Source organism: Thermodesulfobium narugense DSM 14796 (assembly GCF_000212395.1).
In the GTDB taxonomy this organism is placed as follows: domain Bacteria; phylum Thermodesulfobiota; class Thermodesulfobiia; order Thermodesulfobiales; family Thermodesulfobiaceae; genus Thermodesulfobium; species Thermodesulfobium narugense.
Genome location: NC_015499.1, coordinates 395,172 through 452,842, shown reverse-complemented (window position 1 = coordinate 452,842; position 57,671 = coordinate 395,172). Strand labels below are relative to the sequence as shown.

Annotated in this window: 64 protein-coding genes and 1 pseudogene (2 of these 65 cut by a window edge); 25 read left to right on the top strand and 40 right to left on the bottom strand. The window is 34.1% G+C overall.

Annotated elements, in window-relative coordinates; translation table 11 throughout:
- The 8 genes from THENA_RS02245 to THENA_RS02210 all read right to left on the bottom strand — a co-directional run.
- Positions 1-56 carry the start of a 4-vinyl reductase 4VR gene (locus THENA_RS02245; protein ID WP_013755814.1) on the bottom strand. The gene continues 484 nt to the left of window position 1, outside the view, so 56 of the gene's 540 nt are visible here — the first part of the coding sequence; its start codon is at positions 54-56; its stop codon lies beyond the left edge, outside the window.
- 6 nt (positions 57-62) lie between these two features.
- Positions 63-773, bottom strand: a complete 711-nt coding sequence (locus tag THENA_RS02240; RefSeq protein ID WP_013755813.1) for a hypothetical protein — start codon at positions 771-773, stop codon at positions 63-65.
- Positions 770-1,117, bottom strand: a complete 348-nt coding sequence (gene panD / locus THENA_RS02235) for an aspartate 1-decarboxylase (RefSeq protein WP_013755812.1) — start codon at positions 1,115-1,117, stop codon at positions 770-772. The genes THENA_RS02240 and panD overlap by 4 nt, the downstream gene beginning before the upstream one ends.
- A 59-nt stretch (positions 1,118-1,176) precedes the next feature.
- Positions 1,177-3,480, bottom strand: a complete 2,304-nt coding sequence (locus THENA_RS02230; RefSeq protein WP_013755811.1) for a DNA-directed DNA polymerase — start codon at positions 3,478-3,480, stop codon at positions 1,177-1,179.
- Entirely contained in the window at positions 3,477-4,217 is a 741-nt protein-coding gene (locus tag THENA_RS02225; RefSeq protein WP_013755810.1) for an alpha/beta fold hydrolase, read from the bottom strand. The genes THENA_RS02230 and THENA_RS02225 overlap by 4 nt, the downstream gene beginning before the upstream one ends.
- Positions 4,195-5,592: an MFS transporter gene (locus THENA_RS02220; RefSeq protein ID WP_013755809.1), complete on the bottom strand. Its 1,398-nt coding sequence runs from the start codon at positions 5,590-5,592 to the stop codon at positions 4,195-4,197. The genes THENA_RS02225 and THENA_RS02220 overlap by 23 nt, the downstream gene beginning before the upstream one ends.
- Positions 5,593-5,694: 102 nt before the next feature.
- A complete protein-coding gene (locus THENA_RS02215) occupies positions 5,695-5,916 on the bottom strand; it encodes a YdbC family protein (protein WP_013755808.1) in 222 nt (73 codons plus the stop codon).
- A gap of 66 nt (positions 5,917-5,982) precedes the next feature.
- Positions 5,983-6,657: a M48 family metallopeptidase gene (locus THENA_RS02210; protein WP_013755807.1), complete on the bottom strand. Its 675-nt coding sequence runs from the start codon at positions 6,655-6,657 to the stop codon at positions 5,983-5,985.
- Positions 6,658-6,867: 210 nt separating this feature from the next.
- Here THENA_RS02210 and THENA_RS02205 point away from each other — a divergent pair, with 210 nt between their 5' ends.
- The 6 genes from THENA_RS02205 (at position 6,868) to THENA_RS02180 (ending at position 11,774) form a co-directional block, all read left to right on the top strand.
- Positions 6,868-9,078, top strand: a complete 2,211-nt coding sequence (locus THENA_RS02205; protein WP_013755806.1) for a heavy metal translocating P-type ATPase — start codon at positions 6,868-6,870, stop codon at positions 9,076-9,078.
- Between the two features lie 34 nt (positions 9,079-9,112).
- Complete coding sequence (locus THENA_RS02200; protein WP_218914885.1) at positions 9,113-9,307, top strand: plastocyanin/azurin family copper-binding protein; 195 nt, start codon at positions 9,113-9,115, stop codon at positions 9,305-9,307.
- Between the two features lie 30 nt (positions 9,308-9,337).
- Positions 9,338-9,583 (top strand): glutaredoxin family protein, encoded by a 246-nt coding sequence (locus tag THENA_RS02195; protein ID WP_013755805.1) that lies wholly within the window; start codon positions 9,338-9,340, stop codon positions 9,581-9,583.
- Between the two features lie 10 nt (positions 9,584-9,593).
- Positions 9,594-9,800, top strand: coding sequence for a heavy-metal-associated domain-containing protein (locus THENA_RS02190; RefSeq protein WP_013755804.1), 207 nt, complete (start codon positions 9,594-9,596; stop codon positions 9,798-9,800).
- On the top strand, positions 9,781-10,074 hold the full coding sequence (locus THENA_RS02185; protein WP_013755803.1) for a metal-sensing transcriptional repressor: 294 nt from the start codon (positions 9,781-9,783) through the stop codon (positions 10,072-10,074). Before THENA_RS02190 ends, THENA_RS02185 begins: the two co-directional genes overlap by 20 nt.
- Before the next feature lie 128 nt (positions 10,075-10,202).
- Positions 10,203-11,774: a DUF255 domain-containing protein gene (locus THENA_RS02180; protein WP_013755802.1), complete on the top strand. Its 1,572-nt coding sequence runs from the start codon at positions 10,203-10,205 to the stop codon at positions 11,772-11,774.
- A 152-nt stretch (positions 11,775-11,926) separates the two neighbouring features.
- On the opposite strand, the gene THENA_RS02175 is transcribed toward THENA_RS02180, so the two are convergent.
- The 11 genes from THENA_RS02175 to THENA_RS09895 form a co-directional block, all read right to left on the bottom strand.
- On the bottom strand, positions 11,927-12,553 hold the full coding sequence (locus THENA_RS02175; protein ID WP_013755801.1) for a ribulose-phosphate 3-epimerase: 627 nt from the start codon (positions 12,551-12,553) through the stop codon (positions 11,927-11,929).
- A 15-nt stretch (positions 12,554-12,568) separates the two neighbouring features.
- Complete coding sequence (gene rpiB, locus THENA_RS02170) at positions 12,569-13,012, bottom strand: ribose 5-phosphate isomerase B (protein ID WP_013755800.1); 444 nt, start codon at positions 13,010-13,012, stop codon at positions 12,569-12,571.
- Between the two features lie 64 nt (positions 13,013-13,076).
- Positions 13,077-14,048 (bottom strand): class 1 fructose-bisphosphatase, encoded by a 972-nt coding sequence (gene fbp / locus THENA_RS02165; protein ID WP_013755799.1) that lies wholly within the window; start codon positions 14,046-14,048, stop codon positions 13,077-13,079.
- A gap of 43 nt (positions 14,049-14,091) precedes the next feature.
- A complete protein-coding gene (locus THENA_RS02160) occupies positions 14,092-15,297 on the bottom strand; it encodes a phosphoglycerate kinase (RefSeq protein WP_013755798.1) in 1,206 nt (401 codons plus the stop codon).
- A 1-nt stretch (position 15,298) separates the two neighbouring features.
- Entirely contained in the window at positions 15,299-16,300 is a 1,002-nt protein-coding gene (gene gap / locus THENA_RS02155) for a type I glyceraldehyde-3-phosphate dehydrogenase (protein WP_013755797.1), read from the bottom strand.
- A complete protein-coding gene (locus tag THENA_RS02150) occupies positions 16,284-17,345 on the bottom strand; it encodes a transketolase family protein (protein ID WP_052296046.1) in 1,062 nt (353 codons plus the stop codon). The genes gap and THENA_RS02150 overlap by 17 nt, the downstream gene beginning before the upstream one ends.
- 22 nt (positions 17,346-17,367) lie before the next feature.
- A complete protein-coding gene (locus tag THENA_RS02145) occupies positions 17,368-18,249 on the bottom strand; it encodes a transketolase (protein ID WP_013755795.1) in 882 nt (293 codons plus the stop codon).
- Positions 18,239-19,135, bottom strand: a complete 897-nt coding sequence (locus tag THENA_RS09565; protein WP_013755794.1) for a phosphoribulokinase — start codon at positions 19,133-19,135, stop codon at positions 18,239-18,241. The genes THENA_RS02145 and THENA_RS09565 overlap by 11 nt, the downstream gene beginning before the upstream one ends.
- 1 nt (position 19,136) lies before the next feature.
- Positions 19,137-20,426, bottom strand: a complete 1,290-nt coding sequence (gene rbcL, locus THENA_RS02135; RefSeq protein ID WP_013755793.1) for a type III ribulose-bisphosphate carboxylase — start codon at positions 20,424-20,426, stop codon at positions 19,137-19,139.
- A gap of 36 nt (positions 20,427-20,462) precedes the next feature.
- On the bottom strand, positions 20,463-21,116 hold the full coding sequence (fsa, locus tag THENA_RS02130; protein ID WP_013755792.1) for a fructose-6-phosphate aldolase: 654 nt from the start codon (positions 21,114-21,116) through the stop codon (positions 20,463-20,465).
- The gene (locus THENA_RS09895) at positions 21,101-21,244 is read right to left on the bottom strand and encodes a hypothetical protein (protein ID WP_013755791.1); all 144 of its coding nucleotides are present in this window, start codon (positions 21,242-21,244) and stop codon (positions 21,101-21,103) included. Before THENA_RS09895 ends, fsa begins: the two co-directional genes overlap by 16 nt.
- Before the next feature lie 510 nt (positions 21,245-21,754).
- Between THENA_RS09895 and THENA_RS09890 the strand changes: the two genes are divergently transcribed.
- The 9 genes from THENA_RS09890 to THENA_RS02090 all read left to right on the top strand — a co-directional run bounded on the left by THENA_RS09890 (position 21,755) and on the right by THENA_RS02090 (position 31,028).
- Positions 21,755-21,907, top strand: a complete 153-nt coding sequence (locus tag THENA_RS09890) for a hypothetical protein (RefSeq protein ID WP_154645300.1) — start codon at positions 21,755-21,757, stop codon at positions 21,905-21,907.
- Between the two features lie 78 nt (positions 21,908-21,985).
- Positions 21,986-22,387 (top strand): hypothetical protein, encoded by a 402-nt coding sequence (locus tag THENA_RS02125; RefSeq protein WP_013755790.1) that lies wholly within the window; start codon positions 21,986-21,988, stop codon positions 22,385-22,387.
- A 323-nt stretch (positions 22,388-22,710) separates the two neighbouring features.
- Entirely contained in the window at positions 22,711-25,254 is a 2,544-nt protein-coding gene (locus THENA_RS02120; protein WP_013755789.1) for an EAL domain-containing protein, read from the top strand.
- A gap of 251 nt (positions 25,255-25,505) precedes the next feature.
- Positions 25,506-26,417, top strand: a complete 912-nt coding sequence (locus THENA_RS02115) for a carboxypeptidase regulatory-like domain-containing protein (RefSeq protein WP_013755788.1) — start codon at positions 25,506-25,508, stop codon at positions 26,415-26,417.
- A gap of 64 nt (positions 26,418-26,481) precedes the next feature.
- Positions 26,482-27,186 (top strand): hypothetical protein, encoded by a 705-nt coding sequence (locus THENA_RS09560; protein ID WP_013755787.1) that lies wholly within the window; start codon positions 26,482-26,484, stop codon positions 27,184-27,186.
- A gap of 26 nt (positions 27,187-27,212) precedes the next feature.
- Positions 27,213-28,295, top strand: a complete 1,083-nt coding sequence (locus THENA_RS02105) for a hypothetical protein (protein WP_013755786.1) — start codon at positions 27,213-27,215, stop codon at positions 28,293-28,295.
- On the top strand, positions 28,292-28,897 hold the full coding sequence (locus THENA_RS02100) for a TolC family protein (RefSeq protein ID WP_013755785.1): 606 nt from the start codon (positions 28,292-28,294) through the stop codon (positions 28,895-28,897). The genes THENA_RS02105 and THENA_RS02100 overlap by 4 nt, the downstream gene beginning before the upstream one ends.
- Positions 28,894-30,549 carry a metal-dependent hydrolase gene (locus tag THENA_RS02095; protein WP_013755784.1) on the top strand — a complete coding sequence of 552 codons (1,656 nt, stop codon included), beginning with the start codon at positions 28,894-28,896 and terminating at the stop codon, positions 30,547-30,549. Before THENA_RS02100 ends, THENA_RS02095 begins: the two co-directional genes overlap by 4 nt.
- 68 nt (positions 30,550-30,617) lie before the next feature.
- On the top strand, positions 30,618-31,028 hold the full coding sequence (locus THENA_RS02090) for a hypothetical protein (protein WP_013755783.1): 411 nt from the start codon (positions 30,618-30,620) through the stop codon (positions 31,026-31,028).
- A 26-nt stretch (positions 31,029-31,054) separates the two neighbouring features.
- On the opposite strand, the gene THENA_RS10230 is transcribed toward THENA_RS02090, so the two are convergent.
- On the bottom strand, positions 31,055-31,228 hold the full coding sequence (locus tag THENA_RS10230; RefSeq protein ID WP_407635118.1) for a type II toxin-antitoxin system HicA family toxin: 174 nt from the start codon (positions 31,226-31,228) through the stop codon (positions 31,055-31,057).
- 32 nt (positions 31,229-31,260) lie between these two features.
- Positions 31,261-31,491 (bottom strand): type II toxin-antitoxin system HicB family antitoxin, encoded by a 231-nt coding sequence (locus THENA_RS02080; RefSeq protein ID WP_013755782.1) that lies wholly within the window; start codon positions 31,489-31,491, stop codon positions 31,261-31,263.
- 552 nt (positions 31,492-32,043) lie between these two features.
- On the opposite strand from THENA_RS02080, the gene istA reads away from it, so the two are divergent.
- From istA to THENA_RS02065, 3 genes are read left to right on the top strand one after another with little or no spacing between them, the layout of a single operon-like run.
- Entirely contained in the window at positions 32,044-33,117 is a 1,074-nt protein-coding gene (istA, locus tag THENA_RS02075) for an IS21 family transposase (RefSeq protein WP_013755780.1), read from the top strand.
- On the top strand, positions 33,110-33,886 hold the full coding sequence (istB, locus tag THENA_RS02070) for an IS21-like element helper ATPase IstB (protein ID WP_013755463.1): 777 nt from the start codon (positions 33,110-33,112) through the stop codon (positions 33,884-33,886). The genes istA and istB overlap by 8 nt, the downstream gene beginning before the upstream one ends.
- A gap of 47 nt (positions 33,887-33,933) precedes the next feature.
- Positions 33,934-34,701 carry an ISNCY family transposase gene (locus THENA_RS02065; RefSeq protein ID WP_052296044.1) on the top strand — a complete coding sequence of 256 codons (768 nt, stop codon included), beginning with the start codon at positions 33,934-33,936 and terminating at the stop codon, positions 34,699-34,701.
- A gap of 343 nt (positions 34,702-35,044) precedes the next feature.
- On the opposite strand, the gene THENA_RS09800 is transcribed toward THENA_RS02065, so the two are convergent.
- From THENA_RS09800 to THENA_RS01980, 18 genes and pseudogenes are all read right to left on the bottom strand, one after another.
- On the bottom strand, positions 35,045-35,197 hold the full coding sequence (locus THENA_RS09800; RefSeq protein ID WP_013755779.1) for a type II toxin-antitoxin system HicB family antitoxin: 153 nt from the start codon (positions 35,195-35,197) through the stop codon (positions 35,045-35,047).
- A gap of 81 nt (positions 35,198-35,278) precedes the next feature.
- Positions 35,279-35,485 (bottom strand): hypothetical protein, encoded by a 207-nt coding sequence (locus THENA_RS02060; protein ID WP_013755778.1) that lies wholly within the window; start codon positions 35,483-35,485, stop codon positions 35,279-35,281.
- A gap of 57 nt (positions 35,486-35,542) precedes the next feature.
- Entirely contained in the window at positions 35,543-36,226 is a 684-nt protein-coding gene (locus tag THENA_RS02055) for a DUF3226 domain-containing protein (RefSeq protein ID WP_013755777.1), read from the bottom strand.
- Positions 36,201-37,325 carry an AAA family ATPase gene (locus tag THENA_RS02050; protein WP_013755776.1) on the bottom strand — a complete coding sequence of 375 codons (1,125 nt, stop codon included), beginning with the start codon at positions 37,323-37,325 and terminating at the stop codon, positions 36,201-36,203. Before THENA_RS02050 ends, THENA_RS02055 begins: the two co-directional genes overlap by 26 nt.
- A gap of 172 nt (positions 37,326-37,497) precedes the next feature.
- Positions 37,498-38,208, bottom strand: coding sequence for a glycosyltransferase family 2 protein (locus THENA_RS02045; protein ID WP_013755775.1), 711 nt, complete (start codon positions 38,206-38,208; stop codon positions 37,498-37,500).
- Entirely contained in the window at positions 38,209-39,231 is a 1,023-nt protein-coding gene (locus THENA_RS02040; RefSeq protein WP_013755774.1) for an NAD-dependent epimerase/dehydratase family protein, read from the bottom strand.
- 90 nt (positions 39,232-39,321) lie between these two features.
- Entirely contained in the window at positions 39,322-40,503 is a 1,182-nt protein-coding gene (locus tag THENA_RS02035) for a nucleotide sugar dehydrogenase (protein ID WP_013755773.1), read from the bottom strand.
- Positions 40,504-40,532: 29 nt separating this feature from the next.
- Positions 40,533-40,958, bottom strand: a complete 426-nt coding sequence (locus THENA_RS02030) for a GtrA family protein (protein WP_013755772.1) — start codon at positions 40,956-40,958, stop codon at positions 40,533-40,535.
- A 79-nt stretch (positions 40,959-41,037) separates the two neighbouring features.
- Positions 41,038-42,684: a hypothetical protein gene (locus THENA_RS02025; RefSeq protein ID WP_169309406.1), complete on the bottom strand. Its 1,647-nt coding sequence runs from the start codon at positions 42,682-42,684 to the stop codon at positions 41,038-41,040.
- Between the two features lie 271 nt (positions 42,685-42,955).
- A complete protein-coding gene (locus THENA_RS09555) occupies positions 42,956-45,559 on the bottom strand; it encodes a glycosyltransferase (RefSeq protein WP_013755770.1) in 2,604 nt (867 codons plus the stop codon).
- 111 nt (positions 45,560-45,670) lie between these two features.
- Entirely contained in the window at positions 45,671-48,568 is a 2,898-nt protein-coding gene (locus tag THENA_RS09795) for a glycosyltransferase (RefSeq protein WP_013755769.1), read from the bottom strand.
- A 68-nt stretch (positions 48,569-48,636) separates the two neighbouring features.
- Complete coding sequence (rfbC, locus tag THENA_RS02010; RefSeq protein WP_013755768.1) at positions 48,637-49,203, bottom strand: dTDP-4-dehydrorhamnose 3,5-epimerase; 567 nt, start codon at positions 49,201-49,203, stop codon at positions 48,637-48,639.
- A gap of 28 nt (positions 49,204-49,231) precedes the next feature.
- A complete protein-coding gene (locus tag THENA_RS02005; protein ID WP_218914883.1) occupies positions 49,232-50,182 on the bottom strand; it encodes a glycosyltransferase family 2 protein in 951 nt (316 codons plus the stop codon).
- Between the two features lie 86 nt (positions 50,183-50,268).
- Positions 50,269-51,006 carry an ABC transporter ATP-binding protein gene (locus THENA_RS02000; protein ID WP_013755766.1) on the bottom strand — a complete coding sequence of 246 codons (738 nt, stop codon included), beginning with the start codon at positions 51,004-51,006 and terminating at the stop codon, positions 50,269-50,271.
- Entirely contained in the window at positions 51,007-51,783 is a 777-nt protein-coding gene (locus tag THENA_RS01995) for an ABC transporter permease (protein ID WP_013755765.1), read from the bottom strand.
- Between the two features lie 181 nt (positions 51,784-51,964).
- Positions 51,965-52,387, bottom strand: a complete 423-nt coding sequence (gene hepT / locus THENA_RS01990; protein ID WP_013755763.1) for a type VII toxin-antitoxin system HepT family RNase toxin — start codon at positions 52,385-52,387, stop codon at positions 51,965-51,967.
- Positions 52,377-52,802 (bottom strand): type VII toxin-antitoxin system MntA family adenylyltransferase antitoxin, encoded by a 426-nt coding sequence (mntA, locus tag THENA_RS01985; RefSeq protein ID WP_013755762.1) that lies wholly within the window; start codon positions 52,800-52,802, stop codon positions 52,377-52,379. Before mntA ends, hepT begins: the two co-directional genes overlap by 11 nt.
- Before the next feature lie 138 nt (positions 52,803-52,940).
- Positions 52,941-53,912 (bottom strand): annotated as a pseudogene (locus tag THENA_RS01980) (Rpn family recombination-promoting nuclease/putative transposase); the annotation flags it as partial.
- 103 nt (positions 53,913-54,015) lie between these two features.
- Between THENA_RS01980 and THENA_RS01975 the strand changes: the two are divergent.
- The 7 genes from THENA_RS01975 (at position 54,016) to THENA_RS10180 (ending at position 57,155) form a co-directional block, all read left to right on the top strand.
- Positions 54,016-54,246 (top strand): DUF2283 domain-containing protein, encoded by a 231-nt coding sequence (locus THENA_RS01975; RefSeq protein ID WP_013755760.1) that lies wholly within the window; start codon positions 54,016-54,018, stop codon positions 54,244-54,246.
- Between the two features lie 271 nt (positions 54,247-54,517).
- Positions 54,518-54,760 carry a type II toxin-antitoxin system Phd/YefM family antitoxin gene (locus THENA_RS01970; protein ID WP_013755759.1) on the top strand — a complete coding sequence of 81 codons (243 nt, stop codon included), beginning with the start codon at positions 54,518-54,520 and terminating at the stop codon, positions 54,758-54,760.
- An 11-nt stretch (positions 54,761-54,771) separates the two neighbouring features.
- A complete protein-coding gene (locus THENA_RS01965) occupies positions 54,772-55,047 on the top strand; it encodes a type II toxin-antitoxin system RelE/ParE family toxin (protein WP_013755758.1) in 276 nt (91 codons plus the stop codon).
- Positions 55,048-55,240: 193 nt separating this feature from the next.
- Positions 55,241-55,855, top strand: coding sequence for an FmdE family protein (locus THENA_RS01960; RefSeq protein WP_013755757.1), 615 nt, complete (start codon positions 55,241-55,243; stop codon positions 55,853-55,855).
- A 73-nt stretch (positions 55,856-55,928) separates the two neighbouring features.
- On the top strand, positions 55,929-56,690 hold the full coding sequence (locus THENA_RS01955; RefSeq protein WP_013755756.1) for a sulfite exporter TauE/SafE family protein: 762 nt from the start codon (positions 55,929-55,931) through the stop codon (positions 56,688-56,690).
- 70 nt (positions 56,691-56,760) lie between these two features.
- Positions 56,761-57,015, top strand: coding sequence for a nucleotidyltransferase domain-containing protein (locus THENA_RS01950; RefSeq protein ID WP_154645298.1), 255 nt, complete (start codon positions 56,761-56,763; stop codon positions 57,013-57,015).
- A gap of 14 nt (positions 57,016-57,029) precedes the next feature.
- Positions 57,030-57,155: a hypothetical protein gene (locus tag THENA_RS10180; protein WP_281054581.1), complete on the top strand. Its 126-nt coding sequence runs from the start codon at positions 57,030-57,032 to the stop codon at positions 57,153-57,155.
- A 136-nt stretch (positions 57,156-57,291) separates the two neighbouring features.
- Here the strand turns inward: THENA_RS10180 and THENA_RS01945 are convergent, their stop codons facing one another.
- Positions 57,292-57,671 carry the 3' end of a COG4705 family protein gene (locus THENA_RS01945; RefSeq protein ID WP_013755755.1) on the bottom strand. It continues 472 nt past the right edge of the window, so the window shows 380 of its 852 coding nt (coding positions 473-852); its start codon lies off the right edge, out of view; its stop codon occupies positions 57,292-57,294.

Sequence of the window (57,671 nt, the reverse complement as noted above, 5' to 3'; positions counted from 1 at the left end):
TCGACATTGCCAATTTTATCAATTATGCTCTGTTCAACATTTTCATCGCTTTTCATGTTTATCTACTCCTTCAGGCTATATTTTTCTACAATCTTCCTCAATAACTTTGAAATATCTTTTATGTTTATTTGAAAATCCCTTTTAGCTTTCAAAAAGTTTGCCAAGCTTTCCCTGTTCATCAAATATACATTATTTAACTCAAAAACGCCATTAATATCCGAGTTAACAAAAACAATCAGCGAAAAAACGTTTACATCAACTTTTAGATTCTTTCTAATTTCTTCTTCCAACCAAACTTTGTTTTTCAAACTCATTGTCAATATATCTCTTTTTGGTTTAGCGTTGTCCAAAAAAAATTCATTGTTCTTTATCGAAAAAGAGCCTTTAGTGTAGCACACGTTTATAATATAAATGCCAGAACCTAAAATTACCAGTAAATATAATATATCGCCATATTTTCCTGGAAAATGAGTATATACCAAAGAATTTTCTGGTATCGTTTCTAATTCTTTACCAAGTTCTTCAGTAATCCTATAAGGCTTTGTTCTGAGGTTGTCTGAAATAAAGCTCATGTTTCTATTCTTATAAGCTCTAGAAAGAATTAAAATTATAGCAAGTATTGAAAGGGACAATATTATCAGTTTAAACATTGGCCCCTGATCTAAATAATCAGACAAAAATAGAATAACAGTAAAAAATACTGATACAATCGCTATTAATAGCGAGTTTTTTCTTATGTATTTTCTTAATTCCTGCTGATCTATCTCGCTCATACTATTTTATTTTTTTCATCCACGTGAACAATCTTTGTAACAAAATCTTTTAGTTCCTTTTCATCAATCCAGCAGTATGCCACGATAATAACCAAATCGCCTGGTTCAGCAAGCCTTGCCGCAGCACCGTTCAGACTTATCTTTCCAGAATTCCTTTCGCCCTCAATAACATAGGTTTCAAAACGCTTCCCATTATTAAGGTTAAATATGCTTACCGCCTGACCTGGCACTATGCCTGACTCATCAAGTAAAGCTTTGTCTATGCTTATGCTTCCCTCATAGTTAAGATTTGTATCGGTTACCCTTGCCCTATGAATCTTAGATTTCAACATCTTTATATACATTTACTCTAACCACCTCTTAAAATTTTTAATTCCAAGTAAATTTAATTATAGCTAAATTACTAATTAAAAAGATAATCTTTTTTGTCGCCTTCTACAATTAATTTGTCATTTTTGAAGACAACTTTCTTGCCAAAAACGCTATACAGAATTCTTGAAACAGAGGGAACAAGCAAATTTTTTATATAATAATCAATATCCACATCCTCAACTCTCAAATAAATATAAGGCAAAGCCCTTGAGTTAATCGCTCCAGTGCCCTTTGTAATTACGTATCCTATAATGTTATCCGATCTTAGCTTAAATCCCATCTGGATATACTTTTTAGCAGCCTCAACATGGGGGGCCTTTACCTCATATGAGCTTATATTTTTATTAACAGCCTTATAAATTACAAAAGATAATAGAGGATATTCATTTTTTCTCAACTTTTCTATCTCGCCTTGTAAAATTTCTATAGCAGCATCAAAACCTTCAAAATTCAAAATAGATCTCAAAATTCTTTCTTGTACAATCCTAACAATTTCTGGAACGTCGCCGTGAACTCCCTCAAAGCCGACCAAAACAAGCTCTCCAGAATCGTTGATTCCTGCATATTTCTTCTTTGCCTCTGTAAAAACAATTGACCTAAAGACTTCGTCAACTTTAATAATCTCGCCTTTTAGTTTTAGCTCAGAAAGAAATTTACTAATATTTTCGCTTTCCTTTACAAAAAGGCTGTCCGTGTCGCCATATATAATCTCAAGACCCAGACTTGTAGCCAGGTCAATTGCGTCTATTAAAGTCTTTCTGCCCCACTCAGAAGTAGCCTCGGCAATCTCTTTCTTAAACCACCTGGCACTTTGCCATCCTGCATATCCGTAACAAGCATTTGTGATTATCTTCAAAGTCTTTTGCTTAGCGTTTAGAAAGATATACTCTTTCGAAGACTTTGGAAAATTATCCATACTCTTTTTTATTCTATCCCTTTCGAAAATTAGTTCCTGAAGGATTTTTTTATAGAATCCGTCCGGACTCTTTCTAAACTTATATGCATTCTTAGGGGACTTAAAACACTCTTCATCACAGCCTTCTTCGACAAACGTATCAAATGAAATGTTGTATCTTATCATGATGGATGGAAGCATGCTCTTGAAGTCTAGTACTACTACATCTTTATACACCCCAGGAGATGTCCTTAGAACTATTCCTCCTTCATAAGAATCGCTAAGGTGCCGTTTTTTCGGCAATACGATCATATTTTGCAAATAACTCTTTTTCATAAAGAGCCCTTCAACCCTAAACCCAGTAGGGGCAAATATCACAACATCAAGTGGCATAAACGTAATTTGAGATAGAGAAAAATACAACTGATGGGTTAACTCCCCAAGATCAAAGATGGATTTTGCAGAATATTTACAATGTCTTGATAACCTTTCAGCATCTAAAACTTCAATAGCCTTTACCAGCTCGATTTGATCCAGAATGTAGTCTTTTTGGGAAGCAATATTCAAAAATTCTAAAACCTTTTTTAGTTCTTTTTGTTTAAGATCATATAAAGTTTGGGCATATTGAAAGAGATCGAATATTACTATAGAGTCTATTTGAATAAAACCGAACTGACCCTTAGTAGGTGTGCTATCTTCAAATTTTAGATTAAGTCCTAAGTTTTTTGCCCTTTTCGTCATGAAGTCAAAATCATCCTGACCAACGTTAAAAGTGTATATAATGCTTGGCTTGTAGCGTTTGACAAATGTCAAAAATCCCTCAAAGATATCCTTTTCGTCCCCCTCAAAGGTTATTGGCCCTTCATTGGAAAATATGGATATATAAATAATTTTGTTGATCTCAGGATCAGGATTTAGCACCTTACTATCCGTCAAAAAGTAAAAGGACATAGACCTAAAATCAGGATAATCATAGCTAAAGAAGGAAAAATTACCTTCTACCCTATATGCATCAGAAGATTTATCTACTTCTACCTCATTGAAAGAGCAAAAAGTAATGTTCTTTTCCAAAATATACTGAACTGTTGGCCTCAAATCGTGATGAAACAAGGTAAACTCCCTAAATTTTTTAAAAAACTTTGCGCTCTGAACGTCCTTGTCTTCATTGAAATCAAAATATATCCTATAAAATCTCTTATCTTCACCTAAATATATCTTGTTTTCTACTTTAAACTCCTTAATCCCCTCACCAAGAGAAGAGCTAATAACAGATTCTATCCTTTCACTGTTTCCCTCAACAAGAACGTAAAAGCTTGGCTTGAAGCTATCATCAAACAATTTTATCCTTTCGCCATTTTCATCTAAGCAATTTATACGTATTGAGGGTTTTTTGTTTTCCTTTGATACGAGAATCTGAAAAGGGCACACTTTAATTTTCATGGCTTTGTGTTAAAAAAGTTCAAAATCAAATTTGCAGTAAAATTAGGCCTGGAAATTGGAAAGTTATGATTAGCATCGGGTATAATTGCAAGATGTGAACTTTTAATCCCTTTGAACATAGAAATAGTGTGTTCAAGCTTTATGAGGTCTCTATCAGCACTGATTATCAAAGTGGGAGTAGTTATCTTTTCAAGATCTGAGTAATCAATTTTTGGAGATGTAAGCCACAACAAGATTATTTTATTTAAAAATTTTTCGAAGCTTATGCGGTATTTATTTATCCTTTCGTACTCGATTCTTTCCTTTTCAAAAAGTTTTAAAACGTTATCTGACTTTAAGGCTTTTATAAAATATGGCTCCAGACCATCATAGTGATATTGTCCTCCCAAAAGAGCAATCTTCTTGAAAAGCTTTGGATATTTTATTGCCAAAAGTAAAAGAATTATTGCTCCATCGCTATATCCTACTGCAAAACATCCATCCAACTTAAAGGTTTTTATAAACTGATATGTGTCTGATGCAAATTGCTCATAAGAAAATTCATCACTTGTATCTTCACTTCTGCCATGTCCCCTTCTTTCTGGCAAAAATACCTTATAATTTTTTTCAACGAGCCTATTTGCTAGGTGATACATAGTACCAATATTTTCGCTGCCACCGTGCAAAATTAGACACTCGCTTCCCATTCCAAATATCTCATAGTACGTCTCAAGGTTATTTATCTTTACGCTCGGCACTCAAAGCTCCTCTCTTCACTTTTTCAAAAGCAAAAAAAGAAAAGATTATTGAAATAAGGCTTAAGAATATCCCAAAAGAACACGCATCGTGAAAACCCTTTTCTAAAAGCTTCTTTGATTCATATATATCTATTTTCCCATAAAAATTACTAAAAATATATATGCCAATTATAGCTCCAAGATTTTGAACCACTTGAATGAAGGAGGAGACAAAACCACTCTCTGTTTTTTTTACCTGTCCTAAAATAAGAGACGGACTTGCAACAAAGAAGCCAACCAGTCCAACGCCAGCAAGCACAATAGCAATCACGAAATAAAAAATAGATGCAAAATTTTGAATGAAAAAGAACAATATGCTCGATAAAAATACGTTCAATGAAGAAAGAATACACATATTTCTGTGCCCAAACCTATCGGACAAAAATCCAATCAATGGAGACGCTAAGATAGTTATTGTACTTCCAACGCCGATTGAAAAGCCTGTCAATTCTTGACTAAAACCCATTGCGCCAATAGCAAAAAAGGGTATTACAAAGTTAAAACCATCAAACAAGCAAACAATTAGAAAACTTGAAAGAAGCGCAAAAATTATGTTTTTATTTCTAAATATCGAAAAATCTATAGTCGCATTTTTGTTATTCTTTTCATGGTATAAAAAGAAGAAGAAAAGCAGAAACCAGAGAATCCATAATAAAAGAATCAAGTTTTTCTCAGCAATAACTCTACATAGACTTAATATAACGATAAACAAAGAGATTGTTGAAAAGATCAAAAGAGAGCCAAAAAAATCAATTTTACTTTTCAGCCTTGTTTCATATGCCTTTGATAGAGAAACAACCCCAAAAATAAAAACTAAAATACCTATTGGCACGTTTATCAAAAAAATAGAGTGCCAACCAAACTTTTCCACCAAAAACGACCCAATTGGAGAACCAAATGCAAATCCTATCCCACCAAGCCCAGTAACTGCTGCAAAAGACCTTCCTATAAACTCTTTAGGCAAACGCTGCAAAATCAGGGCCCCTGTAGTTGCAGAAATCATGCTAGAAGCTATCCCCTGCAAAAATCTTCCTATCAACATGATATAAAAGTTTCCTGAAATAGCACAAAAAAGAGAGGTTAAAGAAAAGAGAAGAGAGCCAGTCAAAAATACCCTTGATGCCCCTACAGAATCTGAAATCTTACCAAAAATAATAAGCATTGAGCAAAGCGACAAAAGATAAAATATTGCCAAATTTGATACATTTTCAATCGTAACATTAAAGACTCTGCTCAAATAGGGGTAAGAGATGTTTACTATACTAACATCAAGGCTTACCATAAAACTAGCTACACACAAACAACACAACAAAACTATATTCTTTGAAGAGATCATAATTAACTCAAGAAATAATTAACAATAATTCGCTACAAAAAGCGAAAAATCTTAAAATCCAATTTAGAAATCAAAACTTTTCATATAGAATATAACTCTTATCTAAAGTTCAAGAGTATTTAAAATATCTCTCAAAGAGATTAACTCTTCTTTAGTAAAAGTCAATCCTTTGCTCATTCTATCGTAATTAGGCGACCACTCTCTAATATCATACTTAGCAGCTTTATCGTTCCATCTGACCAACTTTAGATCCTTTTTCCATCCCTTCGAGCTTTCAGAAATGGTACCCAATGTTTCCAGGATTTCATACTTTATTTCAGCCATAATACCTCCCATATATGATTAAACAATTTTATTATAACTTACAGTTTAAAAAAGCGCCCGTATCGTTTATAAATTCAACAAATAACCAATACTTTTAAGTAAATCAGCATGTCTTTTATAATCTGGCATTAACGTCTTTACCTTTACCCAAAAATTCTTTTCATGATTTTTCTCTTCTAAGTGTACAAGTTCATGTACAACAACGTAGTCTATTACAGAGATTGGTGCCATTATAAGTCTATAAGAAAAGTTTAAGTTTCCATTTGAAGAACAAGACCCCCACCTTTTTTGTGCGTTTGTAATATTTATCTTATTATATTTTAAATTGCTTTTTCTCGCATACCACTCAACTCTTTCAGATATCTTCTTAAAAGCTTCCCTTTTGTACCACTCTATAAAAACCTCTTTTGCCTTATTTAAATAATTTCTTGTAAGATAAAAAGCATTTTCAAACCTAAGGGGAACCTCCTGATTATCAACTATATACAGCTTGTAATACTTGCCAAGATACAAAAATCCTTCCCCATTCACAAATTCTTTTTTTGACGCTTTAGGATCTCTTGACTCTATCTCCTTTCTTTTTTTCTCAATCCAATTTGAGTGTTTTCTAATAACCTCCCAAATTCTCTTTTCATCTATTCCAAAAGGCGCCTTCACTATTAATGTTGCATCATCTGTAATCAGCAGAGCGATTGTCTTTCTTTTCGAGCGTATTATTTTCTCAATCTTTATATCTAACATAATATCACTTCCTATAATGGCAAACCTATTTTATCCCCTCCAAAATTATTTTAAAACATATTTTAACACGCTCATTTTCGTTTTTTTCTTAAATTCCAATCTTCCTAAATTTTTGTGGATAATTTTTAAAAAGTTTGACAAAGAATAATACAGTATTATAATAGGAAATATATCCACCCCCTATGGGGTGGGATAGGAGGTTTAAAACAGATGGAGAAGTTAATCTTGAAAATAGAGGGCATGAGTTGCGCCTCGTGTGCTATGAACGTAGAAAAAGCTCTAAAAAAGGTCAAAGGAGTAGAAAACGCAGTAGTAAACCTTGCCAGCGAAAAAGCTTTGATAACCTTTAACCCGAAAGATTTTAGCGAAAAGGATGCCTTTGAAGCTGTAGAAAAAGCTGGATATAAAGCTTTATATGAAAAAAGCAGTAAAAAAGACGACTCAGATGAATTTTTGGAAAAGGTAAAAAAAGCTAAGCAAAAGATGATTTATGCCTGGGCTATCACAATCCCTCTAAGCTTTATTATGTTTGTGCACATGTTTTTCAACATTGAATTCAAATATCACACTCTCATAAATCTAATTTTATCCTTCCCAGTAATCTTCATAATAGGAATAGACCCTATAAAAAGTGCAATAAAGGCATTGATTCACAAAAACACCAATATGGACGTTTTAATATTTTTCGGAGTAACTTCATCGTATTTGACTGGGATATTAAATTTGTTTGGGCAAAAAATAGCCGACTATTCTGGAGTAGGAGCTATGATTACCGGCTTTTATCTTATAGGCCAATATTTAGAAAGCAAAGCAAAGGGAAGGGCATCTGAAGAGATAAAAAAACTCCTCAATCTTAGCCCAAAGAAAGCTAACCTAGTAAAAGAAGACGGTTCTATAGAAATAATAGACATAGATTTTGTGAAAGTCTCAGATATTCTTTTGGTAAAACCATCTGAGCAAATTCCTACAGATTCGGTAATAATTGAAGGTACCACATCAGTAGACGAGTCAATGATCACTGGAGAAAGCCTTCCAGTTCCAAAATCAATCAACGATACAGTAATTGGAGGTACCATAAACCAACTTGGCACAATAAAAATCAAAGTTACCCAGATTGGAGAAAATACTGTTTTGTCAAAAATTTCAAAATTAGTAGAAGACGCCCAGAGCACCAAAGTTCCCGTACAGGCATTTGCTGACAGAGTTATCTCAATTTTCGTTCCCTCTATAATAATTATTGCAATTTTAACTTTCATAGTCTGGTTCTTGTTCCCATCAGATTTACACAAATTAAATTTCTGGGCAAAGGATTTTCTGCCCTGGATAAACCCAAATCTAAACACAATTTCAGCTGCCATATACGCTTCAGTCGCAACTCTTGTAATAGCCTGCCCCTGTGCATTAGGACTTGCTACCCCAACAGCGCTAATGGTAGGATTGGGTCTTGGAGCATCTAAAGGGATATTAATTAGATCTGGTGAGGCACTCGAAAGGGCAAAGGATATAGACGTGGTAGTCTTTGACAAAACAGGGACAATTACAGACAAAGAGCTATACGTAACTGACATAGTATCAAATATAGATAAAGAAGAATTTATAAAAATTGTAGCTTCACTTGAGAGTTATAGCGAACATCCTATAGGCATTGCAATTAATAAATTTGCAAAAGACAATAATATTTCAAAAATAGACTTTCAAAGCGTAAAGGTAATTCCGGGCTTAGGAGTAGAAGGCTACTTAGATAACAAGAAGATCATCGTAGGAAGTCCAAAATTTATTGAAGATGCCACCGGGATAAAAGATATTGAAAAATCAAAATTTAAAGGAAAGACTCTGGCAATAGCATACGAAGAGGAAAGAGGTTTGCTTGGAATTATAGCTTTGTCTTTCAAGATAAAGCCAAACGCAAAGGAAGCGATTGACCAAATCAAAAAAATGGGAATTAAAACAATAATGCTCACAGGTGACAACGAAGAAACTGCACGCTACGTTGCAAGTCAAGTTGAAATTGACGAATATTTTGCAAACCTTCTACCTCAAGACAAAATAATGCACATCAAAAGACTTCAAGAAATGGGATACGTAGTGGCAATGGTTGGAGACGGAATAAATGACGCGCCCTCTTTAAAACAATCCGATGTAGGAATATCTATAGGAACTGGAACTGACATAGCCAAAGAAGCGAGCAATATCACATTAATGACGGATGATCTCACAAACGTAGCTAAATCTATAAAGCTTTCTATAGCAACGTTCAAAAAGATTAAGCAAAATCTATTTTGGGCTTTTTTCTACAACATTATTGCTATTCCCTTTGCTGCGCTTGGAATGCTTCATCCTGTGATAGCTGAAGCAGCAATGGCTACAAGTTCTGTTTTTGTAGTCACAAACTCTATTAGGCTTAGAAATTTTAAGATATAAAATATGTCCTCCACCTCCATATCCATATATGGTAATGATGAATATATCTTTAGCCTTCCAGTATTCTGCAATCAGACCTTTGCCTTATGAAGACAAACAAAATAGACTTTTGGCAACTGGATCTACAGAATTTAGTGCAAATACACCCGGAACATATTATTATGTTTGTCAGGTGCCAGGACATGCTCAGCAAGGCATGTATGGAAAATTCATAGTCTTAGATAAGTAGGTTAACAAATAAATTTAAAGGAGTAAAAAAATGACAGATAAAGTTATTATCTACACATCGCCTGGATGTCCAGACTGTGCAGCCGTTAAAAACTGGCTTAAAAAAAATAATATACAATATACTGAGATCGACATTACAGCTAATTCAAATGCCGATGAAGCCTACAAAAAGTTTGGCGTTAGAATTGCTCCAATTACCGTTATAGATGATAAATTTTTTTACGGAACTTTCAAAGACCAAAAACCTAACTTAGAAAAAATATTTAAAAAGTCTTGAGGTGAAAAAAATGAAGGTTTACGTTTCAGGAATGACTTGTATGCATTGCAAAATGACAGTTGAAAGACTATTTTCTCAAATAGATGGCGTCGAAAAGGTTGAAGTAGATTTGACAACAGGAATTGTCAACGTTAAAAGTAGCAAGAACATTAGCAAAGAAGTGCTGGAAAAATCTTTAGAGGACACGGCATATAAGGTTGAAAAAGTCGAATACTAACAAAAAAGAACCCTTTCATAAAGATGCTCTAAAATTATTAAAAACTGCCAGAGGACACATTGACGGCGTAATAAATATGATTGAAGATGAAAGATATTGCATAGATATATCAAACCAGATTCTGGCAATTATAGCTATACTAAAGAAAGCTAACACATCTGTCTTAAACAAACACATTGACAGATGTGTGAGAAATGCAGTAAATAGTAAAGACGTAGACGAAAAGATCGTAGAACTCCAAAACATTATGAAGTACATAGAAAAAACAAGATAAAATTTACATTAAACTGTCTTTTGACATAATTTTGACTTTATTTGTCCAACGTAATAAAAAAGTTTGCTAATAATGTATAATGTAATCTTGTTAAAAACTTTTTTCCATACAATTGGAGGTCTAATTTAATGAACAAACTCAGCAATACAGATAGCGAATTCTTGAAATTACATAAAGACGATCCTATCGACTGGTATCCGTGGTCAAAAGAGTCTCTAAACAGGGCGAAAAGTGAGGATAAACCAATTTTTCTGGTTTCATGTTCTCTGTGGTGCCAGGAGTGTCATGAAATAACCGATGAAGTATTTTCGGATCCACAAATAGCTGACTTTTTGAACAAGAACTTCGTTTCTGTACTTTTAGATCGGGACGAACACCCTGAGGTTGACAGGCGATATCAAGAAAGCATATCGGTAATCATGAAAGACTCTGGATGGCCATTGATTGCATTCCTTACTCCTGATGCAAGAGCATTCTACGGTTTTGTATACAGAAAAACAAACGAAGAAATAGGATTCAAAGATATCCTTGAAAGAGTGTTGGGGATGTTCAAGGAAGCAAGAGAAAAGATTGAGGAGCTCTCTAAAAACAACGAAGAATTAATCCAAAAGCACTTTCACACGGAGCCGATGGGCATTGACAACAACATAATACACTTCTCTGTAATGGAAGTCCTTGAAAACTGGGATGATGTCTCTGGCAGCTTGGCTCTTGATCAGAAGTTCTATTTTCCATCCCTTTTTGAGGTAATGGTTAATCAATACGTCAATGAAAAAGAAACAGATACAAAGGAAGAGATTAAAAAAGCTGTTTTGCTCGTTTTAAGAAGCATGGCAAAGGGCAAAATTCACGACAAAGAAGAAGGCGGATTCTATAGATGTTCTGCAGATGAGGCATGGCAGTGCGTAAGAGAAGAGAAGACTACCGCAGACAACGCAGAACTACTACGACTTTATTCTAGAGCTTTTAGAACTTTTGTAGTTTCTGATTTAAAGGACACGATAAATCAATTCAAAAAATATTTCTCTGCAAACGAATCTGAAGAGGGCGGATTTTACACGTCCAACGCTAAAATAAAGGGCAAAAAATTCGTAGACAGATCAATTTATACTGACGTAAACTCCCTTGTAATAGAAGCCTTTTGTGAAAGTTATCTTGCCACATCAGACAAATATTTCTTAGAAAGCGCTGTAAAAACTGCTAACATGCTTCTTGACAACAGGCTGCAAAACGCTCATCTAATGAGGTCAAAGACCAAACCTGGCATACTATCCGATTACGCATATTTTGGTTACAGCTTATTAAGGCTATTTGAGATAACGAAAGAAGAAAGATATCTTGAATCATCCAAAAAGGTAATAGATATCGCTCTAAATAGGTTCTGGAATAGAGGTAAAGGTGGTTTCTTTGAAGTAGAAAGTGAAAGCGGCTTATACGATCAAATAGAATATTTGCTCGATATGCCCCTTTCAGCACCTGGACCGTACATCTTCATGAGCATGATGGAGCTCTTAAGAAACTTCCCGGAAGAAATAAAATACGAATACTTTCTTGAAGAGTATGCCAGAAAACTAATGGGATCAGCAGATAAAAATCCAATTCATAGCGGATGTGCATTAAGGGCGCTGGACGTTTTGATCAATCACCCAATAGAAAAAGAAGAAGAAGTTTTCGATCTGAAAGATCAAACTTTCAACTAAGATCTTTTTCTATTTCTAATAAAGTATAGCGCTACACCAATTATTAAGCCTATAAAGAGCGATATTAAAAATATTTCCAAGTTCATACTCCTGATGTAGAAATCTAATCTCTACATTATACACTATCATTATTGCTACATAATCTATATAACCTATCCTCTAAGCTTCCCAAACTCTCCAGGGTCTTTAGCCTTGAAAAATGCGCTGCCCATAACCACCAGGTCTGTGCCAATCTCTTTTAGCTTCTCTCCCCAAAACATATCCACTCCACCATCAACCCAAATCTCAAAATTTCTATCAGGACAAAGTTTAACCAACCTCTTTATTTTCTCAAAAACTGGTTCAATAAATGACTGTCCACCGAATCCTGGTTCAACGCTCATAAACAAAACATGATGTACAAAAGGCAATACTTCAAGTATAGAGCTCTCGTGTACTCCCGGTCCAATACTAATCCCAGGCAAGAAGTTCATTTCCCTCAGCATTGCACAAAATCTTACAGGTGCAACGGTAGCCTCTTGATGAAAGGTTACTTCTCTTACAGTTTTTGGAACCAGACTTACAAACTTTTCTGGCTCTTTTACCATCAGGTGAACAGATACGGGCAGTTTCGAACATTTAGCCAAATAGGCTGCAAATTGGGGGCCAAAAGATATATTGGGCACATAGTGCCCATCCATAACGTCCACATGCCAGGCATCAGCATATGGCTCTAATTCCCTTATATTCCTTTCAAAATTCAAAAAATCAGCTGATAGAATAGACCCAGATATTAACATAACCGCCTCCAAAAATCATAAAAATTTTTCTAAATCCATAATCTGCTCAACTCTTCTAAGGTGTCTTCCGCCTTGAAATTCAGTAGTCAAGAATATATCCACAAGCTCCTTTGCAGTATCAAAATCAGTAAACCTGCCACCAAGAGCTATCATATTTGCATTGTTATGTTCTCTTGAAAGTTTAGCTAGCTCGGGAGCATAAACCAGAGCGCATCTAATGCCCTTGATCTTGTTTGCGACAATAGACGCCCCTATTCCAGAACCACAAAGCACTATGCCCCTTTCACACTTTCCCGTTGATACTGCTCTTGCAGCCTTAGCTATAATTGGCGGATAGTCTACGCTTTCGTTACTAAAGCAACCAAAATCAGTAACTTCATGTCCAATAGATTCCAAATAATCTTTAATTTTATTTTTTAGTTCAAAGGCACCGTGATCAGTCGCGATAGAAATCTTCATATCGATCTCCTTAAATAAAAGTTTATATATAAATAATATCAAAAAATATTAAGATTTAATTTTTTTATCCCTCTTTAGTTATAGCAAGAAACTCCTCCATATCCACTCTGCTACCCATAAAGATGGGTGTCCTCTGGTGAAGGGATTCTGGCTTTACGTCAAGAATACTTACTTTACCGTTAGTTGCAATTCCTCCAGCCTGAGTTACCAAAAATCCCAAAGGGTTTGCCTCATAAAGAAGTCTAATTTTTCCATTTTTATTCACGTTATCAGCTGGATAGGCAAATATTCCACCTTTCAAAAGGGTTCTGTGAACGTCAGCTATCATTGATGCTACATACCTTAACGTATATCCTCTATCCTTTACAGTATCAACATATTTTTTTACGTTATCAGACCACTTTTTGTAATTAGACTCGTTGAAAGCATAAATTTTGCCCTTTTCTGGTATCTTTATATTTGGATGTGACAAAATAAATGATCCAACACCAGGATCGAGAGTAAAACCGTTTACTCCATTTCCCGTTGAGTACACCAGCATTGTTGACGAACCGTAAATTACATAGCCTGCTGCCACCTGCTTTTTTCCCTCTTGAAGAAATGAGGCATCATCGTCAGATATCCTTTTATAGATAGAAAATATCGTTCCCACGCTTATATTCACGTCTACATTAGAAGAGCCGTCCAAAGGATCAAGGCATATTACATATCTTCCATCTTTGCCCTCATCTGGAAAAAATGCTTTCTCCATCTCTTCTGACACAACAGCAAAGAAGTCGCCGGTAGAAGCAAGATGTTCAACCAGCCAGTTATTCGCCAGTTCATCAAGTTTTTGAACTTCCTCTCCCTGTACGTTTATTCTGCCTACCTTGCCAAGAACGTCTACAAGACCAGCCTTTCTAATATGAGAAGAAATTATCTTAGTTGCATTTTCTATTGAAATAAGTATTCTTGATAGCGTTCCTGAGGCTTTAGGATATCTCTTTTCCTCCTCGAGTATAAACCTGCTCAAATCTATTCCCTTATCTATCTTCATAGAATCTACCCTCTTTCCAAAATATTTTTTACAGATAAATACCTTACATTACCTTAGGAAGGGCGTCAATTCCAGGCAAATTCTCTCCTTCCAAAAATTTCAATGCTGCTCCACCACCAGTAGAAACATGAGAAAAGTAGTTTACCATGTTAGTTAACCTCAATACGTCAGACGTGTCGCCGCCACCACAAACGCTCACTGCATCGCTTAGAGCCACCGCTAAAGCAAGAGCCCTTGAACCCCATGAGAATTCAGGAATCTCAAACACTCCCATCGGTCCGTTCCACAAAATAGTCTTTGCCTTCAGTATCTCCTCTTTGAAAAGTTCTAAAGTCTTGGGACCAATATCAACCCCATACCAATCTGCAGGAATCCTGTGAGCATCAACAAGTTTACACTCACTGCCACTTATTATATCTTTTGCTACCAAGACGTCCACTGGCAAAATTATCTTCTTCCCCATTTCACCAGCTTTATAAAGTATTTGGCGCGCTATGTCATCTATTGATTCTTCTACAAAGGACTTGCCTACATCGTATCCATTTGCCCTCAAAAAGGCAAAGGCCATGCCGCCACCTATACATATAGAGTCAACTTTCTCTATCATATTGTTTATCAGCTTTATCTTATCAGAAACCTTTTTCCCACCTAAAATTAGAAGAAAAGGTCTTTCTGGGCTTTTTAAGATCTTGCTCAAGGCAACAACCTCCTTTTCAAGTAAAAATCCCGCAAAGGAAGGCAAGAGTTTGGGTAAAGAAGCTATTGAAGCGTGTTCCCTATGACATGCCCCAAATGCCTCCTGGACAAAGACATCTCCTAAAGAAGCTAAAAATCTCGCATATTGCATGTCATTTTTTGTCTCTCCAGGACAAAACCTAAGATTTTCAATGAGTAAAATCTCACCGTCCTTCAATTCGTTTAGAACAAATTCTTCCAACTCTTTCCCATTACATTCTGGGATAAAATTTATGTCAAACCTAAGCATTTCGGAGAGTCTTTTTCTTACTCCCTTCAAAGAAAAGTTTGCTTCTTTGTTCTTTGGCCTCCCAAAGTGAGAAGCCAAAATTACCTTAGCCCTCGCAGCACACAAATATGCCAATGTGGGAGCTACTGCCCTGAGCCTCATGTCGCCTGTTAGGTTTCCCTCTGAGTCAGCTGGATCGTTTAGATCCGCTCTTACAAATACCCTTTTGCCCTGAAGCTTGTATATCGGATAATCAAGTAAAGAGGCCCTATCAAACAATCTCACATCAGTCCCCTCCCCCCGACAAAAACTTAATCAAATCTACAATCCTATTAGCATAACCAAACTCGTTGTCATACCATGAAAATACCTTATAAATATCCTGAACCTTTGATATCAAAAGTCCATCCACAATAGACGAATACTTGCTGCCTATAATATCACTTGAAACCAGAGGCTCTTGTGAATAATATAAAATGCCCTTCATTAGCCCCTCTGAATAATTTTTAAAAGCTTGCCTTATATCCTCAACATCTGGATTCTTTTTGAGATTTACGGATAGATCGACTATAGAAGCCGTAGGAACTGGTACCCTTAGAGATATTCCATCAAGCTTTCCTTCAAGCTCGGGAAATATCTTTCCAATAGCCCTTGCAGCCCCTGTAGAAGTAGGAACCATATTTATAGCTGCAGCTCTAGCCCTCCTTGGATCTTTCTTGTGCGTGCCGTCAAGTAGCCTTTGGTCTGACGTGTATGCGTGAACTGTAGTCATAACTCCCTTTTCAATTCCAAATTCATCGTTTAAAACCTTGCACACTGGTGCAAGACAATTGGTTGTACAAGAAGCAGCAGATATTACTTCAAATGAAGGCGAAATGTCTTTATGATTTACTCCGTAGACAACCATGCAATCAGCATCTTTGCTTGGTGCACTGATGAGAACCTTTTTGCAACCCGCTATTACGTGCTTGTATGCGTCCTCTCTCTTTGTAAACTTCCCAGTAGACTCTACTACTATATCAACATTTAGATCCTTCCATGGAAGTTTGGAAATATCAGATCTTTCCTCGAAAACAAGAATTCTTTTGCCATTTATATAAAGCGAATCGCTATCATAACCTACTTCTTTATCAAATGTCCTGTATACAGAATCGTGTTTTAACAAGTTGGCAAGCATAGCAGTATTTCTCGAACTGTTTATTGCAACAATGTCAATATCGTCATAATCACTTGAGATCCTGGCAACCAAACGCCCAATTCTACCAAAACCGTTAATTGCTACTTTCATCTAACATCCCTCCCTCAGCTCCTGGACTTAAGGATTCAAAATTGCCTTTCGTCGAAGCTGAAATCTCATATATCTCGTTTGCCTTTCTTTTAGTTTCCAAAAGTTTCAAAGCTTCTTTTGCTATATCCTCTGAAGTAAGCTGATAGTGTTTTAAAAGATCCAAGCTTTTGCCAGATTGTCCAAATTGGTCTCTTATCCCCACTCTTGCCATAGCTACAGGAAACTCTTCTGCTACACATTCTGCAACTGCACTACCTAAACCGCCTATAATGCTGTGTTCCTCAACGCTCAAAACTGCTCTTGTTTTTATTAAAGATTCCACAAGGGTCTCTCTGTCAAAGGGTTTAATCGTATTAAAATTTATTACCTCAGCTTCTACGCCAAGTCCAGAAAGTCTCTCAGCAGCGCCAAGAGCCTCATAAACCATTATTCCACAAGCAGCTATAGTGATATCTTTCCCCTCTCTTAGGACTATAGCTCTTCCAATTTCAAAAGGCTTGCCTGGAGGAGTAACCACTGGCGTTGCCATCCTGCTAAGCCTTAGATACACAGGCCCCTCAAAGTTTGCAGCTGCAAAGGTAGCTTCATAGGCCTCATGCGCATCAGCAGGTACAATAATTGTCATATTTGGAATAGATCTCATAATTGAAATATCATCAATTGACTGATGTGTAGCTCCATCCTCTCCAACGCTGATTCCTGCATGGCTTGCAGCAATTTTTACATTTAGATTAGGATATGCTACAGATTGAAAGATTTGATTTAGTACTCTTTGTGTAGCAAATATTGCAAAGGAAGAACAAAAAGCTATCATTCCACAGGCAGCTAATCCAGCCCCTATCCCTATCATATTTGCCTCTGCAATCCCTACGTCAAAAAATCTATCTGGAAATTCCTTTGCAAACTTTATAGTCTGGGTAGACTTGGCCAAATCAGCGTCAAGGACTACCACGTTGTTATTTTGCCTGCCAAGCTCTACCAGAGCTTTACCGTAAGCCTCTCTTGTAGCAATCTCCCTATCATATACAATGGCCACACAGAACATCTCCTTTCATTTTCTTAATTTGTTAGTTTTTGGAATCCATCTCTACTTCCTCAGATTCCATAAACTCAACTTCTTCAAAACCCTTCAAAGCCTCTTCCAATTGATCTGGCTTCGGAGCTTTCCCGTGCCAATCTGGGTTATTTTCCATAAAACACACTCCCTTACCCTTTACAGTATTGGCAATTATAGCGGTAGGCTTTGAGGTGTATGATATAGCTTCAAGAGCAGGTATCAACTCTAAAAAGTCATGACCATCTACCTCTATCACAGTCCACCCAAAAGCCTTCCACTTTGCCCCCAGGGGATCAACTCCCATAACGTCCTCTGTGCAGCCATCAATTTGTAATCTATTTCTGTCTACAATTGCCACAATATTCGTAAGCTTAAAGTGAGAGGCTGACATAGCAGCCTCCCAAACCTGGCCTTCCTGACACTCGCCATCTCCAAGGAGCACAAAAACCCTATATCCACTTTCCAAAATCTTTGCAGAAAGAGCCATCCCTACCCCTACGCTCAATCCTTGTCCCAAAGAGCCAGTAGACATCTCTACTCCTGGGACTTTTTTCATATCAGGATGCCCCTGAAGAGGAGATCCCAATACCCTTAAGTTATCTAACCATTCGTATGGAATAAATCCAGTTTCAGCAAGGGTAGCATACAAGGCTGGAGCAGCATGGCCCTTTGACAGAACAAATCTATCCCTTTCAGGATCTTTTGGATATTTTGGACTAATTCTCAAAATCCTGAAATACAAAGCAGTTAATATATCAACGCATGAAAGAGATCCTCCAGGATGACCTGAACCAGCCTTGCCAATCATCTTTACTACATTTTTTCTGATAATTACGGCCTTTTTCTCAAGTTCATCATATTCAGGCTTATATACAATCCTGCTAAACGGCATCTTTGAACACCACCTTCTCCTCTTTGTCCTTGGATGCCCTAATTTGTTTGATTCTAGTAGCAAACAAAACCAACATAGTTCGATATGGTACTACTTCCTTTTCCTTAACTTTAGAAAGAACGTCCTGGCTGATAGAAAATATGGAACTTAATTCTTTTAGTTCTTCCTGTGTCAAATCACTGTGTATTCCAAAAACGTTCATCTTTCTGCCGGCATACCACTCGTTGAAGCACTTCCAATTATCAAAGTTGCACGATTTCAGATACTTTTTTAGCCACGGGTCATCAACTGGCTCTTTCCAGTCCACCCCAATTGCAGAAGAACTATTTTTTGAAATCTTTAATTTGATTATTATATCTGCAAGGGCACATTGTGGCTCTACAAAATTCCTGATATCTCTTTGTCTTAGCCTTATCTCCTTTGCTACCTGCTCTATTGTATATCCTCTTTCTGCTGTATCCCTTTTTACCTTCCAGTTAAATTTCAAATCCATTTCTGTGTCGTAATAAACTTTCATATCATATAGTTCTGCAAGAGATCTAAAGAAAAATGGGTGCAGTCCCTCGCATATTATATAGGGTACAGGAACTACCCACTCAGGATCCCCAAAGCTTCCTGTAGAGTGATCGTAAACGGGCTTTAAGACCTTTTTGCCCTGCTTTAGCAGAAAAAGATGCTCAATTGCAAGCCCAAGATTATTTGCCCTGGGATGAAGAGGAGTAATTCCTACCGCCTTTCTCTCTACTCTATCAAGAGAGTGATAATCATCAAAGGAAATGGTTCTTACTTTATCTTTACCCAAAAGAGTAGCTATATCTTTTACAAAGGTGCTCTTTCCAGCACCGCTATCTCCAGCTATACCTATAAACACAGGATCAACGCTCATCTTAAGCACCTCCCCATTTTGATAGTGCTAACTCAAGCGCCTTGCTGCTCTTTGCACCCTCTTTTAAGGATATGCCTTTTACAGCGCATTCAACAGAGTCTCTTACAGCCCTTGCGCCCATTCTGGTTCCTTCTGGATGCCCGTGAACTCCTCCCCCATATTGGAAGACAGCATTTTTTCCAAATATTTTAAAAAGATCCGCTGTGTGCCCTGGATGAAGTCCGCCAGATGCCACAGAAAAGACGCTCTTCATATTTCCCCATTCTTGATGAGGCAAATACGTTTTTACCTTCATTTCATCGCTAGAACCCAATGCCTCATGGCATACTAATACGTCGTCTCTATCCCCTTCCATCTTCCCTACCACAGTGCCAATATGAAGCTGATCCACTCCAGAAAACCTCAAAAGTTTTGAAAGAACCAACATGTGAATACCGTGCTTTTTGCTCCTTGCAAAGCTTGCATACATAGCCCTGTGAGCATGTAGTATCAATCCAGAGTTTGCATTTCTGAGGCTCTGAACCCCTGCAAAACCCGTAGTTATTACGTCTACCATCGCATACTTTCCGCCCTCTTTTTTAACCAGAGCAGTCCTTCTTAACATCTCTTCAGTAGGTGCAGTGACGTTTGGCAAATATGCCTTTTTCTCTCCAGTTTCCTCTTCTGCACGTCTAACTGCATCGAGTGAGTATTTTACTCTCTCGTCAAAATTAGAGAAATCTTGATGTGTTAAGTTTTCATCATCCTTTACCAAATCCAATCCCCCAACAAGAGATTCATATACTACCTTTGCCTGCTCTTTCGGGTCAAGACCCAATTTTGGCTTAACAATAGTACCAACCAATGGTCTGTCCTTTACGCCAAGCACCTCTCTTACACCGTCTACTCCAAAAGCTGGACCTTTTAATTCGTCTAAAAATTTTTGTGTAAGGACGATGTCTAACAGCCTCAAATTCTCTACCGCTTTCATGCCAAATACGTTTCCTGCAACGCTACTTAGAAACTGAGGAAGATTTGCCGCTTCAAAGAGCACATCTGGATATGCAATCCTTACTATGTTGCCCTCTATAGAATAAACTCTTGCACGAAGTTCGTCCCAGATACTTTGCTTCATAGTAGCAAGATCTGTCCAGGTGCCTATAGATGATTCAGATGCCACAGCTCCAGCAGCTTCCTTTATATCCGTCCCTGACGCAGGCTCAACGTAAAATGCAGCCAGAACATCATTTTTCTTAGGAACATAACTTAAATCCAAAAAATTCGTATATTTAATATTTAATTTAGCGCTCATATTTTCACCTCATTATTATTTTTTTGTTTATCTAAATTACTTCGATTCCTGAAGCCCCTTCCAATCGCTTAAGAACTTTTCAATGCCGATATCAGTCAATGGATGTCTGAACATTGACTCCAAAACCTTTGTGGGAACAGTTGCTATGTGAGCACCAGCTTTTGCAGACTCCACTACGTGAATAGGGTGTCTAATGCTAGCTGCAATAATTCTAGTATTTATTCCATAAATCTTAAATATATGAGCCAAATCCCTTACCACTTCCAGACCGTTGTGGGATATGTCGTCCAACCTGCCAACAAATGGGCTCACAAAGGTAGCTCCAGCTTTAGCAGCAAGAAGTCCTTGACTGGTTGAGAAGATAAGCGTCACGTTAGTTTTAATCCCTTCTTTTGACAAAACGCTTACAGCTTTCAAGCCTTCTTCTGTCATTGGGATTTTTATAGCAGTGTTTAGCTTCCAGGATGAATACTCTCTTGCCTCTTTTATCATCTGATCTGCCATAGTTCCTATAACCTCTACACTAACAGGTTCCTTTACCAGAGAGCAGATCTCCTTTATTGCTCCTTTAATATCTTTGCAACCCGCCTTTGCTAAAAGTGATGGATTTGTGGTTACGCCGTCTACCACACCTGTAGGGGCCAATTTTCTAATTTCATCAATTTTTGCAGTATCTAGAAAAATTTGCATAACCTTTTCACCTCCAAAAATTTTTTAAGAGAAGAGCCCAGGTTGACAATGTCACCCAACCTGAGATTAAGCTCACAGAACAAAAGTGCATCTAAACCCGAGAAGAAAAAACTAATCTCACCTGCCATTGTCAACCTCCTTTCATAAGTATGTCTGACAATAATACAAGTAATTGTCAGACTTGTCAAGCACTTCTGACATAATAAAAATATTTGCTTAATTTAGGCAATTTTACTAATTGTCAGACAATTTATAAATTTTTTGATTTAAACAGCCTACACTAGAAGAAGAGAGATTTCGCCTTAACATAAATAACAAATATCTTCTAAGCGCATTATTGCTGTTTAAATTCATATTTTTAGGCAAAGACTTAAATAAATATTCTGAGATACTCTATATCGTAAAAGATTTAGATTTAGACAAGTTTTTGATATACTTGATGTATATTACAACTGTAAATGACCTAGAAGAAGAGGAAATAAAAACTATATATTAGATTCAACTGTAGGAGGTAATAAGATGGCAAAACTGTAGTTAAGAAGTGGATGGAAAAAGGGAGAGAAGATGGATTATTGGAAGGCATAGAGAAAGGTATACAGAAAGCTAAAATAGAGGGCATGATTATTGAAGCTTAAGATTTGCTCTTAGATGTCATCGAAACCAAATTTGAGAAGGTTCCAAGAGATATAAAACTCTTAGTGAAAAATACAAAGGATAAAGAAAAATTAAGAAGAATATTTAAAGCCACTATCAAGGTTCAAAGCTTAGATGAAATAAGGGATATGTTTTAAATTAAAGAAATCTTAAAAAGTTCGTCTAAGTTTAATTTTGATTTTACTTAAATAAACTTATTAAAAAGAGGTATGTTCGTGTTTGACTATAAAATAAAAATAGAAGACAAAGAAGGAAATATCCTTTTAGAAAATAATTTTGAAATCTTGGTCTGGTACTATGGACCACGAGTAATGATAGACAAAACTGCAAATTTCTCTTTAATTTGGTGTAGTGACGATGAAGAAAGCGAAAAGTGGTTTCTCTGTGAAAGTCATACAGTAATACGAGATTATATATTAGGCAAAGGCACTATGAGAGATATAGTTTTGAAGAGCAAAACCAGTCTGTGCTATTACGACTTCAAAAATGGTAAATATATATTTGAAAAAGATTTGACCGAGGATGACCTTCTAAAATTCGAACTTCCACACGAAGAGTCATATTTGGGAGATGTATATAAGAAAAAAGATGAACTGCTAAAATCTATTGAGATATAAGCAATCAAATCTTCTTGGTTTCAGCTTCAGACAAATTCGCAATTAACAAATGTTGTTGATAACTTGTTGATAACTTGTGTATATCTTGTGGATAATTTTATTAATTTTATTTTTCATCCTCTTTAAAAATAGCATGTGAAAATATATATGAAATAAAAATGGCTTCTTAAACAAAAATTTCTTATGTTATTATTATTTAGTAGTATAGACTTATCTAGAAGTGTAACATGTTAAAATAAAGTAATTTTTTAAACGGTGAAAATAGATGTCTGACAACTTAAAAATTAATATGGTGTAAAAAGTGTCTGATGGAGAACAAGGTCTTGTTTAATTCACAAGCGTTTCAATCACTTATAAATTCATCTGTTTTTGGAGTATATATCTATCAGGGGCTAGATGCAAAAATTGTCTTTGCAAACGAAAAAATGGCGCAAATTTTAGAATATGGCAGCAAAGCTGAGTTAATCGGGAAAAGTGCTATAGAAATGGTAGCTTCAGATATTGAAGAAGTCAAATCCCACATAAAAAGAAGAGTTCAAGGGGAAATCTTTAAAGCTGAATATACAGAACACTACCTAAAGTCCAAAACCAAAGCTCTAGTTCCCGTCTCTCTCTTTGCCCACACAATAGTTTATAAGAACGAATATTCTGGCTTGATCATGGTCCTTGATAGGACGAAAGAAAAATCATTTGAAAAGTTATTCCTGACTTTAAGCCAAATAAATCAGTTAATAATAAGAATTGAAGATGAAGAAGAGCTTCTCGAAAAGATTTGCGAAATAGCTATTGATGAGGTTGGTTACTTAGATTGTGCCATAGGATATATAGATGAGAACAAACTGTTTAGTCAACTTTATACAAAAGCTAAGACAAAAGAGTTGGAGGATGCGCTAAAAGCCTTAAAAATTGGCGCAGATCCGGATACTCCTTATGGCGTAGGTACAGTTTCAAGAGCTTATCACACAAAAGAAGTAAGCACTATCCCTCGGATATCAAAGCTTGAATCTACTCACTACTGGCACGACTTCTTCGACAAATTCAATATTTCTTCAGCCTGTTCAATACCAATATTGAAAAAGGGCAAAGTTGAATATATCTTGCTTTTACACGACGTTATTCCAAATACATTCGATAAGGATCACCTACACCTATTAGAAGAGATAAAGCTCGATATGTCATTTGCTCTTGAAAAAATAGAAAGCGAAAAGTGGCACAAACTTATTCTCTCTGCAATAAACAAAAGCTTTGAATTCATATGTATACTAGATGAAAACTTTAACATAATATACGCAAACGATAGAGCCCTGGAAATTTCTGGGTACTTAAGAGAGGAAATTATTGGAAAAAATATTATTCACTTTTGCTATCTTGAAAGTAAAGAAGACATTAAAAGAGTTATTCAGGAAAAACTTTCTTTAGAAGGAAATTACTCCGGAATAATAAACTACAAACTCAAGGATAATTCTACAAAGGACTTTTTGGTAAATATTATGCCTTATTTTAAAAAAGATAAGATTACCAACTACATAGCTGTTGGCAAGATATTAGAAAAAGAAGATGAACTCCTAAAAAGTCTTGAAAGAGCACTTTATTTCGATCCCATCACAAATTTGCCAAATAATAACTATTTTATTAAAGAGGTAGAAAAATTTTGTCAGAAAGCCCAAAATGAAAATCAAATTGGGGCACTAATATTAATTAATCCAATTGGGTTTAAAAAGATAAATGAAGCCTTTGGTTTTGACACGGGAAATAAAATGCTCAGTCTGATAGCATCCAGACTAAAAGAAATAACTGAAAAAAACGATGTAGTAGCAAGGCTTGAATCAGAAAAATTTGGAGTACTTTTTGGACCACTAAGGTTTAAAGAATATGCTCTTGAACTCTCCAAAAAAATTTTAGAGGAACTCACCAAACCTTATAACATAAACAATATTCATATTTCTCTTGAATTCAATCTAGCAATAGAATTTATATCAAAAGATGCAAACAATTCATCTGAAATCCTAAAAAGAGCTCACATTGCGCTATCAGATGCAAAGAGAAAAGGAAAAAATCAAATTGGTTTTTTCAAAAAAGATATAGAACAAGATACCATAAGAAAGCTAAAACTAAGGTCTGAGTTAGAACAGGCAGTTTCAAATAAAGAATTTATTATCTACTACCAGCCATACGTAGATAAAGACAAAAATATAGTCGGGATGGAAGCTCTGATGCGTTGGAAAAAGGGCAATAAAATTCTTTTGCCATCTGAATTCATAGAAGAGTTAGAAGAAGGCCAATATATTGTAGATGCTGAAGATTTAATAATCGACAATGTTTTAGACGATATAAGTGAACTAGGACTTAGCTTTCCAGTCTCTGTAAATCTTTCTATCAAAAGCCTATTCAGAAAAGACTTAGCCCAGAGACTCATCTCAAAACTAACCCAGAGAAAGGCAAAAAGCAAGATAAACATAGATATTTCTCACAACATATTAAACATAGAAATTATAGAAAGATCCTTTTTAGAAAACTTTGAATACGTAAGAAATCTTATAGAAAACTTAAGGAAATTTAATGTATTTTTTAGCATAGATGACTTTGGAACAGGATATTCAAGCCTCTCTTATCTATCAAAGTTAAAAGTAAACTTCGTAAAAATAGACATATCGTTTGTAAGAAACTTAAGCGATAAAGATACAAAAAACGTTACAAATGCAATTATTGCCCTGTCAAAGTCTCTAAATATAAAAACCATTGCAGAAGGCGTAGAAACTGTAGAACAGTTTGAAACGCTAAAGTCAATGGGTTGTGATTACTATCAGGGATTTTTGTTCTACAAGCCAATGCCAAAGAGTGAACTTCTCAAGGTTCTAAATTCTTAAAAATCCTACTTATTTCTAAAGTTAGATAAAAAATCTTTTTTTCCTCTTTTTAAAAGTGTAATTTATTCCTTATAAATTTTCATATTTACTTTATTTTTATCTTCTTTAGCTTATTTCATATTGACAAAATATCTATTGACTAAAAATCATTTTTGGTTTATTATTTTGACAATTAATCAAAAAGGGGTGATGCAATTTGCTTGTAACTAATTAGATTTTGGCTTTACTTAAAAAAACAACAGGAGGGAGAAATGAACAAAGTATTAAGAGGTTTAATGATTGGCTCAAGCTTGTTAATTATTGCAACTTCAGCAAATGCAATGGACATCAAAGGAAAGATTGTAGACAGTGAGACAGCCGCGACACTATCAGGCGCAACTGTAGACCTGAAGGATAGTAACGGAAATGTTCTTCAGGAGGTAACCGCTGACAGCGCAGGAAGGTTTCTATTTACAGGAGTTAATTCAGGCACTTATAAAATCGAGGTTAAAGAGACTGGATATGTTGGAATTGACAAATCCGTATCTATCACTACCAAAAACAAAAACGTATCTATAAAGGCTATACCTTCAGCAGGAGGAACGGTTAACGTTACTGGTAAAGTAACTGACAGCTTAGGGACAGGGATAGGAGGCTTGGAAGTCCAACTAATGAAGGAAGACCCACGCTTTGGAAGCTCTACAATGTCCAAATATGTAGTAGATAAGGCAACTACAGCACAAGACGGAACTTATACGCTAAAGGCTATTAAGCCAAGTGATACATCTACCTATACCTACTATGTCAGAGTGTTAGGACACGGTATAAAGAATACATCAGCCACAGGACAGTTTAGTGTAACAAAAGACACTACAAATATCGCAAATGAGAACGTGACTGTAGACGTACTACCTACTACCACAGCAACAATCACAGGACAGGTATTAGACGCAATAGGTAACCCAGTAGCTAATGCAAAGGTTACAGCTCCATTAAGAGAAACGAATTACCCTGAGACTGTAACCAATGCCAATGGAGAGTTTAGCTTAGTAGTACCAGCTAATGGCATCTTACAGGTACCTATAAGAGTTAGCAAATCAGGATATCAGACTGTAAGAGAGACCATAATCCCTAATGCCAATACTACATTAGCTCTTCAGACAATAAACTTAATCTCTAAATAGGGAGAAATGCATAGGCCACTACTGCGCAGTAGTGGCTTTTAACATTAAGAAGGGAGAAAATATCTTGGGGACATTCTATTTCATTATAGATAAAACAGGGTTAGGGGAAAGATATATTAAAAAGTTAATGAAAAATAAAACAGGAGTATATATTGATAATCCTACACCACCAAGCACTTGTATAAGACAGGTATTGAAAAATTTAAACATAGAGATAAAAGGTTTAAACATATACGATATGGCAGAAGAGCTAAAAAGTCTAAATTATACATTTTACATAAATCACGCAGAAAAACTGACAGATAGCTTTGCAATATTCATTCAAGCAATGCTTGATAAAAATGATGTTTATGTTTGTTGCACAACCCTTCCTACTGGGAAGATTATCCCTACCTTTTTTAAGCACGGGAAAGAGATAAAGCTGACAAGCCGAAAGAATAGAATAATAGAATACATTTCAAAAAAGTATAAGATTTCATCTGACGTGGCAAGACACATATACACGCTTGCCTGCGGCGACATAAACGGCGCTGAAGAGTTAGCAAGGCGATTGTCTGAGGGCGAGCCGCTACACTCATTAAGATACGACGGCGCTACTTATATATCAATCATTCCTATACTTTTAGGATTTGGATTTATTTTTATAATGCTTAGATTTATAGCACTTGGATTAAACGACGAAGACACGTATATATTTGCTGGATGTATGGGCGCAATGTTTTTCTTGTTTAGATTTATCTACTATCAGTATTTCAGAAAAATCATCTAAAATTGTGGATAATTTGTTGATAAGTTGTGGATAAGTTGTTAATAACTTTTTTAATTTTTATACTTTTATCCCTAAATAATATATCTTATGCTGATATAAATAATTTAGAAATAAATAAAAATAAAGTAAATATTAGCGCTGAAGATGATTTTATGAGTTATACAATAGGAGACAGCTACATACAGGCAGGACACTACACGAGAAGCGCACAAGGCTTGTCATTTAGAGAGAAAGAGAAAGGCTTTGAGTATTTCACAGGTAGAGTATACGAATATCCAGAAGAAGAAAAGAGAACATTATTCACTAAGCCAAAGGCAAAGTATCTGACAAGATATTATTATGCAATTGCTGACAATTCAGAAGAGGACGGAATACACTACTTTTATATAGACAGCACAGACAAAGAGAGAAAGAGAGAGAATGTTATCTTTGGAACCAGATACGTTACAGGAGAACTACAGACATCACTTGGAACAGAATTTGACAAGCGAACGAAAGCTATCACAGGAAGCAGCATATATAACAAGTTTGAACACAAAAGATTTAAGCTTGAAAGCTATTTCTCAACAGTAAATTCAGAGATTACACAAAAGAAGACAATGTTAATAAGTCAGAGCGTTTTTTTTAAGACTATCAAATCTGATATATACGCTAACTTCAACAAAGGCTATCCTACATACCAGCTATCAAGCTACAAAAAGATATTTGATTTTAATATTAGACACACGATTGTGAAGTCAAACAAGCTATATTCAAACTTCATGTTAGACAGATATTTTGACATAGCAGATTTTAACAACTCTTTTTCACTTGCTTATCAGACCACAGGAAACAGCACTATATCAGTAACAATAGAGAAGGATTTAGAAGATGATAAAGGAAATAACACAACTGTAAGCTTTTATACGAATATCACAAGGCAAAATAGACACATAGAACCTAATATTTATCTTTCAATCAACGATGATAGAAAGCTTTTAGGTATTTCTTATGAAGAAAAAAGCTTTACGGTTAAGGCAGGAGTAAGGATATTTAAGATATCAGGACAATCAGGCTTTTTAACCGCAAATATACAAAACAATAAAATATTTTTAGGAGTAACTATATGAAGTTAATCTTAGTTATATTGTTTTTATTTTTAGCCTCCCATACAGCCTTTGCAAATGAGATTGTGACGCTTGAGGACTATATAAACAAGAACAATCAGTACATCACAGCAAAAAATGAATATGAGAAAGCTAAGATAAACCTTGCAATACAGATAAAAGAGTTAAAGAAGGCATCGGAACCAGAAATACATTATCACTCAGGATATGACCCAGCAAAAGGTTACGTTACTACAGGCATATCAGTATCAGGAAATTTAACGGATATATTTTTAAATACTTTTACATACAGAGAAAAGATTGAATTAGCAAGGATAGAACTAAAGCAAAAAGAGGCAAATCTGACTGATATAAAAAAGAAATTGACTATTGAATATAACACAAAGTTAGCAGAAATAAAAAGGCTAAAGAACTTAATCGAAAATCTAAACGCACAGCTAAAGCTAAAAGAGACACAGGCGAAAATTATCCAAAATAGATACGATGCAGGGCTTATTACAAGAGACGAATTAGAAAGAGTAAATACAGAACTACTTGATATAAGAAGCAGGATTGAACAGGCAGAAGAGGACAAGAAAATAAAAGAAATGGAGATGATTTTATGAGTATTTACTCTCATATAGCCTTTTCACTATTATTTATACAGATTGTAAGAGTACTATTACCATACGACGTAAAGATAGACATATTTTTTTACTTATTTGCAGTATTAGGAAACCTAATATGTATAATACCAGAAATATTTTTCAAAATAAGAAAATGCTCAAGTTTTAAAGTATTTAATAGACTTAATATTAGTCGAAACGAAGTGATAGATTTTACAAACTCAGTATTGTGTTATCTAATCTACTCAGTAATATTAAATCTTGTATTTTTTATATTCAAATTAAACACTACATACCTACTCAGTTTAGAGATAGGATATATTTCTCATCTGATACTGGAGAGCTTTTCTGTGACAGGCGTAAGGCTACTTTATCCAGCATTTATCAGGTTTTCACTTATTACGAAAAAAGATGCGGTATTTAGAGGCTTCATCAAGGATAGTAAGCCAGAGAGAATACTTGCAGGAGTTTTTATATTGCTTTTTGTAATATGTCTTCCAACAGACAGCTACAAAAAAATAATCCACTCAATCATCCAGAACCCTATTGGCGCATTGTCAGACGTGAAATATGAAGCATCAGAAAAAGAAACAATCGTTTACGTAAAAGGCATACACAACGTTACACACGAAAAAATAGAAAAGAATTTTAAGGCTATTGGATGGCTTGGCGCCAATTCTGTAGTAGTAGAAGACCCAGAGACAGGATATCTTTATAGCATAGGTAAAGGCTTAACTGATAACATACAGCCGTTTTCAATGGAAGAGAAGACAGGGGATAATATATTGATAACAAGCAAGAATATAAGCGTTTACAGGACGAATTTACACAAAATAGTATCTGAACTAGATAGCACAATAAAAGACCCTGATACAAGTGTATTCATAACAGGAAACCTTTATACAGACGATGAAAACTATCATATAGCATCAAATCCTACAGAATACAACCCGATAAAGTTAGCTCAGAAGTGTTTAGAGTTACAATTTGCAAGGATTGAAGACTTGGACAGGCTAAAGAATACTCACATAACAACAGGAAAGCTTGTAATAAGATATGAGAAAAAGATAAAAAAGAATAATGAAAATGTAGCAAACGCAGAGGAAAACAACTACAATGATAAAAAATATAATAAAGAAGATACTAAAACAGAAGATTTAAATAAATTTAAAATAAGCTTTAACGCAATGGATATTTCAGATATAAAAGTAAAAGTAGGCCAGAAGGTTAAAAAAGGCGATGTATTAGTAATATCATCAAAAGAACAGGACGCTTTAAATTTAGAAAACCAAAAGAATAACATAGATTACTCCAAGCTTGAAGGCTCTATCTCAAAGATACAAGCAAGCTACAAGGAAAAGCTTGATAGCAAATATAAAGAACTTGAGTTAAACAAAAAGCTTTATTCTGAAGGCTTAATCTCTGAACAGGCAGTAAAGAATATAGAAAGTGATATAGCATATCTAAAGGCAAACGAAGAGCTTGAGATTTCAAGCATTCAGTCCGAACAGGCAAAATTAAGCGCACAGATTGAAAATAACAACAAGCACATATCAAGGCTTGAGATAAAATCGCCAATAAATGGAGAGGTATCAAATGTCAGTATAAATTTCAATGCAGGAGTGATAAGTGGGAGTATTAGCGTGGAGTAAATTATTATCCTTAATTTTTAAAAATTGTTATAATCATAAAAAAAAGTAGGCAAAAGGACAAGTCTTAAATGAAAAATAATATCATCTCTAATGAAATTAATAATATAAAAAATAAATTTCCAAACGCAAACATAGAAGAAACAAGACAAGAGATTATTGATTACCTGCTTAATTCTAAAGGAGATGCCTCAGCAACAATAAAATTATTTAAAAGCGCATTTGACACAATCGAGAAATATTATGGTACTGATAAAGAAATTTATATAAATATTTACAAAGATCCTGAAATTGATGATAAATATATCTGGATATATATAAAACCTGATACACAGGAAGATATTGATAAATTTTATTTAATGGAAGATGAATATTACGAAGGAAACATTAATTTATTTAAAAAGATAAGTAGAAAAGATTTCTGGATATCGTTAGAAATCGGTACTGCTACTCGAAGGAGAAAAAAATCTACAGGACATTAAAATACATTTTACTAAATCAGAGAGGCTTAAAAAAATTCCTCTACTCTAAGCCCTGATTGCTTAATAATGCTACTTAATGTTCCTTTTTTCAGCACTTTTGAATGAACCGGCACGGTTACTCGCAATTCACCCCTTTTAAAAATCTTATGACTCCCCTTTTGCCTTTGTTCCACAAAACCAGATTTCAGAAGTACTTTTATAACCTCATCGCTCCTAAGATTTGGTAACTTTTTCAGACAACCACTTCCTTTACTATACTTTTATCTTCAGGAATTGGGAGCCCATCTTCTTGAAGACTCTCAAGATAAAGCTCTATTGCTTCCTTTATATTCTCAATCGCTTCTTCAATAGTCTCTCCCTCAGAAATGCACCCAGGAAGAGCTGGAACAACTACAGTATACCCACCCTCTTCTTGAGGTTCCAATATAACATTATAATGATTCACCTTCTCAATATTATACACCTTTCTCCTCCTTTTACGAACAAACCTTTCTAAGTTAAAGCAAAGGCTTTTCGTACATATAAATAATAGCTCTGCCAATTGCATTTACCCCCTGCTTACAGAGCATAATCGAATATATAAACTCAGACACTTTATTTGCTTTTCCACACAAGCAAATAAAACTTCCTTTAACCTTACTTTAGATAAAAAACTCTCAATTTTACTACTTTTTTAAACACATGTTTTGTTCATTATAAGTCCACAGATCCATTTTGTAAATAATACGAATTGCTTCATCAAAAATCTAAACGAAATACAATCGTTGCCTCAAATAAAAAATCTAAATGAAAACAAAAAGTCTCTTAGAATAGTAGTTACTATAACTCTGGAGGCTAGAAATGGGGTTAACGATGAAGGAAAGAAAATCAGTGGTGAGTGAAATTGCAAAAAGATATAAAAAAGCAAGCAAGAAATGTCATCCGCCGTGCTAAACTGCACCACCAACGCACAGTAAAAGTGCACCAGTAGAATTTGTGTGTTATGCTCTCTCAAATTCATATAAGGGAGAGCTAAATGATTAGCAAGGAGGAGTTTGTTTTGATTCACACACTGTATGCACAGGGAGTTTCCATAAGAAAGATTGCCCATATGTTGGGCATTAATAGACGGACTGTCTCAAAGAGATTAAAGGAGAAGGATCTAGAACCCTACAGCAAAAGGACTTATCCTTCAAAACTTGATAAATTCAAAGACTACATAAACAAAAGGATAAGTCAGGCTCATCCAGACAGAATTCCATCTACAGTGCTTTTGAATGAAATTAAGGATATAGGATATGAAGGAAGTCTAAGAATACTTCAGGAATACACAAAATCAGTTTATGACAAACTAAAGCTAAATAAAAAAGAAAATGAGGAAATTATCAGGTTCGAAACAGATAAAGGCTTTCAAGCTCAAGTTGACTGGACAACTGTTAGAAGTGGAAAGAAGCCAATCTATGCTTTTGTTATGGTTTTATCCTATTCAAGAGCAGCTTTTGTTTACTTTACAGACAACATGTGGCAGGACATATTCCAATCCTGCCACATAAAAGCGTTTGACTACTTTGGCGGGATACCAAAGACTATACTCTATGATAACCTAAAATCTGTAGTAATTCAAAGAGATAAATATGGGCAAAATGAACATGGCTTTAACAACAAATTTCTTGATTTTTCCAAAGGTCTATTTATACCAAAACTATGTAAGCCCTACAGAGCTAAAACCAAGGGAAAGGTTGAAAGATTCAATCTATATCTAAAAAATAACTTTTATAAACCATTGAAGGCAAAGCTAAAGAATACGCCAATAGATATAACACCAGATCTCTTAAATGCCTATATATTTTCCTGGCTTACCAGTGCAAATAACAGGATTCATGCAACAACAAACAAAAAACCCTTTGATATGTTAAAAGAGGAACTAAGTTATTTAAGTAAAGTACCAAATAATCTATTTGTAAGTGAAAAAGATAGTAATAAAAATAATATTAAAGATAGTAATAAAAACAGTAAGAAAGAAGTTTACATGGACAAAAGCTTTCATCCTTACTACACAAACCTTTCTGAGTATGAAAAGCTCTTAATAGGAGAAGACAACTATGCTTAATTCAAGGATAGAAGAATACTGCATAAATCTAAAATTAAAGGGCATATTAGAAAACTATAGTTTTCTTGCAGATAAAGCAGCTAAAGAGAGTTTATCCTTTGCTGAATTCCTTTGTCTTCTGCTTGAAGCTGAATATGAAGCAAGAAATCAAAGAGCAAAACAGACTATGCTGAAGTTTGCAGGTTTTCCAAAGATAAAAACTATAGACACCTTTGATTTTTCATCTTCATCAGTTGATAAAACACTGATAAATGAAGTTCTATCAATGAGGTTTATTGATGAGACAAAAAACATTCTCCTTATTGGGCCTCCTGGTGTAGGAAAAACTCATCTTGCTGTAGCTATAGGTTATGCTGCTACACAGAAGAGGATAAAGACAAAGTTCGTAACAATGGCTGATTTGATTATACAAATAGATACTGCACTATCTCAAAATAGACTGGAGCAATACATAAAGAAGTCTATAAATTTTACAGGGCTGCTTATTATTGATGAGTTTGGATACTTTAAGCTCAATGAGAAACAATCAAACCTACTGTTTCAGATAGTTAACAAGAAATATGAGACGGGCTCTATATTAATAACCACAAATCTTTCTTTTATCAGATGGAAAGAGATTTTCAACAATGATGAAGGCTTAACTACAGCTATACTAGATAGACTTATTCATCACAGTTATATCATAAACATCAAGGGAGATAGTTATAGACTAAGACAGAAGAGAAAGGCAGGATTAATTGACTTTAGTTCACAGGAAATTAACAGCTAAAAGTGGTGCAGTTTTGAGCCGCGTAATGGTGCATTTTAGGATTGCACTTGACAGTAAAAAAGGCGTTAATTAAGGTATGGAACGTTTTAGATTGTCCATGTGGCAAAAGGTTAAAACCTGTTCTTCCTGAAATAATATATAAACTTAAAGAGTTTAAAGAAATACAAATTGAAAGGGATGTAGAAGAAAAACTCTTTAAGATAAGCGCATCTACTATAGACAGAATACTTTCAGAATACAAAAGAATGAATAAACCAAAGGGAAAGACATATACAAAACCAGGCAGCCTTCTTAAAAGCCAGATTCCTATAAGGACATTTTCAGAATGGGACGAAAGTATACCTGGATATTTAGAAATAGACCTTGTAGGTCATGAAGGAGGAGATCTAAGAGGAGAATTTATCCAAACTCTAGCTGCAGTTGACATTTGCACCGGTTGGATAGAAATAGATGCTTTAAGAAATAAAGCTCAAAGGTGGGTTTTTGAATCAATAGATGAAATAAAGAAACGCTTGCCTTTTAAACTCTTTGGAATTGATTCTGATAATGGAGCAGAGTTTATAAATCATCAACTTCATCGTTATTGTGTTGAAAATAATATAACGTTCACAAGGTCAAGAAAATATAGAAAAAACGATAATTGCTATGTTGAACAGAAAAACTACTCTGTAGTAAGAAAATATGTTGGTTATTTTAGATATGATAGAGAAGTTGAGCTAATAACTTTAAAAAGGCTTTATGAAAGCCTAAGGCTATATATAAACTTTTTTCAGTCCTGTAATGAAACAAATCTCAAAAGAAAGAATTGGAAGTAAAGTTACAAAAAAATACGATAAAGCAAGAACTCCTTATCAAAGAATATTAGAAAATCCTGGTGTAGAAAAATAGATAAAGAAAAGCTAATAGAACAGTATACAAAATTAAATCCAGCTGAACTTCAAAGAGAAATAGTAAAACTTCAAAAAAAATTACTAGAAGATATATCCATAAAGGAAGAGGTAAGAAACTCTATTAAAAAAATTAGCAAAAACAAAGATAAAATATGTTATGGTTATGTTTAGAATTTTAAGTGAGGCAACGAATACAACTTCCTTTAGGTTTTTAAATGAGGCAACACGAGTACTAAAAAATCAAGAAAAAATTGATTATTTTTGATAATTAAGTAGATTTGTTGGAGCTGTTAAGATCCTCTTTATTCTCAAGCGCTTCTTTATAAGTATCGCCCTCAGAAATATACCCAGGAAGAGCTGGAACAAATGCAGTATACCCACTCTCTTCTTGAGGTTCCAATATGACTTTATAATGATTCATTTTCTCAGTAATAAATACATTTTGAAAATTTAAATTTAAGTGCTTAATTTCTTTATAAATTTAAATCTTTTACAAAATATTTTATACTTTGCTTCCTTCGTCTATCTCTTTTAATAAATTTTCAAGTTCCTCATCACTTACACCATTACAAGATAAAGATTGAAACTTTTCAGACAAATTTGAATCTGAAAATGCAACACTTACCTTTTTATCTTTCTCACTTCTTCTTAAATAAGCAATATTCTTTAACCTATCACGAGGAATATAACAATCCCCAACTTTGATCATTTCAAAACCTCCCATTTCTTAGATTATTTTTTAATATCATTGTATATTATATCCTGACTATGCGAGCAATCTTAAAAATTCCTTTAAACCATCCAATAGAGAATGCTCAAAATCCCAAATATCTTTTTTCAGTGAAGTTTCAGTATTACAATTCTTACCTGCCTGTTTCCTTTCTTCTTCGGCACAACAATCATATCGGCAATAAATATTAAACCAAAATTTATCGAACTCTTTATCTTTAATCTCTCTTCCAAATTTTTTAGCACATTTTCGCCAAGATTTTAAGCAATCTGCAAAAGTTGAATCTTTAGATTTAATTGCTTTAAGAAGCGTCTCAAGTTCACCATATCCATTAACATTAGTAATATAACAAATAAAATCGATATCAAGTTCTTGACTATGTTTAGGCTCATTTATTCGAGTAAAAGAAACATCAGAACATATTTCCTTTATTGCACCATTAATAAGCTCAATGCGATTTTCAATTCCTTCATCATCAGCATCTATAAGTATACCTATTTTTTCCAATCCTTTAGACTCGATCTCCTTTTTTAAATCTCTTAATCGTCTGGAAAGATTGCCTAAACCACCCAAACACTCGTAATCTTCAATATTACATATTGGAGTACCTAACTCAATATTATTAAGTTTTAAATATTTAATCAGTCCTTCGATAAAATACTGATCGTTTTTGCTTTCTACAATAAGAAGATTTTTACTCACCGCGGATTTCGCTGCCATGAGTTAAAGAATATCTAAGCTGATCATAATCGCGTTTCATAACAGAAATACTATTTTTCTTCTGAACGCGATAAAGTTCCAGATAAACCCCTTCATTTTCTTGATTTGCTTCGTTAAAAGCTTCGATACACTCTTTTGAATGTGTGGTAGCGAAAATCTGACAATTTGCCTTCTTAGATGTTTCAAATATGATTCTCCATAATCTTTGATAATTGGTATAATGAATGCCGTTTTCAAACTCATCTATAAGAAGATATCCATCCTGACTTGCCCATATTGCACAAAGAATCGCTATATAGCGATTGATACCCTCACCAAAGGATGAAAGAGGAATTAAAGAGTTATTATTTTTGAGTTTTAACTTAAAAGTAGCACTATTTATACCATAAATAGCTTTTAATTTTAAGATATTTTCATCAAATTCGTTTATAAGGCGATCGATTTCTTCTTCTTTGTCTAATTCGGTTACTTTTCCATAAAATTCTGTTAACAGCGTTTCATCAGTAGAACACGATGAAATAAAATTAACATTAGGTAAAGTATGTTTTGAATCTCGAATAATTACAAGTAGATTATTGTTATTAATATTAATAATATTTTGCAGTGGTACAGCAAGGGTTTCATTATTATATGAAAATTCTACAGATTGAACTGAAGCTGTTTTTGGTTGGTTTGAAGGAAGTACTTGGAAAATTTGGGGAGCAAGTGGATTAAAATTAAAAGTATTTGGAAGAAAAGATTGGATGGTCTGAGATTCTATCACTTCACCAGCAGGGATAAATTTTATCTTAATTTCAGATATATCACCTTTAATAATAATTTCTTTGCCTAAACTATTAAATAAATCGAAGTCAAGTTCATTGATATGGGACTGTGTTTGTGGCATAAAGCCTGGTTTTAGCTGCCTTCTTCGAAGGATTTCAGATGTAACAATACACATACCAAAACCAGACTTTGGCTTAGCCAAAAGCTCAATTCCTTCTAAAAAAGCCGTCTTTCCAATATTATTTTTGCCGCCAATAAGATTGACTCTTTGTAACTTTTCTACGCTAAACCTTTCAAAACACTTAAAATTTTCAAATTCGATATTCTCAATCATAATCTCACACATCCTATTTTGTTATAAACAAGTCTATTGTAATTGTAGTTAGAATATACTCTTTTTGTCAATAAAGCGGGTTGGTTCTTTTAACGAACAAAATTTTCTATAAATTGTAAAAAATTGCTGTCTTCTAAAGAAATAAAAGCTAATAAGATCTATTCAATATTTCTTAAAAATATCTCTTAAGTACTGCATATAAATACCACTTAATATATTTTGGAAGCCATCTAAAAAGCTTAAAGTTAGATTTGCCCTCAGACCTGTCTTTCCAGGTAGAAGGTACTTCAGTTATTTTGCCACCGCTTAGGAATGTCTTCACAGTTATCTCCATGCCTATCTCAAAGCCGCCAGTACTCTCTATATTTATCTTTTTTAGAGCGTTCCTACTGTACATCTTGAAGCTATTTGTTACGTCGTGGGTAGGTATGCCTGTAAGGTAGTGAAGGCTGATGCCTGCCAATCTGGAAAGAAGGCCTTTAAGCTTTGGTCCGCCAAATTGAGCACCGCCCTTCATATACCTTGAACCACAGACCACATCGTATCCATCTTTTATCAAGTCAAACATCCTGTCTGCTACAGATAGGTCATCAGATAGATCAGCCATCACTACAAGCACCGCATCTTCAGTAGATTCCTCTATGCCTGTCTTTATAGCATTTAGAGCACCTTTGCCATATTTATTTTTCAAGAGAGATACTTTGTAATCATTTAAGCTAACGCTTTCTAGTGCCTTTAAAGTGGTATCTTCATCAAAGTCATATATTATGTAGATTTTGTTGTAGGACCTTATCTTGCCATTTATTTCTCTTAAGGTTTTTAGGATGTTATTTCCTTCGTTGTAGACAGGAATTACAATTGCTAAAGTTGTTTCACGGTTCAATTAAATCTTACCTAGCTCAATTTGTTTTTTTATCCATGGGATTATCTCGTCTAATGCATCTTCTAAAGTAACTTTTGCCTCAAAGTTTAGAAGTCTCTTTGCTTTGGATACGTCAGGGGATCTCTTTTGAACGTCGTATGGGAAGGGTTCGTCAGATACGTATCTGAAAGGCTTTGAGTCGCCGTAAACCTTTTTCCAGATAATCTGAGCTAGTTCAAGGACAGTATGAGCTTTGGAGGTAGATATGTTAAAGTCCTCGTTTATAGCATTTTCGTTTTCAATACAGTATCTAATGCCCCTTGCAAGGTCTCCTCCATAGGTATAATGTCTTAGTTGGTTGCCAGAACCCAGTATGTGAAGAGGATCTTGACCCTTTAGGACCTTTTGAACCAGATCTGGCACTACGTGGCTCATAGCAAGCTTTACGTTGCCAGACATAATGCTCTCATCAGAAAGGGCTCTTCTTTCCCCTATTCCAATACAGTTAAATGGCCTGATGATGGTATATGGCAATCTGTATTGCTCCCATGCACCCTGAGCAAAGTATTCGCAGGCAAGCTTTTGAAAGCCGTAGGTAGAGGATGGAGGGGGGCATCTTCTCTCTTCTCCTTCAGGAGTAGGAAAGATTGACGTGTTTTCAAATACCATAGAGGATGAAAGAACGTTTATCTTCTTTAACTTCTTGTTCCTAAATGCCCAGATTGCAGCGTCAAAGGTAGATGCTATTATTCTTTCGTTTTCAGCCAAGAGATCGTATGCAAACTTGTGAAAATATGATATGCCGCCTATCATGGCAGCTCCTGCTACTACTTGATCGCAGTCAGAGATTAGATCCTTTAAGAGCTCAGTGTCCTTTACGTCTCCTTGCACAAACCTATAATTAGGATTGTTATCATAGCTTTTTGACAACTCGCCGTACTTAGAAAAGTTGTCTATTCCTACTACCTCATGACCGTTGTTCAAGAGCTCTTCTACAAGGTATCCTCCTACAAAACCAGCAGAACCAGTTACAAGTATCTTCATTAAATTAGCCTCCTCTTTGATTTAAAGCTTTAAAGATTTAAAGCTTTTAATTTATTTTTTTAGTTAATTTTTTATTAATTTTAACAGGAATTATTTTTGTTTGCTGCGCCATGGATCAATTAATATCTTTTCACTAGGTATATTTAGGCTAGAGTATCTGCTGTGTGGACAGCCTATGAATATGATGTCGCATTTCTCTATTAGTTCATCTTCAGGCAAAAACCTAGGATCTTTTATGTATGGGTCTGAGCAAAAGAGCGTGCAGTTTTCAAATTCTAAGATGTGTTTTAACTTGTACGCAAGAGACTCTCTCTTGTCATCGCAATCTGGCTTAAATGCCATGCCAAGAATGCCTACTACTTTGTTATCAAGAGATACTCTTTGCTTTAGCTGCTCAACAAGAAAGTAAGGCAGCCCTTCATTTACAAGCATAGCAGCATGACCTAAGAAGAAGTTGTTTTTGCTAAAGGCAGCAAGCTGCATTGTATCCTTGAAAAGACATGGCCCTGCTGTAAAGCCTGCCTTAGGAAAGTCCTTTGCTCTGGGATAGTTATATACAATAGCGTCATATATCTTGTAAAAGTCAAGATTGTTTTGAAGGGCAATCTGATAGAACTGATTTGCAATAGAGAACTTTATATACCTGTAGACGTTTGTAAAGAGCTTTGCTAATTCTGCTTCCATAAAGGAGAGCCTTATTACTTCTGACGTAATAGTCTTAAATAGCTTTTCAGCTTCAGAAAAAGATTCTTCGTCATCAGATGAGATTATCTGAGGAAGATTAGATATTTCAGCTATAGCATAGCCCTGGGCAATTCTTTCAGGACAAAAGGATACCCTTGTCTTCAGATTGTTTCTTCTAAGGTAATCAACAATCTTTTCAGTAGTGCCAGGATATACCGTGCTTCTCAAGATTATATGCTGGTCATCTGAAAATAGATTTATAAATCGTGATAGAAAGTCTCTAAATAAGACAAAGTTAGGGGACAGGTGCTCATCTACTGGGGTTCCTATTACTATGACGATGAACTTTGAATCCTTAATTACATCTCTTTCGTCAGTAACGAAAAGGGTTTTATCAAGAGTATTTTTTAGCATCTCTTCAGCGCCCTGTTCCATAAAGGGCATTACTTTATTCTTTACCAGTTCTATTGCATCCTTATTTATGTCATACAGGATAGTTTTTAGATTTTTGTTTGCAAAGGATAGACCAAGTGGTAGTCCCACATGACCTAAACCGCCAACTATACATACGTCATACTTAAAGCTCAATTTAACCTCCAAATTTAGTTAAGTAAGATTTATCTCTTAAAGATTGCCTTGTCGTAGACTACATAATTTAACAGTGAAGCTATTCCGATTCCAATTGCAACGTTTAATATATAGTTTAATTTAAAAAAGTAGTCAAAGAAGGCAAAAGAAACAGTTCTGATGACAATTGCAAATGTGTTGGAAGAGTAGAAAAGAATTAATTGTTTGAAAAGCTTGTAGCCTTTTTCAAAAGCGCAGTCTCCCCAGGTCCAGGCCCTGTGCAGGAAGAATGCAAACAATATGCTCAAAACCAAGGCAATAAAGTTTGAAGCGTTTTTTAAAAAAGTAGAGTTCATCTTGAAGAGATCTATAAAGATATATATCAGAAGAAAGTTGAAAGCAGCAGAGATTAAGCCTATCAGGATAAACCTGATTACTCTTTCTTTATGCGAGAGAAAAGTTTTATCAGCATTCAATTCTAAGTCTTTAATATGAGCCTCCAGTTGATTAGATCACAAACTAAAAAGAGATAACACAATTCATAATTATTTTACATTACTTTTCAATATTTAATTCTATTGGCTTAGATTCATAGTAACCAGTTTCATTATAGTTTACTATTCTTAATGTTAAAATGTGTTTTCCATAGCTCAAATCACTCAATGGTATTGAGCCATTGAATCCTGAATATTCATAATTTGTATTATTAAAAAATTTACTTACATCAGGTCTTTGAATTCCATTTCCCAATGGATAAAAATATTTACTATCTATTACTGCAATAACTCCTCTATCTGCATTTTTTTCAATGCTGTCTACTGCCCAGCCAGATATTTGGATAATGTTATCCTTATCGTTTTTGGTTATGGTTATCTCAGTAGGCTGTGTAGGGTTTTGTGCTAAGTTATATAAAGACTTATTATCATTTAATTTAATAGATTCTATCGTATAGGATGTTGGTTGATTAAGACTAATAGCAAAGGCATAATAGGAAGGCAAAAATTTATATATTTGAGCAATAGGCATAAAAGTGCCTAATTTAGCTGATGTTTCTAGTATTTTTACTGCTCTTTGTTCTGATGGATATACAAGGCTTGAACTTAATAAGACTTCTTTATTTCTTAATGGAGCAATGCCCTTAGGAATCCAGTACAAAAAAAATGCTAAAGATACTGTAAGTGAAAATATAAAAAATATTTTTCTAAAAAATGTAGATTTCAACTGACTCACAAAAAATATATAACAAATAACTAATAAACTAATAGAATAAATAGTATATCTAGAAGATATTGCCTCAACCACTCCCAAACTAATTCTGCTCAATCCTGCAGCAGCAGTTGACACAATGAAGAAAAAAACCAAAATTGTAGTAGTGTTTTTATTATATTTTAAACTTAGTAAAATTAGAGAAACAAATAATAATGCACCACAAATAAATGAGCTAATCTTAAGACCTGCAATACCACCAAGAAAACAAAAGATATACTCTATATATTCCAATGGATGTTCAATAACAAATTGATGGCTTGCTATGCTTATTGCTGTTTGATGATATTGTAAAATAATAAAATAGAAAATAAATATTAATGATGAAAAAGATAGCCATATAATTATATTTTTAAGCCCCTTTTTGTAAATTATTAGATAGATTAAAATTGCAGGAAAAACTATCAAGCCGCCAGCGCCAGTAAAAGAGGCTATGATAGAGAATAGGAGACTTAATGACAAATAACTGGTTTTTATATCTTCACTTTTAGTAATTAATATGATTGCAAGTAAACAAAAGAAAAATTGCCAATATTGTTGCATAGATGCCATTGCAAAAGAAATTAATTCATTTTGGCATAGCGCAAAAATCAAAAAGGGTATAGGTATCAAATATACTCCTGACAAACCCTTTTTCACGCTAATCCAGAGCATTAAACCAAATAGTGCGAACAATCCAAGATATCCTATATAGTTTAAAAATATAAAATTAATTGAACCAAAAACATAATAATCGAATAGTATAAAGATTCTATCAAAAAGTATTCTATGCTCGTTGTGTTGTTCAAACAACATTGAAATGAGGTAGTTGCAATTGTTTTGATGCGTCACAAACCTATTTATCCAATTTAAAACAGAATCGTAGTCATCCCAATATGGCATATTAATAGTGAATCTTAAAATTATCCATAAATAAAATATTATTGGCAGTGTCATAAAAATATATGGAATTTTTTTCGGAGTATTTTTGAATCTTAATATTTGAAGAGCTATATTATTTTTCAATGTGTTAAGGTTCAATTTTTTTCTCTATCCTTTCTAAACAAAATAGATTTCAAAGCAATAATAAGTAATTATATGTAAATTAACTATAGTTAATTTATAATCACGGTGAAGGCTCAGCGTTAATGGTTTAAAAAAGAATAATTATTAATAAATTTTTTAACAAACTTAAACATACGAAACCTCTGCGTAAGAAAAGTTCTTTCTATCCAAATTTTTTATTAAAGTAATTAAATAAAGTACTAATAATATATTCTGGATCCTGTTTTTGTAGAATAATACCTTTATCGTAAATTTTAACTCTTTCTGCAGGAGCCCCCAGATCAAATACAGCTAAAGGTAGTTCCATTTTTATCGCCTCTTCAGTTGTGAAAGAAAACGTTTCTGGCCAAATAGAAGGAATAAAAATTATATCGATTTCATTTTCTTCCATTAATTTTGGTAAATCTTCTTTCTTATATCTTCCATGCTTGATAACAGTTTTAATATAGTTAAAACTTTCATATGGTTCAAATATATCTCCAAAAATATGAATTTTTATATTTATATTGTGATAATCTACATAGGTTGCAAGCGATGAAACAATATGAGCACCTTTGTGGATAGTCATATGACCTATAGTAGCAATATTTATTGTTTCTGATGTGTTATTAACCACTACTGGGCGCACCCAATCAACAATATGATGCTTTATTTCAAATTTACCATCAGACAGATTTGGATAAACTTTTTGCAGTATTTTTTTTGATTTTTGAGAAAAGCAAATTATTTTGGATGAGTAGTCTAATAAATTACTAAATTGTTTTCTCCATAATGAAATTGTTAAATTTGGGTAGTCATTCTTTACAAAAGCAACTTGTTCTTCAATTAGAGGATTTAGTTTTAAACATTTGGCACACTGATTTAGATCCACTGGCACATTGCAATATTTAACTTCATAATTTAAAAGATTATACATTGGGCAAATACAGAAAAAATCATGCAACATAAAAGTATATTTAATATCCTTATTCTTCTCCTTGATTTCTATTAAAAACGCTAATAAATCTAAAACCTTTGGATAAGAAACAAGTTCATTAATTATAATTTCTTCAACATTAAAAAATTTTATTATATGGTTAATTTCTGTTATATCTTTTAATCTAAATAGCGACTTTTCTATTTTCTGCCCACAAAGTTCAATAAAATATTTATTAACTTTCAAATCGTATCTTATTATAATAGCTAAAGGTTTATCTGCTACTAATGAATTAGTATATTCATTAGCTCCTCCACCTAAAGCGTGATCCAATATCATTACAGGCTTGTATATAGTAGATAATATTTTAAGTTTTAAAATAGTCCTTAAAAATTTTAAAGGATCTTTCTTAATAAAATCTTCAACTAAAAAGAAATAATCTGGATGTTTATTTTTTAATAACACCGCATTATTTTCCATTAGTCTCTTTTTTTCTTCGCTTGGAAAAGATCCGCCATGTTTATGATACACAAATAGATTTGGCACAATAATATTTTTATAGCCTAATTTTGCCGCTCTCATAGACCAATCATTTTCTTCGCCATATCCCTTACCAAAATTTTCATCAAACAATCCTATTTTGTCATACACCTTTTTATTTATAGCCATACAAAATCCAACTGCTGTCGGAATTTCAACATAATTTTTTTCAAAATTTACATATTGAAAGTATGAATCTAAAGTGGCAACATCCATATCTTCAAATAAGGAATTGTCAATACAAAATTCTGGAAAGCTACATATTGTTCCTGCATTAGTAAATGGAGTTACACTTGCAACATTATCCTTCGTAATTAGAGAAAATATAAGCCTCTCCAACCAATGTGGAGGAACTTCTGTATCAGTATTTAAAATAACAAAGTGATTTTTCGTAAGTTTAGCAAGTTTATTGACCGTCTTTACAAAACCTAAATTATCTTCATTCTCAACGATAGTAATATCTATATTTGAACAACTATTTTTGAAATCTGGTAAATATTTGGATATACTGGGATCTGTACTTTTATCATTTGCTATTAGAAGTCTATAAGGAACAAAAGTATTTTTTACAATACTTGCAAATAAAGAATCTAAGAATTCTCTTCCATTGTAAATAGGTATTAAAATATCTATTGGTTTAGTAATACTTATTTTGGGAACAAAGGGTTCTGGCAATAATAATTCCATAACTTCAGATAAATAGAGGCAATTTTCCTTTTCTAACTTATCTGTTTCTAAACTTTCACGTGACAAAAGTTTTTCCTTTACTTTTCTAGAAAATTCTTTTAATCCATACATTCTTATGTAATTTATACCCTTTTTGACGTTAGCTCTATTAATTAATCTAAGTAAAGTTATGGGCTTTGCAGGTTCATTATGAATTAAAATAGATCTTTCCACGTTATCGCCTTTTGTTTTTCTTCCTTCCTTCTGACCAAACAATATGTAGTGCAGAAGTGGATTTAATCTTGCCTTTTTAACGTCTGGATTTGCTAATAAGTAATACTCCGAATCAAACTCAGGATTGGGCCATCTTCCTTCTTTTGCACCAAATAAAATATAATGCAGAAGTGGATTTATACCGCTTTGAACCATATCGGGGTATTTGTCTAAATAAAAACCAGTCTGAAAATATATATTAGGATTTCTTCTTTCCTTTGCACCGAATAATATATAGTGCTCTATCGGATCTATATCAGCAGCTCTTACATCTGGATATGATTTTAGATAATATATTTCATCAAATAAGCCGCTCTTCTTTATAGTATGTCTTCTTTTATATAACTTAAGTAATTTGAAAATATTAAACATATAGCCTATCCCCTAATATAATTAACCAAGGTTAAACCATTTCCACGACGAGAATTCAAAAGATCTGATTGTTTAGAATAATAAAATTTATTAAAAATTTTCTTAAATAAATTAAACACGTGAAACCTCTGCGTAAGAAAAATCTTCTCTATCTAAAGTTAAATTTGGATTGTAATATGGATCGCCCTTTTCCAGAATATCTCCCCACTTGCTTTTGAACAAGTTTATTTCTCTTTTAAACCTCTCCTGTTTCTCAGGAGTATCCTCATAGCCTCGTGTTTTTGATTCGTAATGATATAGTTCTGCATACGGAGTCCAGACAACTAAGTAGCCTTTTTTTCTTACTTTTAGGCATATATCCACATCACTTACCGCTAATGGATATTCATCGTCAAATCCGCCAACTTCGACAAAAACATCTTTTCTCATCATTAAACATGCACCAGTTACTGCTGAAAAATTTTGCACAATTGACAATCTTCCAAAGTATCCAGGAGAATCTTTTGGAAAAAACCTGTGGGCATGTCCTGCTATTCCACCAACACCCACAATAACACCTCCGTGTTGAATTGTATTATCTGGATAATAGAGTTTTGCACCTACGGCGCCTACATCTTTTCTTTGGGCGTATTGCAGCATCTCCTCCAACCAGTTTTCATTTATAATTTCTGTATCGTTATTTAAAAAAAGCAGTATATCTCCTCTTGTATACTTTACCGCAAAGTTATTTACAGCAGAATAGTTAAATTCATCTTTGTATTCAAGCAAAACAACATTATTATAATTATCTCTTAAATATTCGTAGTATTCAAAAATTTCTTTCTCTTTGCTGTGATTTTCTACTATGATAATCTCGTAGTTTTTGTATGTGGATTTACTAAAGATAGAGCTAATACATCTTTCAAGTTCTTCTTTATGATCTTTATTAGGAATGATAATGGAGATTTTTGGATTGCCTAATATTTTGTAATTAATCTTATAGGAACCTAAAAATTTTCCATCAATAACATTGCCTTTTATATTGACTCTTTCCAAATGCTCTTTTAGAGCTTTTTTTGCTGATTCATAGGCATATAGTTTAGCATTAGAGTTTCCTGCAACTGAATTTTGACTTACTCTCCAGTGGTATAGTATTTTCGGTATATGAATTATCTTTTTAGTCTTTTCTGTGCATCTTAATATAAGGTCGTAGTCTTGAGAGCCGTCAAAACCGTCTCTAAAATATCCTACCAAATCTAAAATCTCTTTTTTTATTACGCTTAAGTGGCATATATAGTTATAACTTCTTAAAGTATCTGGAGCAAAATCAGGCTTGAAGTGAGCATCAAAACGCTCTTTGCCGTCTTCTGAAATCTTGTCTTCATCAGAATATATGAAATCTGCATCTTTATTTTCATTTATAGCTTTTACTACCTCAAATAGTGCAAAAGGAGCTAAAGTGCCATCGTGGTCTAAAAGCGCAATATAGTCTCCTGTTGCAAGGCTTATTGCTTCGTTTGAGTTACCTGCAATGCCCTTGTTTTCTGATAAATACTTTACTTTGATTCTGCTATCCTTTTTAGCGTATTGATCTAATATTTCTTTTACATGCTTTTCTTTGCTTGCTCCATCTGCAATACACAATTCCCAGTTTGAATACGTCTGGTCTAATACTGAGTTTAACATTTCAATCAGAAATCGCTTTGGCGTATTCCAAGTAGGAACAATGATGCTTATCTTAGGTTCATAATCAAATTTTATAGACTTTTGCGCAATCAACTCTTCTTTAGTTGGTTCATTTCTTTCTATCCAATTTTGATAAAGAGTTTGTTCTTTGTTAGATAATTTATTCACAATTTTTCTAAAAAATCCTTTTAAACCATAAACTTTTATATAATTTACAGACTTTTTCATCAAATATATAAAATCTTTTGCCAAAAACTTTACAATCTTTCTTCTTCTTGTATTTGCTGGTAAAAGAGCATCTCTAAATTTGTAATACTTCAACAGTGCCCTGTATCCACGCGATCTGCGGATCTCAGAAAGCTGACTGTTTAAGTTAGTTTTTTCAATCTCAGCAGTCTGCAGGGATGACTCTTTATCTGCTAAATCTGATTTAAGGGTATTTATCTCAATATTTAACTTTTCTATTTCATCTTTTTGTTCTTTAAGCTGATTTGATATTTCAGAAATGGGATTTTTATATTGAACATCATCCAAAAGTTCATTTAAGTTATATGAATTTGAAGACGCATTGATTTTTGTCAAAACAAAGATGTGTTGAAGCATTTCAAGCTCAGGATTTGACTTTAATATTTCGCTGTATATTTCTGGATTTTGATTTATAATATTTTTTTGATATTCTGATAAGTAAGTAGTAGATCCAGTGTGTTTCAGATCAAATTTAAAACCCTGACTCTTATAATACTCATTGGCATTTTTTACCCACTCGGCAAAAGATCTCTTTGTAAAAAATCTCAAATGAGTGTTATCAAGTATGCCAAACTCTGAATAGTTAAACTTTCCTTCCAACAAGTTTAAGATGATGTCCATATGAGCAACGTTCGGAATGCTTACTAAAATTTGTCCGCCAAATTTAAGCTTAGAAGAAACAAATTCCAGCGCAATTGTCGGATTCTTTAGGTGTTCTATAACATCAGCACATATAATAAAATCAAATATTTCTTTCAGATTTTCAAATCTATCAAATTCTTCTTTTGTATTTTGGGGATAGTCAAGGTCCAAGCAATATAAATCTTTATAATATCCTCTTTCTCTTACATAATCTAAAGCCTGCCTATTTATATCTATGCCATAAACCTGACAATCTTTATTCTTATTAAGCCATTCTCCAACATACCCATAAGAGCATCCCACATCAAGCACCGTAGAACTATCTGTTATAGCTTTTACGATGTATGATTGGGAACTGTTTTCAGCTTCTGGGTTTATGTCGTTTGCTGAAATAAAGTATTTTTTATCGCCTTCATACACAAAAAGTCTGTTTTCTTTTGCGTTTCCAAGCTCCACAGCCCATCTCCTATCAAAATTTTTTGCTAATTATAACAAAAATTTAAGAAATCTCTATGTATTAACTTCTAAATTTCATACACAAAATTAATATCTGCATTCTTTAGAAGTGGTGCATCTTTGTCCTTCTTTGAAAGAATTGGCTCACCCTCCAATGGCCAATTTATACCAATCTCAGGATCATTCCATCTTAACGATCTGTCATGTTCTGGTGAGTATGTGCTGCCAGATACCTTGTACATGATCTCTGCTTCATCTGATAGGGTTAAGAATCCATGTGCAAATCCCTCAGGCACCCAAAGCATAAATTTATTTTCTTCTGAAAGCTCTACTGATACATATTTTAGAAACGTTGGGCTGTTTTTTCTAATATCCACTGCTACGTCAAATATCTTACCCTTTATACACCTTACCAGCTTTCCTTGAGCCTTGGGATTTAGCTGATAGTGAAGACCTCTTAAAACTCCCTTTACTGACTTAGAATGGTTATCCTGGACAAATTCTTTATATATTCCAGCTTTTACAAAGTCTTCTCTTTTATAAGTTTCTAAGAAAAATCCTCTCTCATCGCCAAATACCTTAGGCTTTACTATCATCACTTCTGGAATATCAGTCTTTATAAATTCAAATGGCAAAGCACATCACCTCAAAAGTTTATCAAAACTATTTATTTAGTTTATTCAAAATCTGTTTCTTATTACTTGGAATTAACATTACACAGACAAAGCCACAATTTCTTATAATGCCATATTTGAAAAATCTGTGCTTAAATATCTTATATACTCTTTCATGTCTTCCCGATTCAAATAGGGTAACAAAATTATAAACAACTTCCTGTTGTTCCTTTGAAAGAAGATTCTTATAAATAGAGTAGAAATCTTTGCCTTGATTGATAATCTTTTTATTCGATTCTACAGAATCTCTAAATTTCACGACCCTGCCCAAAAAATGTTTGACTGAGTATTTCTTTGCGCCAGTGTCATTGCGGTCATGCTGCCTATACAGAACAAGCGGCTCATCAATGTGGCCGATAGTTCCAAATGCCGATGCCACCAGAGCAATCCACCAATCATGCATTATCATATTTTGTGGAAAAACCTTCAAGAAATTCTTCAATTTCTTATTTATCATAATAGTACATCCTGTAACGTTGTTTTGTATTAGGAGATTGCACAAGCTTTTTAGATTTGGGTTTAGTTTTTGATATTTCCAGAAAGAGTCAGATATCACTCTTAGATTCTCATCTACTACCTTTAGACCTGAGTGAACAAGCACTGGCTTATTAGGATAGATCCTTTCTAAATCTTTCATCTTTGTCAAAGTCGTCTCTATCTTATAAGGCAGCCAAAAGTCGTCCTGATCACAGAACATTATATATTCAGCACTTGAGTGATTTAGCAGTTCAAAGTAGCTCATTTGAGGGCCAAGATGTTTTTTGTTATCTTTGATAAGATTTATTTTTTCACTAAATTTTTTTACATATTCTTCTATTATTTGAAGAGTTTTATCAGTTGATCCGTCGTCTCGTATTATTAGCCGCCAGTCTGTATACGTTTGATTCAAGATAGAGTCTATCTGCTCTCTTAAATATTTTTCTCCATTATAAGTTGACATCAAGATATCAATCAGAATAAAAGCCCTCTTTTTTTAAATTATTGTTTATTGATAGTAATATATTATCAATAAAATTACAAGTCTTTTTACCTTGTTTGAATCCACCTCTCATAAGCCTTGACAACCTCTTTTGCATCGCCGTACTTCTCTACTTCACCATCTTTTAGCCACACTGCCTTGTCGCAAAGTTTTTCTACCTGCATAGACGCATGTGAGACGAAGATCATAGTAACCCCTTTTTCCCTAAACGACTTTATCTTTGACATGCACTTTTCCTGAAATGCGCTGTCTCCTACAGCTAAGACCTCATCGAGCAAGAGTATCTCTGGTTCTATATGAATTGCCACAGAAAAGGCCAGTCTCATATACATGCCAGAAGAGTAATTTCTCACAGGATTGTCTATAAATTCTCCCAGCTCAGAAAAGGCTATAATATCATCTAACTTTTCGTTTATCTCTTGTCTGGTGAAGCCAAATATAGATGCATTGAAGTATATGTTTTCTCTACCCGTAAAGTCAGGGTGAAATCCAGCGCCCAACTCCAAAAGAGTGGTCAGCTTTCCGTTTACCTTTACCTCTCCCTTTGTAGGATAGTATATGCCGCTTATTACCTTTAAAAGTGTGCTCTTTCCAGAACCGTTTCTACCCACAATCCCAAGGGATTCGCCCTTTTTTACGTTTATGTTTATATCTTTCAGAGCCCAAAATTTCTCGTACTTGTGTCTGCCCCAGTTGACTATCCTTTCCTTCATTGACATTGCCCTGTCGTGATATAACCTGAATTCCTTGTACAGCCCTCTAACCTCTACTGCATATTCTTGCATCTATACCTCCTCAGCCACCCTTCTTTGAAGTCTATCAAAGACAAATAGACCAAACCAAAAGAATATAAGGCTGCCGACAAACATCCAGAAAAGCGCTGGAAGATTTGGGAACGTCTTGTAGTACATTATCGCAAGATATGCCTCTACTATGTGAGTAGCAGGATTTAGGTAGAAAAATATTCTTAGGTGTTCAGGCACTATGCTTATAGGATAGACTATTGGAGTAGTAAAAAACCACAGGTTTATAAGCACGTTTACTGTATGCTCCAGATCTCTAAAGTATACGTTTACCACGCTAAGGATAAGCACAAGTGGGATCAGAAATATTGTCTGAACAAGTAATATTACAGGATAAAGGAGTATATAGTGATGAATGCCAATTCCTGAAATAAGAAGGGCTACCAGGAGTATTATCATGCTCAGAATATAGTTAATCATATTTGCAAAGACTATGGAAAGAGGGATTACCTCCCTTGGAAAATAGACCTTTTTAAGTAAGGATGAGTTCGCCACCAAGCACCCTGTCCCCTGAATCACCGAACCTGCAATGTAGTTCCACGCAAGAAGTCCAATAAACAAAAACACGCTAAAGTCCTTTATATCAGATTTCATAATGGTAGAAAAGACAAATGAATATACAACCAGCATCAAGAGAGGGTTTAAGAACGTCCAGAAGAATCCTAAAACTGAATTTTTATATCTTACTTGAAGCTCTTTGGATATCAGGTTTCTCAGCATCTCTCTATAGCGATATATTTCAATAATTTTCTTGATCAAGATATCTCCTTAGTTTGTGAAAATCAACGAACATTAATTTTATCATAGAAAATTAAAATAAGATTAAAAAAAGGTTTTATAAGAACCAAATAATGCCATATCTTTAATAGGAAAAGTGCTTTTAATATAGCCTTTATTTGATTTTAAAGTATTAATAATGAAATTTCTATCCATTTATTACCTACTTTCTTAATATTTCCCCGAATTTCTTAAGAAAATCTCTTATATCTTGCAGGTGGCTATGCATTATTCTATATAGTTCGTCATTATCAACTTCCCAATAGATATGAACCAACCTATTTCTAAAGCGCGCCATTTGAACCAATCTATTGGCCCAGTCCTCATCAATCATTTTCACTTGAGCCAGGACTCTGAAAGTGTCAGCATAATCCTCAGGCGTTCTATAGCTATTTTTTGCAATTACATGGTTACAAAGATCTATTATACCTTCAATCGCTACTATAAAACTGTATTTAGCACTACTAATTTTGTGCGGATCTGAAATAAAATCCTCTTTAGCAAGCTTCCTTAGATCCTCAAGTAATCCAAGAGAGAGCAAGATCTCTGAGGCTATCTTATTTACCTTATCCCGATCAAATTTCAATGCCAATATTTTCCTTCATATACGCTTTTCTATATGGTAAAAAATCACAGTAATTAGTGATAGTTGTTTCCTGAAAATCACATCGTTTATCATCATCTTTTGCCAAAAGGATAACGCCATTTTTTATTACATTGTATTTAAAAGAAAGCGGCGCACTATTTAAAACCCTTACGTCAAATATATATTTACCAATAGATAGAGCTAACTCTGCTTCTAATTGAAGCTCATACTCTAAGATAGAAGGTGGTACATTTTCCAGATAAACTGCTATGTCTATATCGTGAAAGTAATCTTCTTTAACAAAAGAACCATGAAGATAGGCAAACGAAATCTCCTCACGCTTTAAAAGCAGGTTTCTTATAGACTCCTCAATAGCAACCTTGCCAACTTTATCTATTCTGTTAAGTTTTTCCACTCTTTTCTCCTAAATAGCTGCCTAAGTTAATTAATAGCTCATTTTATCAAAATTACGATGAAAAATTAAGCATTTCAAGAACATGGGTTGATAAAACTTTTATAATTTTGGAGCGCGATCTTATACTTTTACCAAACCCTATAGCAAATCCTCAAGCTCGCTTATGCTGTTAATCTTAAATATTGCTTTCATTATATTTTTCAGTCTCTCTCTATCTGAGATACTTTTAACTTTCTTCTCTATTTCAGGCGAAATAGCATCAAATTTTGCCTCAATAGCGTTTAATACCATATCCTGAGCATCAAGCAGCATGCCTTCCATCTTACCTTCCAACTTTCCTTCCATCCTGCCTTCTTCTTTTCCTTCCATCTTCCACTTCTTAGTTAAGGTTATCAACTCTTCTTCGCCTCCTATCTCTGATATTAAATCTTGTGTTCTTTCTGGACCATAATTTATGGAAACGTAGTTTATTACAATTAAAATATCTTCGTTTAATAAATCAAGACCTTGCTCTTTAATAATATGATACACTAATGCAAATATTTTTTTCAATTCTTCAAAACTATCTTTACAGTACTTTAAAGCTGCAAGCTTAAAATAAAGGCTTATATTTTTCCTTAATCCCTCTTCTATCATACTATTTGATAAATTCTTTGTATCAAATAGTATGTGTTTGAACTTTGGCAGGTATTTAGACAAGAAAGACAAGTCTTTATCTGACTTTATCGATTTAAACTGATCTGAAAATTCATCAGACATATTCCACTTCTCTTTTCCTTGATAGAAGATTACAGGAATTATAGGTATCATATCTTTGTTTTGTTTTAGGTTTGTCTCCCATGTAACTGTCATGTAGCTTAGTATCTGAAGAAGTACAAATTTATCTAAAGCTGATTTGTGTTCAAATATCAGATAAAATTTAGACTCTTTTCCCTTGAACTTACAATCAAAGGACAGATCTAACTGATACTTCTTATATCCCTTTGTCAGCTTTTCGTTGTCTATTAGCTTTACAGAATCTAAGTCAATGTGCTCTCTTATATCTTTTGGAAAGAACTTGTCTATAAAAGTTCTTGTATCCAATTCATTTGAAAAAACCATCTTAAAGAACTTATCATGTGCATCCTTAACGCCCTTTGCATCCTCTTCTCTTTACAAAAAGTTTTTTATGTTTAAATAAAATTACAAAACAAATATTTTTAGGAGGTCAAAGATGAAGATAACTTACGATCCAAAATATAATATCTCATATATAAAATTCAGAGACTCAACTGAAGAAGTTGAAACAATAAAAATAAGCGACGAAGTAAATATAGATATATCGCCAGATGGCAAAATATATAGCATAGAATTGCTTAATGCCAATGAACAAATGAAGATTCTAAATGACAAGCTAACCATTGTAGGTGAAAATTCAGGCAAAGAAATTAGTATTGCGATTTAGCTTTTTAAAACACTTTTTGATAAGTGCGTTTAGACCATCCAATTTCTCTAGACAGTGTCTGCAGTTTTTCGTTGTCTTTATATTCTAACTAAAAGTGCTGCATATTCCAAAGATTTCTTTCACTAAACCCATTCATTCCTACAAATTCTTTTTGCAGTTCTAAGAAGGTTATCTATACTTTCCAAGAATTTTTACAAAGATAAATTTCATTGACATCTTAGTTAAGCTGCTTAATAATACTGTTAAGAGCTTTTTAAAGGAGGCTGTAAAAATGATTGTTGCTGCAAATGATTTAAAGAAAAAAGGCGTAAAACTAATAGACGAGCTAATCAAAAAAGGCAACGATATAATAATAAGCGTAAGGGGTAAACAAAAGTATGTAATTGTTGATATTGACAAGTATGAAAAACTCAAAGACAGTGAAATAGAGCTTGCCTATATTGAAGCCATGAAAGATTTTAAAGAAAAAGACTATCACACTGATATAGAAGCCCACATTAAAAATATTTCTTAGCAGCACAGATTATGTATGAAATTGTATTTAGCAAATCTTATGAAAAAAGAGCAAAGCAGTTTTTTAAATTATACCCAGAATTAATCCAACGCTATCAAAAAGTACTCTATATCATGAAAAGCAATCCTGATCATCCTTCCTTGAAACTGCATAAATTAAAAGGCAATCTCAAAGAGTTATATTCCCTATCAATAGATTTAAAATACAGAATAATTTTGGACTTCATCATAAAAGACAAAATGATTATTTTAGTTGATATAGGGGCTCATGATGATGTCTATTATTGAAATAAATGCAAACTTTATTGATAATCTTCTAAACTGTCAATTAGAGCTTCACAATCTTTGATAGGCAATATATACCTTAAGCTCCGATAGTCTAATAGAATAAAAAATTCTAAAAATTTCCTACTTTACATTAATAAATTAGTAATTTATAATATACTTATTAATTTAGTAAAGAATATAAGGAGGAGATAAAGTGTTTGAAGCAAAAGATTTTTTTGATTTAGGACTAAAATTTCACGGCCACAAATGTCCTGCAATGCCTTTAGGACTTAAAGCCGCTTGTGCTGCCATGAACGCCCTTGGAGTAGAGAGGTCAAAGGATAAGGAATTAATGCTACTTGCTGAAACTGCAGACAATCACGCAATGGGCTGTTTTGTGGACGGCCTTATGACTGTTACGGGTTGTACTTACGGAAAGAGCAATATAAAAAAGCTCTACTATGGTAAGATGGCATTTACTCTTATAGATACAAAAAGCAAAAAAGCTGTAAGGGTATCTTTGAAGCCAAAATTTGTTGATAAGATGCTTACTGAATCGCCGTTTATAGCCGAGAGAAAGAAAGGCATACCTCCTCAGGACGTTGATCCAAAGATTACTGATCCATTAATAGAAAAAGTCTTAAACCTTAAAGAGGAAGATTTTCTTGATATAAGTCCAGTTTTTGACTACGACTTCAAAAAGATACCAGGAGTAATGGAAGCAGATTTTTGTGACGTTTGCGGCGAAGCAGTATATATAGACAAACTAAAATTTATTGACGGAAAACAAGTTTGCATACCCTGTTCTGACAAGATAGCTCAAAAGTAAATAAAACAAGTAAGTAACAGCCGTAAAGTTTACGGCTGTTACTCTAAACAATAAATTTTTTAAGGAGAAAGAAATGGCGTATATATTAGCTGCACTCATTACCTTTGTGGCAAAGTCAATTATGGTCATCACTGGAGCAGGAGCAGCCTTTATTCTGATACCAGCGTTCTATGCTCTTGGTTTTGACCTTCATCAATCAATGAGCACTGCTCTACTTTTAAACGTAGTTGCTATGGCGTTTGCCTCGTATTCATATTCAAGAATTGGCTTAATAAAGTATAAGCTTGCGTTCCCAATTATAATAGCTGTCCTTATAACGTCTCCATTGGGCGCATATCTTAGTAAATTTGTCCCAAGAGAGACCTTATTGCTCCTCTTTGCTTTGTTTTTGCTATTTGCCGCTTCCATGATGATATTTTACAAGCAAAAAAAGAACAACTCAGGAGAAGATTTCCAAATAAACAAGGTTCAGATGCTTACTATTGGAGTGCCAATTGGTGCCTTTGCTGGATTTGTAGCCGGGCTTCTTGGAATTGGCGGAGGAAATATGATAATTCCAATACTTATATTTATAGGAGTCCCTGCAAGGTTTGCCGCAGCCACCACATCCTTTATAGTGCTCTTCTCATCTTTTGGAGGATTTTTGGGAAAATTAGCCATAGGTGGCCTTGACATAAAGCTACTTTTCAGCACTATCATAGCTGCTATATTAGGAGCTCTCTTTGGATCGTATCTTATGAAATACAAGCTTAGCAACAAAACAGTAAAGGTTATGATAGGAATAGTCTTATACATGGTAGCTGCTAAGATGCTCTTTGATTATTTCGTACACTAAATATTGAAACTTGATACTCATATCGATATACTTCATAAGCCTTGTAATTTACTGGGCTAAAATAAATTTTATGAATATTGAAGAGTCGATTGTGAAAATAGAAGAATTTCTCAGCAAAATTGATGAAGTTTTGCTGCCATTTATCTTTGGTTTATTTATCGAAAATAGACTCACAGATGAAAGCGATATAGACTTTGCAATCCTTTTTAGTAGCATGCCTGATTTCAAATCTCTAAATAAGATCAAGAGCGGTATAACTGAAATTACAGATAGGGATACCGACATAGTTATCTTAAATTTTGCATCGCCAATAATAAAGATGTAGGTATTAAAAAGAGGGTGATAAATGATAGTGTTTACAATGAATTTTTTCTCAGAACGCTCAAAGAATATGATAACCTAAAAATAGCAAGAAGGTCTCAAGAACAAAATATACTCAATGGCAGAATCTATGTTAGAACCTGACGTCATTTTCGCAAAGGTTTCAAATATACAAAGGTATTTAAAAAGAAAATTTACGATCGCCATGAGCGTTAAAATCAAGAAGTGACCAGATATTAACTGGCCACTTCATTTATGTCAAACCTGAAACCAGGTGTTGTTATATTTCTTCTCTTTCCATAGCCTCTTCAGTCGCAATAAATTCTTCAAATGTTACCTCTTCTGCAGGAACTACTTTTTTATCAATTCCCGTTTTCGCAAGGTAAATAACCAGCATTAGGATAAGCGTTAAAAATATTGCACTTGTCGTTACAGTACCCAGCCCAAGTCCGCCTAAATTTTTAGCTTGAGACATCAAATCTCCTATAGTCGCACCAAGTGGCCTGGTTAATATGTATGCCAACCAAAACGCTAACACTGAATTTAAGTTAAACTTATAATACAGCAAAGTAATAATTGCAATCATTGAACCAAACATTATTGCAGATAGAAAATAACCCAGCTTTAAAGTCTCAGCTATCAGATCTCCTGCAGCTGTTC

What these genes read in the sequence shown, in the direction of transcription:
- THENA_RS09895 (WP_013755791.1), bottom strand. Translation starts at nt 21,244, where the DNA reads ATGGCAGGTGAGATTAGTTTTTTCTTCTCGGGTTTAGATGCACTTTTG.
- THENA_RS02145 (WP_013755795.1), bottom strand. Translation starts at nt 18,249, where the DNA reads ATGCCGTTTAGCAGGATTGTATATAAGCCTGAATATGATGAACTTGAG.
- THENA_RS01970 (WP_013755759.1), top strand. Translation starts at nt 54,518, where the DNA reads ATGATTGTTGCTGCAAATGATTTAAAGAAAAAAGGCGTAAAACTAATA.
- THENA_RS02240 (WP_013755813.1), bottom strand. Translation starts at nt 773, where the DNA reads ATGAGCGAGATAGATCAGCAGGAATTAAGAAAATACATAAGAAAAAAC.
- fbp (WP_013755799.1), bottom strand. Translation starts at nt 14,048, where the DNA reads ATGAAGATAGATAAGGGAATAGATTTGAGCAGGTTTATACTCGAGGAG.
- istA (WP_013755780.1), top strand. Translation starts at nt 32,044, where the DNA reads ATGATTAGCAAGGAGGAGTTTGTTTTGATTCACACACTGTATGCACAG.
- THENA_RS02115 (WP_013755788.1), top strand. Translation starts at nt 25,506, where the DNA reads ATGAACAAAGTATTAAGAGGTTTAATGATTGGCTCAAGCTTGTTAATT.
- THENA_RS01975 (WP_013755760.1), top strand. Translation starts at nt 54,016, where the DNA reads ATGAAGATAACTTACGATCCAAAATATAATATCTCATATATAAAATTC.
- THENA_RS02180 (WP_013755802.1), top strand. Translation starts at nt 10,203, where the DNA reads ATGAACAAACTCAGCAATACAGATAGCGAATTCTTGAAATTACATAAA.
- THENA_RS02150 (WP_052296046.1), bottom strand. Translation starts at nt 17,345, where the DNA reads ATGTTCTGTGTGGCCATTGTATATGATAGGGAGATTGCTACAAGAGAG.
- gap (WP_013755797.1), bottom strand. Translation starts at nt 16,300, where the DNA reads ATGAAAGTAGCAATTAACGGTTTTGGTAGAATTGGGCGTTTGGTTGCC.
- THENA_RS01965 (WP_013755758.1), top strand. Translation starts at nt 54,772, where the DNA reads ATGTATGAAATTGTATTTAGCAAATCTTATGAAAAAAGAGCAAAGCAG.
- THENA_RS02055 (WP_013755777.1), bottom strand. Translation starts at nt 36,226, where the DNA reads ATGGCAGCGAAATCCGCGGTGAGTAAAAATCTTCTTATTGTAGAAAGC.
- THENA_RS02060 (WP_013755778.1), bottom strand. Translation starts at nt 35,485, where the DNA reads ATGATCAAAGTTGGGGATTGTTATATTCCTCGTGATAGGTTAAAGAAT.
- THENA_RS02050 (WP_013755776.1), bottom strand. Translation starts at nt 37,325, where the DNA reads ATGATTGAGAATATCGAATTTGAAAATTTTAAGTGTTTTGAAAGGTTT.
- THENA_RS09565 (WP_013755794.1), bottom strand. Translation starts at nt 19,135, where the DNA reads ATGAGCGTTGATCCTGTGTTTATAGGTATAGCTGGAGATAGCGGTGCT.
- THENA_RS02175 (WP_013755801.1), bottom strand. Translation starts at nt 12,553, where the DNA reads ATGTTAATATCTGGGTCTATTCTATCAGCTGATTTTTTGAATTTTGAA.
- THENA_RS01950 (WP_154645298.1), top strand. Translation starts at nt 56,761, where the DNA reads ATGAATATTGAAGAGTCGATTGTGAAAATAGAAGAATTTCTCAGCAAA.
- fsa (WP_013755792.1), bottom strand. Translation starts at nt 21,116, where the DNA reads ATGCAAATTTTTCTAGATACTGCAAAAATTGATGAAATTAGAAAATTG.
- istB (WP_013755463.1), top strand. Translation starts at nt 33,110, where the DNA reads ATGCTTAATTCAAGGATAGAAGAATACTGCATAAATCTAAAATTAAAG.
- THENA_RS02040 (WP_013755774.1), bottom strand. Translation starts at nt 39,231, where the DNA reads ATGAAGATACTTGTAACTGGTTCTGCTGGTTTTGTAGGAGGATACCTT.
- THENA_RS02090 (WP_013755783.1), top strand. Translation starts at nt 30,618, where the DNA reads ATGAAAAATAATATCATCTCTAATGAAATTAATAATATAAAAAATAAA.
- rpiB (WP_013755800.1), bottom strand. Translation starts at nt 13,012, where the DNA reads ATGAAGATTTCTATCGCGACTGATCACGGTGCCTTTGAACTAAAAAAT.
- rbcL (WP_013755793.1), bottom strand. Translation starts at nt 20,426, where the DNA reads ATGAGCGCTAAATTAAATATTAAATATACGAATTTTTTGGATTTAAGT.
- THENA_RS02230 (WP_013755811.1), bottom strand. Translation starts at nt 3,480, where the DNA reads ATGAAAATTAAAGTGTGCCCTTTTCAGATTCTCGTATCAAAGGAAAAC.
- THENA_RS01955 (WP_013755756.1), top strand. Translation starts at nt 55,929, where the DNA reads ATGGCGTATATATTAGCTGCACTCATTACCTTTGTGGCAAAGTCAATT.
- THENA_RS02190 (WP_013755804.1), top strand. Translation starts at nt 9,594, where the DNA reads ATGAAGGTTTACGTTTCAGGAATGACTTGTATGCATTGCAAAATGACA.
- THENA_RS02220 (WP_013755809.1), bottom strand. Translation starts at nt 5,592, where the DNA reads ATGATCTCTTCAAAGAATATAGTTTTGTTGTGTTGTTTGTGTGTAGCT.
- THENA_RS09800 (WP_013755779.1), bottom strand. Translation starts at nt 35,197, where the DNA reads ATGAATCATTATAAAGTCATATTGGAACCTCAAGAAGAGAGTGGGTAT.
- THENA_RS02215 (WP_013755808.1), bottom strand. Translation starts at nt 5,916, where the DNA reads ATGGCTGAAATAAAGTATGAAATCCTGGAAACATTGGGTACCATTTCT.
- THENA_RS02025 (WP_169309406.1), bottom strand. Translation starts at nt 42,684, where the DNA reads ATGACACTGCCAATAATATTTTATTTATGGATAATTTTAAGATTCACT.
- THENA_RS02195 (WP_013755805.1), top strand. Translation starts at nt 9,338, where the DNA reads ATGACAGATAAAGTTATTATCTACACATCGCCTGGATGTCCAGACTGT.
- THENA_RS02210 (WP_013755807.1), bottom strand. Translation starts at nt 6,657, where the DNA reads ATGTTAGATATAAAGATTGAGAAAATAATACGCTCGAAAAGAAAGACA.
- THENA_RS02200 (WP_218914885.1), top strand. Translation starts at nt 9,113, where the DNA reads ATGATGAATATATCTTTAGCCTTCCAGTATTCTGCAATCAGACCTTTG.
- THENA_RS02205 (WP_013755806.1), top strand. Translation starts at nt 6,868, where the DNA reads ATGGAGAAGTTAATCTTGAAAATAGAGGGCATGAGTTGCGCCTCGTGT.
- THENA_RS09555 (WP_013755770.1), bottom strand. Translation starts at nt 45,559, where the DNA reads ATGTTTAATATTTTCAAATTACTTAAGTTATATAAAAGAAGACATACT.
- THENA_RS02005 (WP_218914883.1), bottom strand. Translation starts at nt 50,182, where the DNA reads ATGTCAACTTATAATGGAGAAAAATATTTAAGAGAGCAGATAGACTCT.
- panD (WP_013755812.1), bottom strand. Translation starts at nt 1,117, where the DNA reads ATGTATATAAAGATGTTGAAATCTAAGATTCATAGGGCAAGGGTAACC.
- THENA_RS02000 (WP_013755766.1), bottom strand. Translation starts at nt 51,006, where the DNA reads ATGCAAGAATATGCAGTAGAGGTTAGAGGGCTGTACAAGGAATTCAGG.
- THENA_RS02100 (WP_013755785.1), top strand. Translation starts at nt 28,292, where the DNA reads ATGAAGTTAATCTTAGTTATATTGTTTTTATTTTTAGCCTCCCATACA.
- THENA_RS02095 (WP_013755784.1), top strand. Translation starts at nt 28,894, where the DNA reads ATGAGTATTTACTCTCATATAGCCTTTTCACTATTATTTATACAGATT.